Raw genomic sequence first — 57,671 nt, 5'->3', positions numbered from 1 at the left:
AGCCTGACACACATGCTCCAACAGGTCTACTGCCTCGGTGTATGATCCACGGATAAAGAGAAAATAGGCAAAGGCGTTACCTGCGGCGATCAGCGCACCCGGATGATTGTGTTCGCTGGCCAGACGCAAGGCTGCCTGAATATTGCTGCTTTCCTGTTCCAGACGCTGATAGTCCTTCTCAGAGAGGTTTACATACTCTGCCATAAAGTTCGCGAAACGTTCGACAGAGGCAGCATCCCTTCTCTGGAGACTAGCATAATCGGCGATGGTCTGATGGAGCGCGTAGCGGTCAGGCGCATAACTCTCCAGTAATCCTGCGTCACATAGCGTATCGAGCACTTCGGCAGGTCTCTGGCATACAGCCAGGGCGGCAGCTTCACTGAATGTATTTGGTTTGGCTGGAAAGACTGAGAGGGTATAGAGAGCCTCGCGAGCCTCTTGCTCTACTTGCTGATCGCTGATCGCGATCAGGGTATGCAGTGAGATCGCGGGGGTATCTGTCATGCTGGGGGAGCGTTCAGCGAAAGCCTGGGGTTCCTGAAGGTGCAGACGCATTTCTACTGAGCGCAGGCGCTCGATGGCCTGGCGTATGCGACGCTGTTGCCCATTGTATGTTTGCACGCGCAGAAAATTGCCCGTGAGCAGGAGCGCCAACGGCAACCCACCGACCAGGCGCGCAATTTCCGCCGCCGCAGCTGGCTCTTGTTGAATAGCCAGAGGCGCCAGGCGTTCCAGGAGAGTGATACTGTGAGATGTATCCAATTCGCTGACGAGGAAAGCGTTGTTGGCCGCGGTGTGCCAGGCGAGCTGGGGAAAGCGGGTGGTGACCAGGTAAACACAGGAATTCCCGCCTACTTTGAGGGAGGCGAACGCTTCAAGGGTCCAGATATCATCCATGATCAGCAATATCCGACCTGAACCTATGGAGGTGCGGACCGCCTGCGCCCATGCTTCGCGTGTGGTGAGCCTCGAGGCTTCGGTGGCTGAAATACCAAGCAGCGTGCTCCAGCGCCGCAAAATCCCTATGACATCTGGGTTCTTGCCTGCTCCAGCCCAGAGAATTCCGTCGTGGAAGTAGGCTCGCATCTCTGTATCGTGAGCCAATGCAATCGCCAGAGCCGTCTTTCCCACGCCCGGTAGCCCATAGAGCGCAAGAACCATTGAGGGTGTATTCGAGCACAAGCGGCTTTTCAGGAGAGAAAGGAGCGTTTGGCGCCCAATCAGTGCACGAGATTCATCCGGTGGAGGTGGAATGGCAGGATCGTCACTACTTCCAAGAGCAATACTCTCAGGCTCCAGCGTATCCATTTCCAGCGGCGTTTCCTGGGAAAGGAGGCCCAGTTCCCTGGCGTTTTTGCCAAAAAGCGCACAGAGCTTCTCTCGGTAGTAGGGGCTGGGCAGCATCTTGCCATTTTCCCATCTGCTGAGGTAGTAACGGTCAGCTCCAAGTTGCTCGGCAACGTACTGTTGGGACCAGCCGCGCATCTCCCGCTCTTCTCTGAGATGCTGTCCGGCGCTCTTTTTGGTGGACGAGGGCGTCTTCTGCTTGTCGCTCATGGTGACACTACTTCTTTTTTTATTCCTATTGGCAATGAACCTGGTAAAATCTTTCTACTATTCTAACACAATCTCTTGCGCTTCTTGAAGATACGTAAGCGAAGCGTTTTTCTGGCGGCGAATCTGGCTTTTGCTCGTTGTTCAGAGAGTGATACCTCTTTGCCCCTCTTATGATACCTCTCTGCTATCTCACCATGGCCTCTTTCTCAGGCATACTATGGACATCACAACTGAATGGTGGCGTTGGCGGAGAGGTGATCCTTTCCAGGATGTGAGACGCCCACCATTGCGATAGGTGAAAGAAATCGATGGATACACGAACTTTCTTCCTGTTGCAGTATGACGTGGCGCTCGCGATGGGTAATGAGTTGATTCTGGCTGCGCAAAGCGACGAGCAATTGCGCTATGCCCCCGGTGAGAATCAACATTCGTTGGCCTGGCTGCTCTGGCATAGTGCACGCTGGGAAGATGTTGCAGCGACCATGCTGCAACAAAATACATACCAGGTGTTTGAACAGGATGGCTGGTTTGACCGCCTGGGGGTTGAGCGACATGACATTGGCATGTTCATGGGCGCGGAAGCATGTCGCGCCTTCAACCTTCGCATCAACCTGCCCGCTCTGCGTTTGTATCGGACGGATGTTGAGCAGCGTACCCGGCTGACTGTTGACGCGTTGCGAGACGAGGATTTAGACGAGTGGGTATCAGCACAACACTTTCGTCAGGTTTTGGAGACAGGGGTAATAGGAGAACAGAGTGCCCCCTGGCTGGAGCGCTTCCTGGCGAACCGGCCGAAAGCCTGGTGGCTCTCCTCGATCATTTGGCACCAGACAGCCTATGTATTAGGAGAGGCGGCGTACCTTCGCCGACAGGCTGGGCAACCCCAGCATGTTTTGCCTGAATGGCCCTTTTAAGGACGAAAAGAAGAGGCGTTGTTGCCGTAAGAACAGCATTATGAAAGGATAGTTGTATGTATCAAGTCGACAGGCACGTCTGTTCTGCATGTGGGACAGCCCTCGCAGCCCATGAAGCATTCTGCAACAATTGTGGAAAACCCTATAACGCGGCATATGCTCCGCCACCTTCTCCTGTGGGGAGCCCGCAGCTATATGACAACCGCCAAAATCTTCAGGCACCGCAACGTCGGTCTCCCTGGCTTATTGGAAGTATAAGCGCGCTTGTCCTGCTGGCTCTTCTTGGAGGGGGTTTCTTTTTCCTGGTCTTGCCGCGTCTTGGGACGCACGCTGGTAATGTTACCCAGGCTCCTATTCCGACTATTGAGCCACTCCATATCAATCCCTATAGCTACACAGGACATTCATCCGTGGTCTGGCAAGTTGCCTGGTCCCATGATGGCAAACACATCGTCTCCGCAGGCGGACTTGGCGACGATTCGGCGCAGGTTTGGGATGCTGTGACCGGGAAAAACCAGATGACCTATACCGGTTATACCGTCATGAATGCGGTTGCCTGGTCGCCTGACGGGAAATATATCGCAGCCGGCGGAAATAGCCATGAGGTGGATGTCATTCAAGTCGCTGGCAAGCAGAGAATCACCACCTATAAAGGGCATCAGGATGTGATTCTTTCCCTTGCCTGGTCGCCTGACGGGAAATACATTGCTTCTGCCAGCTATGACAAGACCGTACAGATCTGGAATGCTATGACCGGCGCGCATGTGCTCACCTATCAGGGACATCATGACACGGTGAGTAGCGTTGCCTGGTCGCCCGATGGAAAGAAAATAGTCTCCGGGAGCTTTGATGATACCGTACAGGTCTGGGATGCCGCAAGCGGCCAAACGCTCCTTACCTATAAGGGACATACCGACAAGGTCTACACGGTTGCCTGGTCGCCTGATGGGAAATCCATTGCTTCGGGCGGTGTTGATCAGACCGCTCAGGTCTGGGATGCCAGCACTGGCAAAATGATCTTTACCTATCAGGGGCACAAGGCGAGTGTGAGCAGTGTTGCCTGGTCTCCCGATGGCAAGCGCATTGCCTCTGCCAGCTATGACAAAACCGTACACATCTGGGACGCGACCACTGGGGGCAATGTATTCACATATAGCGGCCACCACGACTATGTGTACTCGCTGAGCTGGTCGCCTGATGGCCAGTATATTGCTTCAGCCAGCGCCGATCATACCGCGCAGGTCTGGCTAGCTCATTAATGGAGGCATCATGGCAGAAGCTGGAGAGTGTGTTTCATAACGTGTAGTGGACGCTTCTCGTATCATCCCTGATAGTCACGCTCTCGCTTCTGCCAGAGCCGTTTTCTATGGTCCACATCTCACACCAGGAGAACATCACGATGAAAAAACAGCTTCGCTGGCAGCCTCGTCCCCTGAGCTTGAGCTTGCTCGCTCTTATCGCCGCCTGTTGTCTGTTCTTTGCGGTCTCGCTCCCTGTACAGGCTGATACCGTGCGCATCAGCGATCCGGTAGAAGTACTGAATGTCCAGCAGGTGATGAGTGAGGGCTCAAGACTGGCCTACCCGCTCGATGTCTATACGACCAGCACGTTCAGCGGAACCGCGTCTGATTTTGTGCAGCGCACGATCAGCGCTCATCTGACCAGTAAACGGTTGATCGTGATCGCCATCGATGTCGTGCATCGCTACTTCACCGTAGTGGGGGGTTCCCAGGTTCCGTTGACCAATGCGCAATATACCACTGCTGGACAGGCTTTCAAAAATGCGGCTGCTGGCAATCATTTCACTTCAGCGACGCTTGCAGCCATTCAATCGCTGGAAAGCTCGCTCCAAAGCCACACTTCTAGCACGAGTTCCGGGAGCGGGGGAGCGGTGCTGATCCTGCTAGGTATAGTCGTAGCTCTCGTCATTCTCGGGTCCATTGTTGGTTTCATCAGGCGACTCCTTGGATTAGGGGGACGCCCGGTAGTCCCTCAGACCTCATCGGGAGACCAGCAGATACGCTATGGGGACGGGCGAGACAATTTTGGCGGCGGGTCAGCAGGGAATTTTTAAACGGCTTCAAGAGAGGGTAGTACTGCAAAGATTGTAGTCTCATAAAAGTGCTGTTTAGTAATATACAAGCGTATACGGCTGGAAAAGTAGAAGCGGTCCTGTCCATAAAGGAATCTCTGATGATAACAAGCACGAAGGATTTATTATGATTGAAAATCAGCACACATTTTCATCTCCCACTCATGGCTTCCCAACAGAAGGGAAACAGACGGGATCGCACCACCCACGTCTCTCTCGGCGCGCTGTTCTTGGAGGGATTGCCGGAGGGGCAGCCTTGGCTGTTGTTGGAGGAGGGATCACATGGTGGGTCTCCTCACCTCATCCTCGCCTCATCTATCGAGGGCATCATGGTTTTGTTCATGGAGTCGCCTGGTCCCCTGATGGAACGCGCATCGCCTCCGCCAGCGCGGATCGCACCATCCAGGTCTGGAAGGCCTCGTCTGGCGAAGTGGTCCTGGTCTACCGCGACCACAAGTCAGAGGTTCGGGCAATCGCCTGGTCTCCCGATGGGACGCGTATCGCCTCGATCTCCGAAGATCTGACGGTCCAGATCTGGGAGGCAAGGAATGGCCATATGCGCTCTCGCTTTCCAGTCCTGGCTGGTGTGATGACCACGGTGGTCTGGTCTCCCGATGGCAGCAAGATCGCTTTTGCTTCAGAGGATACGACCATCCAGATCTGGGACGCGACGAATGGAGAACGCCTTGCCACGATTGGGCGGACAATTGCCTTTTCCCTGGCCTGGTCCCCTGATGGGAAACGCCTTGCCTCAGGCGGAGACGAATTGGTTCAGATATGGGATGTGATGACGCGGAGCCAGATTGCTGCCTATAAAGGGCCTGCTGCCTCAGTCTCCAGCGTCGCCTGGTCCCCCGATGGAACACAACTCGCCGCTAGCTCAGTGGGAGGAGTGCATATCTGGAACGTCAGCACAGGGAAGCAGGTTCTGACCTATCGTCGACAAACAGATATGGTGTCTCAAGTTGCCTGGTCTCCCAATGGGAAACGTCTTGCTTCAAGCTGTTGGGACAAAACGGTGCAGGTATGGAATGCTCTTGATGGGGGAGATGTCTTCACCTACCGTGGACATTCCGATTTTGTCTTTGCTGTCGCCTGGTCGCCTGATGGCTCAACGCTTGTCTCTGGGAGCCGCGATACCACTGTCCAGGTCTGGTCAGCGGAGTGAGCTACCCCAGTTCTCTCGTCTAACGAATGTATGTACTGAAAAGGGCTGTGTTCTGCTCGGAAATTCCGATAATGTTGCTGTCTATATGCTCTTTTCCTGTTTTTGCAAAAGAGAGGTCCATTATATGAAAAGAAACATCTGGCAAACGCTCTCCTTCTTGGGGCTATTATTTCTTTTGGTAGGGTGCGGAGACGCTTCAAAAGGAGACATTCACTCCTCTCCTGCAGCCATTCACGAGTTCTCTCTTCCTACGGCCAAGAGTCACCCTCTGTCTCTTACCACCGGGCCAGACGGCAATCTCTGGTTCATGGAGGTTGATGGGAATAAAATCGGGCGCATCACCATTGATGGAACCATCACTGAATTCTCTCTCCCAACTCCTGCGAGCAAACCAGCATCTCTTTTGACGGGGCCAGATGGCAATCTCTGGTTCGCCGAGACTCAAGGGAATAAAATCGGGCGCATCACCTCCCAGGGGATGCTCACCGAGTTTCCTCTTCAGACCCCGATTCCTGACCCCACTAAACCATACCCTGGTCCTACCGACCTGATCATTGGTCCTAATCACAACCTTTGGTTTATCGATGTTGCAGGCAACAAGATTGGCCGTATTACCCCTGTTGGAAGCATAACCGAGTTTCCCATCCTCTCGGCCGACAGCTATTCAGGTTCGCTTATCGTGGGATCAGACGGCAACCTGTGGTTTGCAGAGACCAGGACGGACCGCATTGGACGTATGACCCCTGACGGGGCGCTTACGGAGTTTCCCCTGCCACCTTCCGCTGCTCCTGAAAAACTGTGCCGGGGGAGCGATGGCAATCTGTGGTTTACGGAAGAGGGCACTGGTACAATTGGCCGCATCTCTCCTGCCGGAACCATTACTGAGTTTCATCTGCCCACTTCCCAGGTGCCGCCCTTTATCGCAACGATAGTCAACGGACCAGATGGCAATATCTGGTTCACGGGTGATAGGAACAAAATTGGGCGCATCAGCGCCACTGGAAGCATGACTGAGTTCTCCGTCCCGACCGTGGACAGCGAACCAACAGGGATAGTTCCTGCGTCGGATGGCGCCCTCTGGTTTATCGAGTTTTACAGCAACAAGATTGGGCGCATTACGACGAGCGGAACTATCAGCGAGTTCGCTCTTCCCACCGCCAAGAGTCATCCAGTGGTTCTGGTGATGGGGCCGGATGGCAATCTCTGGTTCACTGAGGCTGATGGAAATAAGATTGGGTTTCTTACGATAAGGAAATAAGGATCTCAGTCATCTTCCGTGCAACAATCTCATCAAGAAATCATTTGAGAGATCTTGATCTGCTTGGGAAGCGGAGAGCGAAAGAGAGAATAGGTCTCATAAGCTCATCCTTCACGAAAGATGGCGCAGAACCACACTTCCTGGGACAATATCAAAGAGCTAAGCAAAGACTGGTATGGTGGAAATAGCGCGTACTTTACGCGTTTTTATCAGCCCGCTAAGCGGGTTGAGGGTTTCATTTTTTATCGGCCTGCTGTTTTCGGGCTTTCCGTTGAGGACGGTCTTAGACAACAGGTCCCTGTTATTCAAGGGTGGGCCTTGCTGGCTGTCCAGATGAGCCGCTTTTCCCATATGCTGCCGCTGGATGGGTTTTTGAATGAGCAAACGCGTCAGGAATTGATCAAGGATGCAAAAAAGTATGCACCTCAAACGTTTCAGGTGATAAAACAGGAGTAAAGTGAGCGCGCGTTAGGGAGTCATTAATGGAACCATATGAATTCATGAAGCCTCCTTTTCCGGAGGAGGTATTCCAATTGGGGAAGACGTATCAACTTGGCGAGCCGCAGGAGCAATATGGAACCAACTTCAATACCTTTGCAGGCTGTGCCGTACTGGTGGTTATAGCTCTTATTGGACCAGTCATTGCCGCTGGTGGACTCCGTTCACCACAGGGCATTCTTGCTATTGTGATTGTCCTTGTTGTTTTTTCGTTCGCCCTTCTTATGGCATTTTTCCAACGAAAATGGCGTGTGTACGTCTATACGGACGGTTTTGTGTACATAAAGGGGAGGTTGGTGCAGGCATTGCACTGGAATGAAATCGAATTGGTGAGACGGTTTCGCTTTCATCAACACGGCTATTCAGGTTCGAATAGGAGTATATGGATTATTCGCTCAAAACAAAGGAAAGCCCCCATCACATTTGGAAATGAGATATACGATATAGAAGGGCTTATGAAAACTATTGGAGCACATGTAGAGATAGTGGAGTAAGCCGACTCCAACAGAAGGGAAACAGGCGGGATCGCGCCACCCACGTTTCTCTCGGCGCGCTGTTCTTGGAAGGGATTGCCAGAGGAGCAGCCTTGGCTGTTGTTGGAGGAGGGATCGCATGGTGGGTCTCCTCACCTCATCTATCGAGGGCATCATGGTTTTGTCAATGGAGTTGCCTGGTCCCCTGATGGAACGCGCATCGCCTCCGCCAGCGCGGATCACACCGTCCAGGTCTGGAAGGCCTCATCTGGCGAAGCGGTCCTGGTCTACCGGGGCCACAAATCAGCGGTTTGGGCAATCGCCTGGTCCCCCGATGGGACGCGTATCGTCTCGATCTCCGAAGATCAGACGGTCCAGATCTGGGAGGCAAGGAATGGTATTGTCAACTTATTGATCAGAGCAAAACGTTTTTCTGAAAAAGGGCCCATGAAGAGAAAAAGAAGTGCAAGGTAAGGGGAATTGCGTTTGCTACGCAGCTTGCTGCATGCTGGTGATGTCGTTCCATGTCTGAAATTGCTCCCGCATGAGCGCACGAGATGCTGACGCATGAAGCCGATGTCGTCGTGGTCGAAAGTGGTCTGAGATGGGTCCAAAGGCAGAGAGAAAGCGTTGAGCATGACCAGGGGATTTGAAGCGGCGCATGCTGCGTTCTCGTTGTCGTGTCGGTTGATGGGAATTCTCAGCTCGATTGTTGAGGCCTTTGTGCTGCCGGTGCTCGACACGGGGCATGATCTCCCTCTTGGCTGCAGAGTAACTGGCCAGTTTGTCGGTGATGATCACACTGGCACATATTGAAGACCTTTGAGCAGTTTGCGAAAGAACTTCTTGGCAGCTTTTTTATTTCTCTTGCTTTGAACCAGGATATCAAGCACGGTGCCATATTGATCGACCGCTCGCCAAAGAGAGCTTCGCTTCCCATTGATGGTCAGAAACACCTCATCAAGATGCCACTTGTCTCCAGTGTGGCTACATCGATGTTTGAGCTCATTGGCGTAGATCTGGCCAAATGTGAGGCACCACGACAGGAGGAACAATCGTGTGGGGAACGGGGCTTGAGGAGACGATGGAGCTTGGGACATAGCTTGCCAACTGCTCTCGACTGGGCAGGACCATGATGGGTCCAGCAGAGAGACCAAAGCCCGAACAGGCAGAGCGTGAGGAAGGACACGAGCAGGAACAAAAACACATAAGTGGTCATCAGGATCCTCTCTGCTTGAAATGAGGTGAATGGGAAGAGTACTCAGGAAGGATAACCAGGGTCACGGAGGATTGTCAATCCAGTAGGAGAGACGGCTGATTTATCCACCATCGTAAGAGGCTGTACCAACAAGGGCAGCTGAACATCCTTCTGCAGGAAAGCACTCGGGCGAAGACAGCCTACCATCTGGTCGAAACGTTTCTCTCCATGATGTGTGAGCGCACGGGAGAACAACTTGATGCCTGGCTCGAAGCAGTGCAGGTGAGCCAGCTCGAAGCCTTTGTACCATTTGTCACGAGCATTCAACACGACAAAGAAGCCGTTCTGGCAGGCTTGACATTGCCCTGGAATACTGGCCCGTTAGAGGGGCACATCAACCGACTCAAGCTGATCAAAAGAAGCATGTACGGTCGAGCAAAGTTCGATCTGCTCCGACTTCGCGTGCTCTCGCATCCCGAAACCAAAACAATCACCAGGACCCAGAACAACGAGAGGTTACGTCCTGCTGCTTAGGAAAAAAGGAGTCTCGTATGACATACTTTCTAGATCTCAGTCCTTATACCTACCATCAGGGAAGCTGTGGCAGTGATCCCCCAACAGTGCCAACGCTCAACATTGGCTGGCTTGGCCGAGGAAAACCGTTTCAGACTTCTTTCCCAGGGTGGCCTGACCAGATCTTTCTCGACAACCTGGCTCTCTTTGAGCAAGAGAACTATCGTGTCAATCGCACACGAGGATGGCATATCTGCGAATTATGTGAAGGAGCTGCGAAGGAATTCACGCAAGATTGGGGAAAGTGTTACGAGGAGGGGAAGCTTTGCTCTGACGAGCTTCGTGTTCTTGGATTAGATGGTGTAGTCTACGCTGCGCCCTCCATGCTTCGTCATTATCTCACTGTGCATCAGTACAGACCTCCTGAGCAGTTTATTCAAGCTGTCCTGCACGGTCCTCGACCTTCTTCTCGCATATACGACGAAGCTCGGGCGCAATCCTCATGGCGATAGAAGCCTCTTTACCTTACAGGTGCTTGGCTGAAGGAGATACCCATCATGCTCGCATTGAGGATGTAATACCACATCAGTAACCAGCGAGGCTGCGTAAGAACCAAATTATGCGTCAAACTGAAAAAGTTATTCGACAATTAACAAAGTTCTCCGCTCATTGCTTCTCATCTGCTGCATACATTGCTGGATACCCTGCCCCTTGTTGAGATAACATTGTGGACCGCTGGCCTTGTCTCTGTGAGTCAGGGCCTGGCCTTTGCTGTGTCACAATTTCGCTTGCTCACAAACCGCAAAATGATTGACAGCTTGCAGAACCTTGCTTTTCCGCGGGGTGCTTGCTATAGTTGTGATAAAAAGCAAGCAAGAGGGTATTAGATGGCAAATCAGGAAGACCTGGAATGGCTCACACTAGAGACTGTATGTAAAGTGAGCGTCAATAGGCTCTGAAGGCTATTCGGTGTTCCCTAAGAAAGGCTTCGAGAAGCCTTTACATACAGTCTCTAGGAATTGAACTGTGGAATCAGTGGAGAGCGGAGGATCGAACACATAATCCGAATTTGAGCGGGGCTGATCTGCGCGGAGCAACTCTGAGCAGTGCCGATCTGAGCGAGGCTAATCTGAGCGGGGCCAATCTGTACAAGGCTGATCTGAGCGGGGCCTGGCTGGACTGGGCCAGTCTGCGCGGAGCCAATCTGGACTGGACCATTCTGGACTGGACTAATCTGCGCGAGCTCAATCTGCGCGAGTTCAACCTGAGATATACCCATCTGGACTGGGTCGATCTGAGTGGAGTCGATCTGAGTGGAGTCGATCTGAGTGGAGTCGATCTGAGTGGAGTCGATCTGAGTGGAGTCGATCTGAGTGGAGTCGATCTGAGTGAGGCCGATCTGCACGAGGCTGATCTGGAAGGGATCGAGATGCTGAGCAAACTCAACATGCCCGAGCTCAACCTGAACTGGGTCGATCTGAGCAGGGTCAGGTCGAGCAAGGCCAGGTCAGGCAAGGCCAATCTGCACGGAGCCGATCTGAGCGAGGCTGATCTGAGCGGAGCCAATCTGCATGGGGCTGATCTGAGTGGGGCCAATCTCGTCAATACCAATCTGCGCGGAGCCAATCTGAGTGAGGCCAATCTGAGTAATGCTTATCTGAGCGGAGCCGATCTGTACGAAGCTAATCTGAGCAAGGCTGATCTGCACAAGGCTGATCTGAGCAAGGCCAGGTTGAGCGGAGCCAATCTGCACGAGACTGAATTTTGATCAGGCTGTGCGGATTTTGGAATGAGCTGGGAGAAAATTGGAGAAGCGAAGCGGGCGGTCTCCCCTCCAGGCGAAGAGGAACGACCCGCTTCATTGTAGAGATTCAGGCTCACTATGGAACAATCGTAAGGAAGACAGCGAATGGCAGTGATAGATCCCGTAAGACGCGAAATAAGATGCAAGCTAGCCTATTACGGCTTGAGTTATTGTGGAAAGTCAACCAACCTGCTTCACCTCCATCAAATGATGCACATGCGCGATATCAGTGATTTTACCGTAATTGATACAGAAATAGAGCGCCTTTTCTCTTTCGATCTCCTTTTGCCGCCAGAGAAAAACATCCACGGGTTGCGGGTTCGTCTTCAACTCTGTGCTTCTCCTGCTTCGATCCTTTACAAACACATGCGCACCCGTATTTTATCAGGAGCCGATGGCGTTATTCTGGTGGTTGACTCACAAGCCTCTCGATTGCGGGAAAATATTTTCACCATCTGGGAAGAACTGCAAGAGTATTTGCGCGATCAAAAGCAAGACATCACTACCTTTCCTCTGGCCATACAATGGAACAAAAGAGATTTACCGGAATCGGACATCTTGCCTGTTTCAATCCTGGAACGATACCTCAACCCATACCGGTTTCCTGCTTATGAAGCAGTCGCACGGACTGGGCAAGGGGTCAGGGAAAGCCTGGACACGGTGATTAGCCAGATTCTGCAGGCGCTGGTAGTCAATCCAGAATATCGGGAGATGTTCAGGCAGTATACCATGACCGAGAAGAGGGAAAGAGAGGTGTTTCCTGCGCTGCTTCCCGATGTGCATCCCGCCCGCTTGAGCGACACCCACCCGCGTGAAATGGATCTCGCGCAGATCGGCCAGGATGAGATCGCTTTGATTCGAGCGAACCTGAGCGGAGTCAACTGGAGCGGTGTCAACCTGTCCAGGGCTCTCTTGAATGGAAGCAATCTGAGCGAAGCCAATCTCAGCGGGGCTGATCTGTCTGAGGCCAGCCTCTATGGTGTCAGGTTGCACAATGCAAACCTGAGGAAGGTCAACCTGCACAACGCCAATCTGGGATGGGCTTGGCTTGTCAAAGCCGATTTGCGCTGGGCCAATCTGGAAGACGCCGCGCTGAGCAACGCGTCCGCTGAGGGAGCAGATCTGCAAGAGGCCATCCTACATCGTGCGACGCTCCAATACAGCCTCCTGCATGAGGCGAATCTGAGTGGGGCCGATCTGAGTGGGGCCGATCTGAGTGGGGCCGATCTGCACGGGTCCAATCTACGTGGAGCCAATCTGCACGGGGCCAATCTGCATCTGAGGGGGGCCAATCTCTCTAATGCCGATCTGAGTGGGGCCGATCTGAGTGGGGCCGATCTGCACGGGTCCAATCTACATGGAGCCAATCTGCACGGGGCCAAGCTGCACAAGGCTGATCTGAGCGGTGCTGATCTGAGCGAGGCTGATCTGAGCGGTGCTCTCTTGACCGGAACGAACCTGACGGGAGCCTGTCTCAAAGGAGCCTGCTTGAGGGGGATTCGCTCTGAGGAGTTTTGTGCTCCTGGCGCGGATTTCTCTGGCGCGGACCTGCGGGGCATTCCCTGGCTGCTGATTATGGAACTCACTCTCCAACCAGGCATTGTTTGGAAAAATGTGCTCTACGACCGGACGGCAGAGAATGAAGGATAGCGGTACATGTGCGAAGTATGAGAGCGGATTCAGACTGAATTTGATCAGGCTGTGCGGATTTTGGAATGAGCCGGGAGAAAATTGGAGAAGCGAAGCGGGCGGTCTCCCCTCCAGGCGAAGAGGAACGACCCGCTTCATTGTAGAGATTCAGGCTCACTTCAGGCTCATGGCTGGATTTGGTGAAAAGGTACACTGATGAGGTATCTCAATCTCACGAACACACTCAAAGTTTGAAGGGGGCCAGGCTGATAAACTCAACATGTACCGAATCCGGCCATGAGGGTTCTGTCAGAACTCAAACTCCATCTGGGCATGAGGGTGACACTTCTGGTATGCTGGTGCTATTATTTTGACGGAATGAGGAACGTTGACCGATGAACTGCCCCAAATGCGCCACATCTGAGACCAGGGAAAGATCAAAGAAAACCAAATGTGGCTATGCCACGTTCTTCTGCCCTCACTGTCAATCTCCGTTCAATGAGCGAACTGGCACTCCCTTTAACCATCTCGAATTCCCCACTGATATCGTCCTGCTGGCTGTCTTGTGGCGACTGCGCTACAAATTGAGCCTGCGTGACGTTGCTGAGATGTTTTTAGCGCGTGGATTTTCGTTCACTCACGAAGCCATCCGAGACTGGGAAGCGCGGTTTGCCCCTTTGATAACAGATCAGTGACGCGTCAAGCGGCAAGGGAAGGCCGGAAAATCCTGGTACGTGGATGAGACTTACGTCAAAGTGCATGGGAAGTGGTGCTATTTGTATCGAGCGATCGACCACGAGGGCAATCTCGTTGATTCCATGTTGAGCGAGAAGCGAAATATGGAATCAGCTCAGGCGTTTTTCAAACAGGCGGTTACTGTGGTCGGCTCTGTTCCCGATCAGGTCACGACGGATGGCCATGCTTCCTATCCCCGTGCCATACGCGAGACGATGGGATGTGAGGTCATACATCGGACGAATAAATACCTCAATAATCGGCTAGAGCAAGACCATCGTGGGATCAAACAACGATACTATCCCATGCGTGGTTTCGGAAGCTTCACATCAGCAGCGCGATTCTGTTGTGCCTTCGACGAATTGCGCAACTATATCCGTCCTCGTCGCACCATGGGCGAAGTGGTCTCACTCCTGGAACAACGGCAGGCTTTTCTCCAACGTCTAGCTGCTCTCCAGTGAATGATACAAGCAACCTCATGAGTTAACGAGCGAGAGGCGAGCATTCTATTCGTCTGAGAAGCTTTTCTATGATCTCAGTTCTGACAGAACCGTTTGGAGAGCCAGTCCCTCAATCAGGGTGATAGCCTCAGGAGGCAAGCGGCACGACTTTCCTTTGTCAGAATGCACCTTCGCGTCAGCTAGACCAGCGAGGCCCTTCTCACGATACCGCTTCACCCACCGGCGTACCGTGCTCACAGAGATGTTGTGAGTAGACGCAATCTGGGTTTGGGTGACGCCATCCTCCAGAGCCAAACGAATGATCGTAAAGCGCTGAGTGGCTTGTGCTCTTTGGGCCTCTGAAAGGGCCGTAAGCGGGATAGGCGGTTCCATCATGACAAACTGCTCCAGACGTAAGAAACCAATAGCATGCTCTCTTGCCCAATATAACCGACCGCTCACCTAATTGTCAAAATTCCCGCTCACGGAATGGCTATCCCACGAATCTGGTGAATAACACTGATTGTTTGCTTGTCATTGAGCGCTTTTCCCATTGACACTTGCCGTAGATGATGATGGATGGCACAAGACGACAAGGAGCGCTCAATGACAAGCAAAGTTGTCTCTCTTCTTCCCGATCCAACCTGTTTGCTTCTTAGCTCTGTAGAATCGCCCGGGAACGCCATCCTGATAGTGGTAAGAACCATTGTCGACCAAGCGTGTTGCCCGGTGTGCCAGACCCCGACTGCGCATGTCCACTCTCACTACACCAGGCAAGTGGCTGACTTGCCATGGATGGGTTGGGCGGTCAAACTGGAACTGCATGTACGCCGGTTTTTCTGCCTCAATCTCGCTTGCGAGCGGCAGATCTTCACTGAGCGATTGTCCAGTGTGGTTGCCCCCTACGCGAGGCGTACCATCTGGCTCGCCGATGTCTTCACACTGGTTGCTTTCGCGCTCGGCAGGGAAGCGGGCAAGCGTCTGATAGCAGGGATGGGCCTTAGGAGCAGCCCAGATACCCTGCTTCGGCTCATCCAGGCTGCTCCTGAAAAAGAGTATCCAACGCCTCAGATCTTGGGAGTTGATGACTGGTCGTGGAAGCGAGGGCATACCTATGGAACCATCCTCATTGACCTGGAGCGTCACCTACCAATTGAGCTTTTGCCCGATCGGGAAGCAGAAACCCTGGCAGACTGGCTATGGAACCATCCTGGAGTGCTCATTGTGAGCCGAGATCGCGGTGGCAACTACGCGGAAGGAGTGCGTAAAGGGGCGCTAGGAGCCATTCAGATCGCCGACCGTTTTCACTTGCTGAACAATCTGGGTGATACTGTTGCCAATCTGCTCACTCGCCATCTTCTTGCTGTTCGTAGGAAGCCTGCTGCCAACGTTTCACCAGAAGGCAATCAACAGAAGAAGGCAGGGCTGCCCATCAAACAGCCTCTCAAGGTCACCCCCAATGAGCAGCCGCGCGAGTGGTAAGGGAAGAAGAACGGTTGGCACGTTATGAACAGGTGATTGCTCTGCGAGATCAGGGGCTCTCTCATCAAGCCATAGCTGATCATCTTGGCATCGGCCACGCGACAGTCCAGCGCTGGTTGAAGGAGGGGCACTTCCCTCAACAGAAAGCACGTGAGCAGGGCAGCCAACTCGATCCGTTTCTGCCCTACATCCAGCAGAGTCGATCAGAAGGATGCTCCAACATGGTGCAACTGCATCGAGAACTGCAAAAAAAGAGGCTATCAGGGCTCCTATGCTGGAATGAGGCATATCCTCTTACGCGTCTTTCCCAAAGAACAGAAATGGCAACACATTCCTGCCAGGAAAGAAGAAAACACGGTTCTTCCTCTCTCCACCCGCGAAGCGACCTCTCTGTTTCTTCGTCCATCAGATCAACTGACTCAAAAGGAGCGAGAGTGTCTTGAGCAGGTCTGTCAGATCCATGAAGAAATGGCTTTGGCCTATCAACTCGTCCAGCAATTTGCGCTCATGCTGCGCACTCGCCAAGGAGGCCAGCTTGATGCCTGGTTGGCGAAGGTAGCTCAAAGTCCTCTTCAGGATCTTCATCCATTTGTCAAAGGCATCAAATCAAACATTGAGGCTGTTGAGGCTGGCTTGATCCTCCCCTGGAGCAATGGACAGACCTAAGGCCAGATTACCCGTCTCAAACTGCTCAAAAGGCTGGGATATGGAAGAGCCAATTTTCAGACCCTCCGTAAGCGGGTGCTGGACCGAGCTCCTTGAGGAAAGCCTCTCCAGGAGGGCATGGCCTCAATTCACCAGATTCGCAGGAGAGCCACGGAATTCCAAAATTTACACCCAGCGCAAGCACCTCGTGCACTTTGCGCCCATGTAAACTCTTGCGGTGTGCCGCAAGCTTGCGCTCTTTGCTCGCCTTGCGTCGTCGGGTGGCCTGGTAGCGCTTGCTCTGCTTCCACCGCAGCTTCTTGGGGCCTTGCTTCTTGAGACGTCCCTTCTCGTCGTAGCGCTCCGGGTTGGCGGCTCGCCTTTGCCGATCCATCTGCCGCTGCAAGCGACAAATTGAGGTCAGCATAGCTGACGAAAGAAGCCAACCAAAGAGGCGAGAGGAGGTGGGATGAGCAAGATCATCCCACCTCCTGCCAACTACCGCGAAGGATAACGGCTGTGTGCCTGGCAATTGTATGAAATCAGTTGGAAACAAAAGGATATTGTCGAGGCACTCGGCGTCTCAGAAGGAGCCTTCAGCCAATGGAACCCAAGCGTTGCGAACAGGGCCCCATTTTTGACCCTCATCCCAAATTGAGCCTGGAGCAACGGGCTCAGTTGCCAAGCTTGCTCAAGCAAGGAGCCGAAGCCTTTGGGTTTCATGACAATGTCTGGATCACCGAGCACGTTGCCTGGCTGATCAAAAAAGAGTTTGGGATCAGAAGCCATACATATGATGAGGAAAGGGCAGATGCGAAGAGTGCGCACAGGAGACAGCGTGGGGCAGGCGGCGTTCATCGCAGAACGGTTCGGGGTGGCCATCTAAGCACCGCAGAAGAATGGCGAAGCTCCGTCCTTGGTGTTCCTCTTCGTTTTTTGCCACACAGCCGAACATACGTCTTTTATTCTTTCTCCTGGTATCCAGTGAGCCGGCCTAATACTGCGCGTGCAGTATCGAGCTGCCACTCTTCGCCATAAAAGGCGCCTGGACGACGTGGTGGCTCGATGAAATGCGCCTCGGACCAACCGCCGACATCAAACGGGTCAAAGCCACTCTCAGAAATCAAACGTGCAACGACCTGTTTGGCCTGGGCGTCCTCACCCGCGTAGGGCATGGCGACGCGCTGTTGCCCGCTGCGTCCAGCGACTTTCGCCAGAAAGCCAGAGGTCAGCGTATTGTAGGCTTTCACGACCCTGGCACCTTTGGCGCGGCGCGCATTGAATTCAAGCGCGCTGATGCCTCCTGGAAAGACTTGCAAGCTTCCGGCAGAGAACTGATTGGTCGTGTCGATCACTATTGCACCATTTCGAAGCTTCGCCGCTGCGAGAGCCTCTTCAACACCATCCCAGGGTACTGCGAGTAATACAACCTCACCAAATTCAGTAGCCTCCTGGATGCTTCCCGCATGCGTGTTTGGGCCTGCGACTTTCACCAGTTCGGCGAGTTGCTCTGGATTGCGCGAACTGAACAGGACAGAATGTCCTGCCTTTGCCCAGAGCTTCCCTACCGTTGCCCCAATATGGCCAGATCCGATAATTCCTAGATGCATTCAGATATCCTTTGCTCTCTTTTAGGTTTGCTACAGACCGAGCTCAGCCACAACGATCTCGGCAACTTTGCGACAAGAGTGCGGTTGTTTCCAGGGGAAACCTCTTTGTTTCTCCTAGCTAAAACATTTCTTCGTTTGCCAAGGCAACGACTGCTGTTTCCTCTACTTGCGGTGTGGGTGGCGCTTCACGCTTGCGTGAATGACGATTTATCTGAAGACTGAGGAACAACACCAGGAAGGCCAGTAGAGCGCAGCCTGTCGCGAACCAATCAAGCATGGTTTCCGAAGCTGTGTGCAGAATCACTCCGCCGAGAGCAGCTCCTCCAGCAATTCCCAGATAGAGTGTCGAGTTATTGAGTGCCAGGACGACATTCGCGTGTTTGGGTGCCAGACCGAGGAGTCGGTGCTGCTGAGGAATAAACACCAGAGAGCCCGCGACACCCCAGATGAAGAGAACGATCAACGCGCCAAGAAGAGTGGTCGTCGAAAGCGAGAGTGTTGCAAAGACTAGCGCAAGCACCACGAGGCTACTAGCAAGGGGACGCGTGGGCCCATAGCGATCAGCGATCACGCCGCCGGACCAGTTGCCCACCATGACTCCCAGGCCGAAGACAAGTAACAAACCGCTGATATCAGTCACCGAGAGGCTGTGCTGGAGCAGTGGCGCGATGTAGGTATAAATGGCGTAGATGCCCATATTCCACATAAGAGCTGGGATCAGCGCAAGCAAGAGACGCGGCTCCGCAATGGGTGCCAGGCGTGCTTTCAACGATAGCGCTTCAGATTCCATTACTTTGGGCAAGCCACAGAACAAAAGGGCAACAAAGGCTATACCTGCCAGTAGTGCTACCAAACCAAAGGATACCCGCCAACCGGCATGTTCCCCAATCCAGGTCCCCAGCGGCGAACCCAGGACGGTCGCGGCCGTCAGGCCGATGACTACCAGGGCTAGCGCCTGCCCACGTTTTTCAGGCGGAGCCAGCGATGTTCCAATGGTATAGGCCAATGGCGCGTAAGTGGCGGCGAAACAGCCAGCCAGTACACGTGTGAGCAGGAGAAGTGGAAAGGTTGGCGCAAGGGCTGATCCCACATTGGCGAGGCAAAAGAGGCCCAGGGAACCAATCAACACGCGGTTGCGCGGCCAACGACTGGCGAGAGCGGCCAGGAAGGGTGAACCCAGACCATAGGTGAGCGAGAAAACCGTGACCAGTTGCCCGGCCAGCCCTGCGGTCACGTTCATCTCTTTCGCGATCACAGGTAAGACGCCAGCAATGACAAAGGCATCGGTACCCAGCGCAAACATGCCCAGCGCCAGTAACGCGATGCGCGGATCGATCCTACCTGCCTTCTGTATTGGCAAAGCAGTTGGCATTTCATTCGGCATTAGAAAGAAACGTCCTTTCGTGAAGCGTGCCACCGCCTATCAGGCTAGGAAGAGAATGCGTACAAAGAGACCTGGTAGAAGCAGTGGGTATTCTGGTGTGGCAAAGTCGAGTCCAAGAGTAAGGCAGCCGACGTGAATGGGGCGCCGCTCCATTCACAGGCAGAGCGAGAAAGATGCTTTCATCTATCTGGCCCCTTGAGAACTATGCTTTATATCCGTAAGCTTCCCAGTTCTGTAACACGTGCGCTTGCAATTCTCTGGAGTAGTTGTGTTTGAAGGATGTACGTTTGGGTAAATGTTCTCCCCATTCCTCTGGAGCGAGACCATCGTAGACCACCTTGGTCGTATCAAAGGCAAACTTTTCATTGGTGGTCAGAAACGCGATTAACGGACTCGTCGCCTCGTGATTGAAGAAATGTTCACCAGAGACCGGGCGCACACGTGTGGCAAAGCCCCATATGACCTCGTTGGTATTGCTTGCATCAATGTCATCATTGAGCACGATCACCTTCGGGATGACCGCGCCAAATTTCGATTTGAAGATAGTATCGCCAATAGTCTTGAAGAGTTCGTTGCGGTCAAGCCCTGTTTGCTGTTTCCAGGTGTTGGGCAACGTTACTACCAACCAGTGATTGGCAGCCTCAAGCGTCACCCACGCCATAGTTGCCGGAATGCCAGCCTGGCGCAATTGAACCAACGTCTCTGCCGCGCTCGGGATGCCCTGGACTGTATGGTCTTCCTCAACCGGCTCACCAGCGACCACAACAGGCAAAATAGGTTCATGGCGATGCGTTACCGCCGTGACATGATATACTGGTCGGATTTCACCTGCGTCCGGCCATAGATAGCCCGCGTATTCGCCCATAGGACCCTCCACGGTGGTCTCTGTCGCGGAGAGATACCCCTCAATCACGATCTCTGATGTTGCTGGAACCTCAAGCTTCACTGTTTCGCAGGCGACGACATCGATGGCTTCACTCAGGTAGCCACCCAGATAATCGGATTCATTAATGAACTTCGGTAGGGGCATCCCCGAGACAAATGAGATTGCTGGCTCGACTCCCAAACAAAGCGCGAAGGGCATGTCTTTGCCTTGCTCTTTCCACAGCTTATGAATCACGCCCAGGTGCTGAAAAGGACTGACAATGCCGGTCATGCGTTTGCCATCGAGCAGCATCACACGCGCATTCGACCAGTTCGTCCAACTTCCATCAGGCGTCCGCGCCACAATAGTTCCATAGGTCCCAATGTAGCGGCCGCCATCGCCCTCGTGAATGAACGGAGTGGGGAATTTCAGTAAATCCACGGCGTCACCCAGGTCGATATGTTCCTTGCATGCTCCCGACGCGACGATGCGCGGCGCAATGCCCTGCGCATTGCGCGCCTCAACCAGAGCTTCAATGATCTCGCTGCCTGAGGCCATGGCGGAGAGTCCCAGTGAAAGAGCGATGCGGCTCAAGTAGCGTCCAGGCGCGGAACTGATCCCCGCAGGTGCTCCTAGTACGCGAAAGCCGGGGGCAATGCCTTTGATGTTCATAAAGAGTGGCGCGGGCGCTCCCAGTTCATTGACCCTGCGGGTGATCGCGCCAATCTCTAGATTCCAATCGACTTCGCGCTCAACCTCGACAACTTCGCCGATTTTGTGCAGGGCCTCTATGTACTCTCGTAGAGAGCGTAAATGTCTTTTTACATTCTTTTGCTTTATTTGACTCATTTTATTATCCTCGGATTGTACGAAGAATAGCGCATAGGCTATCTTCCCTCAACAACAGATTCAGGCAAAATTTTCTCATGCATAACGTCGCAAGAGCAGAGAACCGACTGGGAAATTTGCCGTTGTCTTTATCTCCTAACTTAAAAAGCGCTTCCGATTGGGTCCGCTACATCTTCACATGCCGCTGTTTCTCCCCAACGCCGCACACCTTCCATCTCGATATCGAATAAATCCAGTACGCGTCCGACCGTATGATCGACCAGATCTTCGATGGTCTGGGACCGGATATAGAAAGCGGGTACTGGTGGGGCAATGATGCCGCCGCTCTCTGTGACCGTGAGCATGCTTTTGATGTGACCTGCCGTGAGGGGTGTTTCGCGAAGCATCAAGACCAGGCGGCGCCGTTCTTTCAGGACCACATCGGCAGCACGCGTGAGCAGGTTGCTGGTGATCCCGTGCGCAATCTCGCTCATCGTGCGGATCGAACATGGGGCAATGATCATACCCATGGTCTTGAAGGAGCCACTGGAAATAGCCGCTCCCACATCGGTGACGGGATACCAGACATCAGCCAGACTCCGCAACTGATGCATTGAGAGATCTGTCTCATAGGCACGTGTCCTTTCCCCCGCTTTGGTGACGACCAAGTGGGTTTCGATGCCCTGCTGCTTGAGCACCTGGAGCAAGCGCACCCCATATATGACGCCAGTCGCTCCACTGATGCCGATAATCATACGTTGTGGTGTACTCATCTTTATTTACTTTCTTCTTCATCCTCACTTGTCTCAAGCGAGCGCAATGTCAGGCCAAGATTGCGAATTTTGAGAAGCACACTATACAGCGCTGCTTGATCGGCCAGTTGCCCATACAGTAGGGTGGTTCCCGCAACTTCCTCGACAATCTCTAATAGTTCAAACCATTCCCGCCAGGATGGACCAAGATGTCCGTTGATCCGAATGCGATAATGCATCGTTGTACCAGCCTCCGTTTAGGTGTTTCTCATAGAGAGAGGATACCAGTTTTCCGGACCCATACGCAGTAGCTTTTCGGCTACTATTGAGGAGTATTTCCCTCAGGCAAAAAAGCCCCTTCGTAGTAGCCGGATGGCTACTACGAAGGGGCTTTTTTGCCTGAGGGAAAGGAACAGCAGAGGATGGTTGGAGGCTAAAGGAGTGCGTACTCTCGCGCGCGGGCAATGGCCTGCACTCTATTCTCGGCTCCCAGCTTGCTCAGAATATTGGCTACGTGCTTCTTCGCAGTGGCAAAAGAAATAACCAGTCGATCGGCGATCTCTTGGTTCGTGGTTCCCTGCGCCAACAGATGCAAGACCTCCTGTTCGCGTGCGGTGAGCGGTGAGAGCGGGGGGTAATGAATTGCCTGAAGCGGCAAGGAGGATGGCTGCTCTATGTGAGCGGCCTGGCTCGTCTGCTGCCCAAATGCCGCCAGCAGAGTTCTGACTGAGTCAAGGAGAGCCGGGGAAGCATCACGTTCGGACAGGGTGTGCGCGGCGTTCAGGATGCTCTGGAGTACCTGCCGCATGGGATCGCCTGCGTCCAAATATAGACGCAGGTAATCTGCAGGCTCAGCCAACTGGAGCAGGTGTGCCGCGACCTGCTGGGCCTGAATGGCTTCACCGGAAGCGTACAGCGCCACCACCTGGAGGACGAGAACCTGCACAATGTGCCAGATATTCTGGTGCTGCTCTGCGAGGGCGAGCAGAAGTGTCAGCAAAGACAGCGCTTCAATAGTTTTCTGCAAGGCAAGATAGGCACGTACCAGAGCCAGATATTCTGCGTATTCTAGTTCGTTAATGTGATTGAGAAGGTGTGGATCGATCTCTTTTTGTGCAGCCCAATTGGCCAGAGCAACGAGATTGCCCTGAGCTAGCCAGATCTGCGCCCGTGCGGTCATCACCCGAGTACGAAGATGCTGCCACTGATGCTGCTGGAAGAGTTGCTCTGCTTCAGCCAGAGCCTGTTCTGCTTCAGCCTGTTTCCCCAGTGCGAGGAGAACGAGGATGGATTGGCAATATACTTGTATCTGCATATTTATATGGTGCCAGGTTTGAGCGAATTGTTGTGCCGTAGCAATATGGGCCTGTGCTTCTTCAAGTTGGTTCCAGACCCAATGAATCTGAGCCAGGTAAAGATGACTGTACCCGAACTGCGCCCGCGCCTTTCCCATCTGCTGCAAGCGCTGTAACGCCTCGCGATAATTCTGGTAGGTTTGGTGCAGTTGCCCTGCCTGCTGATAGGCTAAGGCGAGCATCACCATCAGCCAGGCCGCTTCATAGTGATGCTGCTCTCTCTCGGCCTGCTGCTTCAACGCAGAGAGTAGCGGAAGCATGGCAACCTGATTCTTGTCTGTGTCGAAGCGGTTGAAGGTCGGAAGCATTTTCCACACGACGTCATCGTCTCTGGCTAATTCCTGCATCTGGGAGCCAAGGCGGCGCCTCTGCTCCTCATCCCCTTGCATACGCGCAGCCCTGGCCGCTATCCAGTTGCGCAACAAGGCCAGGCGATTGTGCAGCAAGCGGGCTTCTGATTCTGAGAGAGCAACAGCGTGCGGGCTTTCTAAAAGCGGATCCAGGCGCGCGATGGTCTGTTCCGTCCTGTTTACCGTCTGCTCCCACTGCTCATTCGGAGCGTTAAATGTGGAAAATAAGAGCTGTAAGACAGTTGTGAGGGCGAGGCGACCATGGGTGAGCAGCAGCGCGTCAGGCAGCCGCTTGATCCAGGTATCTAACTGTGTGCCCTCTCCATTGAAGCACATCTGCTCTGCGGATTGCTCCATCAAAGTGGCGGCGAAGTCGTAATCGGCACCAGTAAGCGCGTGGATAATCGCCATGCGCGCATCTCCCTGTTGCGCATACCAATGGGCCGCGCGTTGATGCAAGATGGGGATGCATTCCGGGAACAGCGTGCGCAGACGGGCTTGGAGCACATCGCGAAACAGGCCGTGCAAACGATACCAGTGTCGCTCTTCGTCAAGGGGAACCAGGAAGAGATTGGCTGTCTCCAGGGCGAGTAGCATCTGTTGGCTCTCTTGTGTATTGGTTCCCAGCGTCACTGCTTGACAGAGCGAGGCGTGCAAGCGAGTTAAGATCGCCGTGCGGAGCAGAAAATCTTGTATCTCCTGGGGCTGGCACTCCAGTACCTCGGTCTGCATATAGTCGAGAATAAAACGCTGGCTGCCGGAGAGCTGCTGAACAAACGCGGAAGAATCCGCGTGTGCGCGCATGGCGAGGGCCGCCAGTTGCAGACCAGCGATCCAGCCCTCGGTGCGCTGTTCCAGTATATTGACTTCTGCTTCTACCAGGGGAAGTTGCATTGCCTGGAGCAAGAAACGTGCAGCCTCTGCAGACGTAAAGCGCAAATCGCGATCACGTATCTCGATGACCTGTCCGCATGCACGCAAACGGGGTAACGCCAGCGGCGGATCAGTACGCCCGGCCAAGATCAAGTGCAGCCTGGAGGGCAGGTGTTTGAGCAAGAACAAAAAGGAACTGGCTATGTCTGGATCGTCGATGACATGATAATCATCTAACACTAGCACTCGCTCCTCCTGACCAGCAACAAAATCGTTGATCAGCGTTGTCAGAATAGCCGGCAAGGCTGGGGGCCGCGGCGAGTACAGCATACTTAGGGCGATTTCTCCCAACGTGGGTTCTGTGGTGCGCAATGCGGCAATCACATAGCTCCAGAAGCGCATAGGATGATTGTCCTGCTCGTCCAGTGACAGCCAGGCCACTGGACAGAGGCAATGCGCTGCCCAGGTTGAGAGCAATGTTGTTTTGCCAAAGCCAGCCGAAGCTGAGAGCAGTGTCAGTCCGTGTGTCAATGTCTGATCCAGTTGCGCTATTAAACGTTCACGTGTCACCAGTGTGCCAGGCAAACGTGGCGGTAAGAGCTTGGGCAGGAGCAGGGAGCCAGAAAAAGATCCAGGCTCTGATAATCCCACGAGAGGAAAAGGCGTAGACGGAGGGGAGAAAACCGCGGCTGTCTGCGATGTGGTGGGGTGAGCGGAAAGCGTACTCTCACGCATCTGTGTAAGCGTTGCAGCTATCTCCTCTAGGCGAGCCAGGGTAATAGTCTCGGTTTTTCCGAGAGAGCGCTTTATCTGGCGTTGACCATGAGAGGCATACGCATACCAGTCGCCTGTCTCGTGTGAATGTGCTTCCTTGAGAACACTGAGGTGCCCCCCTTGTCCCTGAAAGGAGAAGCCGGTCTGGGTTTCCAGCCAACCCTGCCAGGCTCTTTCATCTTCCCCAGCAAAGGGCTGTTGGAATACTCCATTAGCCAGGAGATCATAAGTATGATTTGCCTGCGACCAGATGAGTGCAGGCAAGACAGGTTTTGACATGATATCTTACTTTCGTGTGTTTCCCTATATCTCTAAATATAGCAGGGTTTGCGCTAACAGGCAATGTGAAGGGTAGTGTTGCAAAGAAAAAGCTGATCTGCTACAGTGGGGAGAAAAGCAGGGAGTTACGCTTTTTTTGCAAAGCCTGCGCATCTGATGTGCAACAGGTTCTTGCTCTCATGATTTGATCATCTTCTTGCTGAGGCGAACCATGCTTCCTCGCTGGCGTTTATCATCCTTCCGATCCAAGCAGCGGCCCAACAATGTGCGCGAACCGAGCCAGGAGGTGCGCGATCCAGGGAATCCGTAAGAGGGGGCGCAACCGCTCCAGCAGTTCATGAATGAACTGCAAAAGAGTCTCGGTCTGGCGTCTCTCAGGGCTGAGATCCTGGAGCCAGAACAGGACCAGGGCCAGTTGCAAGCCATAGAGAATCGTCGCCAGATCCTCCACCTGCGAGGCACGAGGGATATCCCTGGCACGCTCCACCAGGAGACGATAGCTTGCACGCGCTCGGTGACGAACTTCCATTCCCTCCTCGCCGAAGACTCCGGCGCGCGAGAGGGGATTGAGGGCCGCCCCGGATAAGGCAACCAGCGTTAAGCGATGCGGCGTCATGACCTCCAACAGCGCGTGCATGAGCTGATGAAAACGGTCGGCGATGGAGGTCACAGGGAGCAGCGGAATCAGCTCCTCTAACTGGAGCACCAGCCAGCGGTACAATTCCAGGACGAGATCCTCTTTGCTGGCAAAATACCGATAGGTCAGTCCCAGTGAACACGAGGCCTCTGCCGCGATCTCGCGCATTGTGGTCTGATCATAGCCTTTCGTCGCGAACAGACGCCAGGCTGTCTCCATGATACGCTGCCGCGTCAGGAGCGCTTTCTGCGTAAGCTTCTGCGTTGCTCGTGGTTCGTGTTTCTCCTGTGCCTCAGACGATTCCATACTGCTCTCCTCCAGACGATTTTGCTCGCCGACATCCGCACGAGCACCCTGGACATCGACTCCCCATCATGCGAGTCGGCGTCCAACCCTTGACTTCAGCATAACGCATCTGCTAGGATATTGGCAAGTGAACGTTGTTCATTTTTGTGAATCTGGCTGGTCACCAGTGCTGTCACTGGCGCCCAGTTCGCGTGCCTGCGAGGTGTCTAGTGATCATCAAGAAATGGAGCTTCGTATGTCTTTGTACAGAAACGATCCGGTCAGGTGGAACTGGATCAGCCTTGGCCTTGGGGGAGGCATCTGGGGAGGAATCGTATGTGCTCGCCTGCTCGGTTGGACCCAACTGAATGACCTGGAGATTGTGCTCTTGCTGGCGCTGTTTGTGATCACTCCGTTAGCTCTCCCCTTTGTTTTCTCCCAGCACGCAGGCCCTTTGTTCTCGAAATGGGCTGCACTGGTCGTGTTTCTCCAGCCGTTGGCGGCCTTTCTCGGGGGCGCCGCCTTCTTTCTTCCTACGGGACCGCTAGCTGCGACATTTGCCGCTGTCTGGGGTGGGTTTACCGGGCTGCTCGCGCTGCTTGGTCTGGTTCAGCTCTGCCAGATGCTCAGGAAGAAACACTGCCTCTCGCTTGCCGAGCTCTGCCTAGCAGGAGCGCTGCTCTACCTGCCAGCAGGCGGGGCATGGATGGCGCTGGCGCGTTGGGGTCTTCAGTCGCTGGGCTTTGGCGTGCACACTGACCTGCTCACAGCAGTTCATTTTCACGTGATTCCCCTAGCTGCGCTGGTCATAACAGGACTGACTGGGCAGACTCTCCACAACAGCCCGGTGACACGTCATGGGATCTGCTGGACGGCCTATCGCGCCGCAGCCTTCGGCGTCCTGATCGATCCGCTGCTGGTCGCTGCCGGGCTGACTGGTGCCCAGATCACCGGCCTGCCCGATCTCGACACGACACCAGCCGATCTACTGGCTCTCAGCCTGATTCTGCTCGCACTCTTGGGTCTGCGTTTCGTTGTGCCTACGACCGTTTCCCGGTTCGCGCAGATGCTTGTGGCGTTGTCGTATCTGACCGTCTTTTTCACCATGCTGGTTGCCGGAACCTATGCTCTTGGCGCGGCAACGGGAGCGTGGACCATCACCATTGCTCAGATGATTGCAATTCATGGGCTGGAGAACGCACTGCTCTTTGGTTGCGGTGGGTTACTTGGCTGGCGTCTCAGAACGGAGCAGGAGAGCCAGAGGAGCAGGGGAGGTGAGGAATGCGCGTGCTGATTACCGGTGGCACCGGACTGATCGGGAGCACGCTCGCACACCTTCTTGCTCCTCAAGGATATGAGGTCATCATCTTGAGCAGATATCCGAAGCAGGCAGCCCAGTTGTTTTCCCAACAAGGCTTGCCACAGATCCAGACGATTGGCTGGGATGCCACATCTGCACAAGGATGGGGAGAGTTGCTGACCAATGAGTGCGCCATCGTCAATCTGGCGGGGGCGACTCCGGCTCACTGGCGCTGGACGCGGACGTATCGAGCGCGCATTCTGGAGAGCCGTCTGAGCGCTGGACAGGCGGTGATCCAAGCGATGGATCACTATGGGCCGCCAGCGGTGCTGATCCAAGCCTCAGCTTCGGGATATTATGGGGATCGCGGACAGGAACTGCTGACCGAGACCAGCTTGCCTGGGCAGGGCTTTCGCGCGCGGGTCTGCCAGGAGTGGGAGGCATCGACCGCTTCTGCTCCGACCAGGCGCTGTATCGTCCGTACCGGGCTGGTCCTCGACCTCCATGCTGGCGCCTTTCCTCCGCTGGTACAGTTTGCTCGCGTGCTGGGGAGTCAAGTGGGCAACGGGCACCAGTGGCTGCCTTGGATTCATCGCATGGACGTGGCCCGTGCCATCCAGTTTCTGCTGGAACAGCGCCAGCTCTCCGGCCCGTTCAATCTCTGTGCGCCGGAAGGGGCGACCAATCGGGCGTTTCTGCGCGCAGTCCAGGACGTTTTGCGGCGGCCTCCCCTGTTTCCCCTTCCCGCGTTCGTGCTCCGAGCGGCGTTAGGAGAACTCGCGACGGTGATGCTGGACAGTCAGCATCTTGTGCCTGAACACCTGACGGAGGCGACCTTCCAGTTTGCGTATCCCACACTCTCGCAGGCACTCTACCAGTTGTTGCGCGAGCGCGGTGGTTCTCCCGTTGCAAAGCGGAAGGTCTATGTTTGATTGGTGAACAGTTTTGTTTGTCGGAAAGAAAGGATGAACGCAATGAACCAACGCATCCTGCTCATCGGTGCTTTTCTCGTGATGGTGCTCCTTGTGGGGGTCCCGCTACGTTAGCTGTCATCAGGGGCGGGGTAGCGGGACCCCAACATCCTGGGAATACCTCAAAATAGGCCATTTGACCCTCTTATCTGAGCCGTTAGTGGCCTTATAATCTCCTTTCCACCCGTTCTCGCTCTCTATGGAGATACTATGCGTTTCAAAAAACTATTTCTGAGTTTGCTTCTGGTGCTGATGCTTCTTTTTGTTGTGGGTATGGGAACGTTTGTCTACTCTTCTTTTAAGAACACACCGCCCGTGGTGGCTGTGCAGGCTACTCCCACTGATGAGCCAACCCCAACTCCGTCACCAACGCCCTCGCAGACCCCTTCGCCAACTCCTACACCCCTGATGAATGGCGTGGAGGCATATATACTGGACGCCTCGTCCAATCGGGTGATGTTTAATAGCAATAGCTCCAGATCCGTGCCGATTGCCAGCACAACAAAGATCATGACGGCTGTCATCACTCTTGAGAACAGCGACTCTGAAAAGATTGTGACGGTGGCGCAAGAGGATCTGGATCAGGTCCCCTCAGGGGCGAGCATCGCGCAATTGCACGCGGGCGACTATCTGCGCATTCGTCATCTTCTCTATGGTCTGCTGATTCCATCGGGATGCGATGCCGCGCTCACGCTGGCGCGTGTTGTTGGGGGGGTGACCGATACCTTTGTCGCGATGATGAATGCCAAGGCTCAGGCGTTGGGGCTGACCCATACCCATTTCTCGAATCCGCATGGCGCCATCTCCGAGGGGAATTATTCGAGTGCCTCGGACCTGGTGACGCTCGCGCGCTATGCCATGCAATATCAACTCTTTGCCACCATCGTGAGTCAGACGGAATATCATATCCCGCCGACCCAATATAACCATCGTTACGATTGGTCTAACACGAATCAAATGCTCACAAGCTACCAGGGGATGATAGGAATCAAGACTGGCTCTGGGAGTGGAGCTGGCTATTGCATCGTCTTTGAAGCGGTGCGCAATAACCGGATATTGATCGGGGCTGAACTAGGCGCTCCAAGCTTCGAGGTGCTCTGGGACGATGTGGCGCATTTATTGGACAGGAGCTTCGCCAGGTAAGTGGATATTCAAGAAAGCTCGAAGTGTGCTGTTCAGGGTATTGAATATTGTTTGTAGGAGAGAAGAGAGAAGCCCTCTCGAACTGGACAACGAAGAAGATTCGTCGGTTCGAGAGGGGAGATATGTGACACAAAGCATTAATCGGCCACCTCGGTCACGATACGGTTTTCTATCTACGCTTCCGAAACGGAATTTTCCGCTCAAACTGCTCTGCTCTGGCTGAGTCTAAAAGTAGAAAGCCCTTCAGAAGCCGATACAAACCAATCTGGAAAACTATACTTCCGGCCAATTTACGCTTTATTTTTGCACTTTCGGCCACAAATTGCTTTTTTAACACAGCAAATTTTGAGCTTGAATAGTTCAGGCTATCGGCCAAGTTATGCTTCTTTTGGCGGCCATTAATTGCTTTAAGTCACATAAACGTGAACATGGGAAACGAAAAGTTCGCACCATAGAGAAGCGCCCCTCTCAGATCGGCAAAGCTCAGATCAGCTCCTTGAAGCCTGGCATAGAGAAAATTCGCGCCCCTGAGATTGGCTCCATCGAGATTGGCTTCTTGCAGATTGGCTCCCTCCAGATTCACTTCTTGAAAGTCGATGCCTTGCAGGTCCGCTTCTTGCAGATAAGCACATCTCAGATCGAGCATGCTACTCGTCCACTGTTGTTTCCATTAGTTCCATGCTTCAACGCTTTTTATGTTGGCTGTTGCTACCATGGTGCTACAGAGACGAAGAAAAAGCCGCGAAGTTGGCATTATAGAATTCCTTTTCCCTTAAACTCATTGCAAGCCCCTCGACGATGGGGCTTTTGCAAGGGGTAGGCATACTCTTGTAAACAGTTGGACGCTAAAGGCGAAAGGCTAATGATACCATACGGCTCAACCGATGAAGAAAGAACGCGCTTCGCCTGCGGTTGTTCCTGGAAAATCGACCATGAGACCACAAAGGGGCAACAAAGCTCTTTGAGATCCTGCATCAGCCTCATCTGCGAGCTGATAGTAGTATCGCCTGTGAGTTTGCTAACAATTTCATCGTGAATCATATCATTGATCACTTTTCATTTCTCAATTATCCTGTGCCATAAATTCACATATGCACGTTATTCCTAATAACATGAGAAAGTCTGAAAGTATTTATGCATGAAGAACTCGTAGGTCAACAATTTGGGAGTTATCATCTCACGAAACTATTGGGTCAGGGTGGTTTTGCCGACGTCTATCTAGGAGAACACCTGTATCTTGATCGCAAAGCCGCCATCAAGGTGCTACAAACGAAATTAGGGCAGCAAGACGCGACTCTTTTCCAGCAAGAGGCGCGTACGATTGTAGAACTAGAACATCGCAATGTCATCAAGGTGTTGGATTTTGGCATTGAACGTAATATACCATTTCTGGTCATGGAATATGCGCCCCATGGATCGTTGCGGCAAAGGTATCCTCTGGGGACACGGATACCCCTCTCCGAAAGTGTGTTTTTGATCCGGCAAATGGCCGAAGCCCTCTCCTATGCGCATACAAAAGGAGTGGTGCATCGTGATGTAAAACCCGAGAATATGCTGGTGGGTACAGGCGCGGAGATTTTGTTAAGTGACTTTGGGATTGCTATTCTGTCACAGAGCTCTCGTTATCAGGGATCAATGGATATTGGTGGGACGGTTGCCTACATGGCCCCGGAACAACTTCAGGGTAAGGCGAAGGCCGCCAGTGATCAATATGCCCTGGGTGTTGTCGCCTATGAGTTTCTCTGTGGCGAGCGTCCCTTCTCAGGTTCATTTGCCGAAGTGGCTAGTCAGCATATGTTTGCTTCACCGCCAGGATTATGCGCGCGGGTACCGGGTCTGCCACAGGAAGTTGAACAGGTTATTTTTACCGCACTCGCCAAAGATGCCACACAGCGCTTTGGCGAGATTACCACGTTCGCTCGCGCGTTAGAGCAGGCCGCCAATGGTGAGAGAGCGCAACTCGCGCAATCCAAGCGAGAAACGATAGTAACACCTCTCTCATCTGCGAAAGCCTCTGGATCAACCGTCAGAGCAGCGTTTCAGTCCGAACAGACGCTGAATCAGACCTATCAGCAGCACACGATATCGGCGACACAACGTACGCAAACAAGCAATACTCCAACATTGATGCGGAACCAAATGCCTCCTGTGACATCTCAGAAAACGCCAGGAAATTTTTCTGCCTCATCGATGGGCTCAACCAGGCAAAATGGCATGCCTCCACGATCTACACATCAGGGGTCATATAAACAACAACCGGATTATTGGGAAATGCCTGCCGCGCGTCGGAGTAATACTGGGAAATTGGTTCCTTTCATCAGCATTCTCGCGGTGGTGTTGATCTGCATTACCGGCCTTCTATTCTATAATTTGGGACGCCAGGCCAGCACAACTCCAACAGGCCAGCAGACTCTTAGCTCAACATCGACGAGCAATACGAATGGTCCATCGGCAAAAACTCCGCAGCCAACGGCCACGCCAGATACAAAGATCATCAAGAAAAATCTGAGGTTTACCTGTGAGCGTGCTTGCAATAATTATCTTACAACGACACTTACCACGATACAAGAATTCCCATCACAGAGTAGAATGATCTGGAATTTTAGTGTGACAAATAACACCAACGACCCCAGCATTAATTATTCTATTCGCATTTATCTCGAAGACTCGCTGGGAACAAAGATACGACCAGTAGGGGGAACCATATCTGAAGAAGCTGTCATAATTGCACCCGGGCAAACATCACAAAAAACCGCGATCTTCTCTGAAATTCCTGAAGCTGGTGTCACGTATTCTATACATTCAACGACAGCATGTTATGGCGCTAATATGGGTGATGATGATAATAAAGTTGAAACAATAATCTTTTGAACGCTGTTCTTGTCGTCTCTCAGAGTATGTCTTAAGAGGCTCAGAGAGCCAGGAGTAAACTGAAAGGAGACAATAAAGGAACGCCAAACTGAGCAAGAAGGAGCGGAAGCTGATGAAAGAGAGCATCAACAGAAAGCGCTATCCATCGGATCTTACCGATGCACAATGGGACCTGTTGGCACCCTTCATCCCGCCACCATCCCCCAACGCAACCCAGGAAGTGATTCCCAGACGAGAAATCGTCAATGGCATTGTCTATGTCCTGCGGACAGGCTGTTCTTGGCGACAAATGCCTCACGACCTGCCCAATGGCAAAACGGTGTTGCATTATTTCCGTTGCTGGCAACGCGATGGGACCTGGGAAAAAGCGATGCATGCCTTACGCCGCCAGGTGCGTGGCTCGATGGGGCGAGAGGAAGAACGGAAGCCGCCGGTATCATCGACAGCCAATCCAGCAAGACCAGTCCAGTCCCAGGCATCGGACGTGGCTATGATGGCGGGAAAAAAAATCTTGGGACGCAAACGGCACATTTTGGTTGATACGCAAGGCTTTCTGCTGGCAGTCAAAGTGCTTGCAGCCAATATCGCCGACGTGACTGGCGCCCGCCTCTTGTTAGAGGGACTTACCCAATGTTTCACGCGTCTCTCGCATCTGTTTGCCGATCATGGCTATGATGGAGAGCCCTTTGAGCACTGGCTCAAAGAACATCTTGGATGGGAGATCGAAATTGTCCCTCACCAAGAGCGTGAGGCGCAGACGGATTGGATGCTCGTCAATGGGCAACCCGTCCAGATTCGCAACCCAAAGGGAGGCTTTCAGGTCCAGCGCAAACGCTGGATCGTGGAACGGACCTTTGGCTGGCTCATCCGCTTTCGCCGACTTGCTCGCGATGATGAGGGATTGCCCTCAAGCAGCGAGGCCTTTATCCAGGTGGCTTCCATTCGTCTCTTGTTGACTCGATTAGCTCCTTCCCGATACTAATTGTTCGTCTTAAGACACACTCTAAGGTGGCTGGAAAGATATCGAGAGAAAATGCGAAAGGAAACCTTGCCAAAGATGGGGAATATGCTGTATGGTTATAAGGTGAAATGAAAGCATATATGGAGGTGGATTGATAGGTCATGTGAAAGAGGAAGAACGGGAAGCGATTCGGCGAGCCTATGTTGTCGAGCGGGTCGTGTATATCTTATAGCCGTGAGATTCTGGACGTGGTCGTGTCCTCGCGGGTCGCGAGGTCCTGGTTGGAGCAGGAGAAGGACCTGGCGAAGATGTGCCAGGGCGTCGAGGGAAGATATCAGGGGGAGATTGAGGAGGTGCGCCGGCGCTATGAGGCGGTGTATGTGGAAAGCATGCATCAGTTTGCTGCCCTTGGGAAGGAGATCGCGGTTCTTTGGGAGAAGATGCGCCAGGACCTCGAGGCCACACGCCTCCTGGTGTTTGAGGTGCCAGAGGCCGAGGGGAGAGTCGAAGTGGACGAGGGGCTTTACGATTCTCACCGAAGTTATCTAGAGCAACTGGAGGTGTATCGAGCATTTTGTGGCAAAGAGCCCCTGGTTTGAACGAGAGAGGAGTATAAGATGTATTTGGCGCTCATGAGTCAGAACGCGAAACCACTCTCTCTCCACGTATTTGAGGTGTACGCTGAAGGGGATTGCCCAGTCGAGGGGGACGATGGTCTACTTTTTTCTAGCCCATGTTGCCTTCAACTGATGACTTCTGCTTTTTCTACGTGTGCTCTTTCGCAGCAGGAGCGTCAGTGTGATAGAGAATACCCCGCGTGAGGGGACAGTGAAGATCAATGACCAGTGACCCCGGTTGCTGTGCGTTGTGGACCACTGTCCCCTTTTTTGTTGCCTTGTTACAGGGATGCTCGATCTTGGCGTAGTGGAAAGAAGCCACATCGCTAGTGAGTCATGCATAGATGTGCCTGGTGCATTCGAAGGCCTCGATGGGCCTTGTGCCTTACGCTCGCCGTGTTGAGGCGATGGAGAAACGCAGCTCCAGCGTTGCGATCTGTGCAGAATTGTGTTACGTGAAGGAGGACTCCCCCCGGAGAGCACGCCTCTCGCCGTCTGGTGAGCCGTTCTCTCTGGGGTGGAGGGTTATTGAGGCGTCGCTACTCCTGGGGGAGTGAGGCCTGCAAACCCGAGGATGACATTGCAAGCAGCAGGAGGGTGCGTGTTTGGAACGACCTGGATGAGCAGTTGCTGGTCATAGCGGTTTTTGAACATAATGCGCACCAGATTCTCCCAGTGCGTGGAAGTGTTCAAGAGGACGAGCATATTTTTGAGGGTGAGAGGATCGTCGATGCGCCTGGAGGTGAACTTTTTTGGGCTGGCCTGGCGAAAGGTCAGCGTGATCGCGACAATCTGTGGTGGTGGGGTGGAAGCGTGTGCTGCTGTGGTTGGCACCGCCTGTGGTGAGGCGTGCGCCCTCACCCGTCGCTTCAGCCAGGTTGCCCACCACGGGATGTTTCCCGTGGGAGGAGACGAAGAGACGAGGGCGTTGTTCGCTGAGGGATGGGCGCGGTATTGACGCCACTGCGTCTCAATGGCGGCCAACCCCTCGCACACCTGCGAGCGAGTCGCGACCCCAAGCCAGCGATTCTCTTCAGCTTCCACAACCAGGCTGCGCCAATGGATGGGTGAGGAGGAGGACAATGGTGGAGGAGCCAAAGCAATCCCCAGCGCCCCCGTGAGTTCTACGTCGTCAAGACAGGCGTCAATGAGATTCACGCCCTCCAGATCGGCGCCTGTGAGGTTGGCGCCTGTGAGATGAGTGCCTGTGAGATCGGCGTATGTGAGATCAGCGCCTGTAAGGTTGGCGTGTGTGAGATCAGCCCCTGTGAGCCTGGCGACACGCAGAGAGGCTCTCTGCACATCAACCGACCTCAGATCGGCTCCCCGCAGATCGGCTTTTGTGAGATTGGCATGAGTTAACTGGGCGCCGCAGAGATTGGCTCCCCGCAGCTCAGCTTTGTGAAGATCAGCGTTTATCAACTCTGCGTCACGCAGATCGGCTCCACTCAGATGGGCCTGCCCAAGATCAGCGTTTCACTACAGTTGCACTTGTTGGAGCATATGGGGAACAGAAGAGAGCTCGGAGAGATGTGGCGGATATTAGGATGCAGGCGTTTGGAGCAAGGAGGCCATATGTTCAAGATGGGCAATGGTGAGCTGATTGGTTGTGCCAAGAGAGAATTGAGAAACATGACCGTGGAGGCGACGGTAGGCCATCCAGGAAGCTTTCCCTTGTTTGCGGTATGTGCTCAGACGCCCCTGCTGCCCAAGAAAGCGGAAAGAGGAGAGCGTATCGAGCCAGGTGAACCACTGGCGAGAATCGGGAGGGATGTGCAGTTCGCCATGCTGTGGGCAGATGACGAGATACGAGCCATCTGATTGCGCGGCAATGAGAGGAATGAGGGCGCGAGGGCGGCCTTTGCGTGAGGAAGGAGCCGGTTTCGGAGGGTCCTGCATGTGGGGATCTTTCGGACTGGCTTCTTTGGATGCACTCGGCTGAGAGGAAAGCAGAATCTGCCTCGTCTTCTGCTCCTGTTCTTCGCGCCTCCTACGCTCCTGCAGGAGGTCCAAGGCGAGTTGGCTGACCTGGAGTTGCAACGTTTCGACGAGCTGCTGCAAATGGACGAGGGACGCTGATGGTTCCTGTAGAGGATCGGGTTCAGCATGAGGAGCATTGAGCTTCTCTGAAGAAGGGATTTCACCAGGGACGAGGGATGGATCGAGAGGGCGATCATGGATGGTAGCAAGATACTGAAGAGAGGCCGGGGTCAAGCACCGCAGGCGAGCATCGAGAGGACTCTTGAGGAAGGCGATCTGGGCGAGGGCTGCCCAGCGGCGCAGCGTTTTGGGATCAATACCAAGCAGGCGACAACAGATGTGTTGGGCGAGAAAGATCATGAAAAGGACCTCCTTTCGAAAGCAGGAAAGATACAGGGACTGCCGGGAGATTATCCAGAAAAAACAGGGAATCGAGGGCATGAGATCGGCCAATCTCGTCAGCCTGCTTTGAAGCGAGCCAATTGGTGAGAGCGGGAGGCTCGATGACGGTGCCTTCTCCGCCAAGCAGACCATGCAAGGACGAATGAAACCTGGGGAGATGAAAACCAGAGCAGAGAGCCAAGCAGATGCCGTACTTCGGGAATGGTCAAGGCTGCCAGAGAAGAGGGTGAGGGTTGCTGAGCACAGATCACGCGAAGGAAGGCATGAGCCAACAAGACGAGGGTGACGTGCCTGTACCAGCCGATGGAACTGCGAACTTGATAGTGATCGAGACCCAGATCTTTGCTCGCCTGAAAATGCTCTTCAATGTGCCAGCGCATACCGATGACCCGGACCAGTTGCATGAGCGAGGTCTTGGGGGGAGCAAAGACGAGAAAAAAGGCGAGATCAGAAGGATCAGTGATGGAGCGGCGCACAAGGAGGTGGTAGCATGCATCGTCCTGCCACTGATGCAAGAGGGGAAGCAGCATCCAGTCGAAAAGGCGTGGACCTTTGCTTCCTTGGCTTTGTGAAAGCCGCTGCCACTGCTGTCCTGGAAGCAAGGGAGCCTCACGAACCTGAATCTGACGACGGCATCCATCAGGCAGGCGAATGCTGACAGGTTCAAAACAGGGGACGGCAAGGACGTAGGAGGTCTGATGCTCTTCAAGCCATGCTCGGAGTCCATCATTGCCTCCATACACGCTATCGGCGACGACCCAGGAGAAAGGAAGCTGAGCCGAACAGGCTCGCTCCAGCATGCGCACGGCCAATTCTGGTTTGGTGCGAAAACAAGCTGGCAGAAGAATATCGGCCTCCTGACAACGCCGAGCGTCTTCACACCAATCCAGGGGCAGGTACAGCTCCCGATCGATGAGGGCGTGGCCTTTTGAACTCACATAGGAGAGAAACACCCCGACTTGGCAGTTTTGTACCTGTCCCGTGGTGCCACAGTATTGCACTTGTACACCTGCGGAGCGGCAACCGCGTTTGGGAAAACTGGTTTCATCGATGGCGAGGATCGCTTGCGGCTCGCCAAAGTGCTCAACGACATATGCTCGTATATCGTCGCGAACCCGATCCGCATTCCAAACGCTGCCAACGAGCAAGCATTGCATGCCGTAGGGTCGTGCTTCCTGTGCGTGTTCGGCCATCTGCCAGCTGTTTTTGCGTTCGACGGCACTGAGAAGGCCTTGGAGATAGGCGAGAGCTCGCCTTCTGGGTTCGGGCCGAGCAAAGTGGGGAGCAATGCGAGCATGAAGCAAGGAAAGCTGGTGAGACCAGCGCATGAGATCATTAATGGTAGTGTGTGGATGAAGATTCATGAAAGATTACCTCTCTTTCTAGGAGCACATGCTCCTAGAAAGAGTATGCCTGAGAAGAGAGCTCTGAGGATGAAAAAGAGGACTTATTTGGGAAGCAGAAGATCAACGAATGGGAAAGAAGTGCAACTGTAGTGCGTTTGTCAGATCGGCCTCGTCGAGATCGGCTCCACTCAGATCGGCGCCCCACAGATTCGCCTCCTTGAGATCGGCTCTACAGATGTTGACCCCCCTCAGCGAGGCGCCAAAAAGGCACGCCTCACGCAAGTCGATAGCGACGTCAGGAGACCACCAGGTATTCCATTCGAGCACGCTGCGCTTGAGCCGTGCAAGTTGTTCCGGATCTGCTATATTGCACCTTACGCTTTCTTTGCTAACAACCATCATCTCTTGCAAGAGACGTGCAAACCTGTAAAAAAACACAGCGCTCTTGAGAGGGATTCGCCAAAGCCATGGTATCTGGGCGCACGGCGTTCCCCTGCGCGCATTGGGCAGGCCACTTCAGCACTGTCATCAGGAGACGAGAACGAGTTGATCAAGCTTACAGGCTGCTTTGGGATGTGTTGCTTCATAAGATCCAGGCTCGCGTCTCCAGGGGCCCGCGACCTGGCGCGAGATCGATGACTTTCACATACAGCGAGTGCTGGTGTTCCTGTGGTTGCCCGGCGCATACGTAGCGCATCCTTTCATGAGAAAACGTCAAGGTGGAGAGCGTGATCAGCCTGGCTTTCCCGGGCTCTCTTTCGCTCGATAGACACGAAAACGTATGCTGCTTTTTCAAAGTATAGCTCTTGGAGTAGTTGCCGAAACTAATTTATATAGCTGCATTTATGCAATACTCATAGACGAGCTGTGAAATATTCTTCAGGACGTGAGCAAAGAGCGGCTGCTACAATGAGAATGGGAAGAGGAGAATTGTGATTTATAGGATTGAAAGGACGAAAATAGTCGGATGAACAGTAACGTTGGCTAGATCGTAAAAATGATACCGAACTCACTTAGAGATATATAACATGTATAAGATGTTATGGAGTATAATGAACAGGAACGAAGATTGTTTTGTGTAAATACAATCTGGACGAGGATGATGACAGGCACTACTCAATCAGACCACGCATACCTGGAACGGTTGTTTACCCAGGCACTGCAAAATTACCAACGGTTTGGGCGTAGCGCTGGTGAGAGTTTTCACGAAGAACTACGTGGGCTTGCTCCCGATAGCCCGTATACTGGTATGCTCGACGGAGTCGTATGCGCGTTAGAAGGCGCATACGACCAGGCGCTGGCCGCCTATAACCGGGCTTTGGAGCATGGGCCAGACACGCTCATGAGTGTGTACTTTCTCAAAGGCATAGGTCTTCTTCTGATGACTGGCAACTATCGTGAAGCAGTGACAGCTTTTGCACAAGCGGCCAAGCTCCTCCCGCGGGTCCAGGTGTTTGCCAAAAACAAGAACAAGGCGATGCGTGTCCTGGAAGGGATGATCCCATGGCCTGGGCCTGCACGCTCCTAGCTGGTGATGAGAGGCTTCCTGTTGTTGCCAGGCACCCCTTAGAAGGGAACGAGCGTGGTGAACACCAGAGTGGTGGTGAACACGACCCGCTCGTTCTAACTTCCCATTCCTCCTCCTGCACCTCCCACACCTGCACCAGCGATGCGAGCCCACGACAGCATAAGGGGATGTTTCATTGACACGGAGCACCTGGTCGATCAGCCAGATCGTTCTCTGTTCGTTGCGATGCATATCATTTTCCTTTGCCAATATGAATGTGTGTGTGTGTGTGTGTGTGTACGTCAGCAATTCCACTGGTCAAAAAGCTTGCGTGTGTCATCGATTGGAGTTGGAAGAGCAGAGAGCATGTGTGTTGCTCTTGCTGGTGATGAGATACTTCCTGCTGTTGCCTGGCAACCCTGGGAGAGAACGAGCGGGTTTTGAACGCGGTGTTTGCCTTCCCGCTCGTTCCCTTGTGTTCGCGACTGGAAGCCATGGTTACTGGCTGTGTCCGTGGATGGAGGTGGGTTGGCCGGCGGCATAGAAGTGGGTGAGGGCCATATAGGTTTGCTGGTTGATGCGCAGGGACATGGAAGCCTGGACGGGGTCGTGTGGGCTATAGAGCAGGGGAGACCAGGTTTCCTGATCCACAAGCGGGCCGCTGGCTTGTGTGGCTGAAGGGTGCAGGTTCTTGTTCTCTGTTGTTGCTGCTGTTGCTGCGTCATATTGTTGCACCTGGAGTTGGATAGTTGGTGGTGGTTGATCTGGTGCTGCAATCAGATGGGCGGCATAGCTTTTGCAGCCGATGAAGAACCACAATTGGAAGTCGGCGATGGTGTGTCCGGCGGAGTTCGAAATTTGTTGGTCCTCCATGATGGTAATTTGCTGATCGAAGCAAGAGCCACTGCCATGCTCCCGGCTATTCAGCGGGGTGTGAGGGATGAGGGGAAGGACGCCATTACAGTGTTCAGGTGATGGCTGCTGGGCACAAGGACGGGAGTCATACGTCTGGGTGGTCGTGGTAGCGGTGGCATCCTGACGGGTATGGCCTGCACGGGCGAAGGCGTTCGCTGCGTCCATGGTGCGTGTGGGCGTGGAAGGAGGAATGGTCGCGCGAGGGTGCGTATCCTGGCTTGTCTTCGCGCGCGGGTGGGCATTCTGGTTTGCCATGATGTTCATGGTCGCCCAGAAGCTTCCCAGGATGAGGATTTGGAGGAGGAGGACGAGTGCCAGGAGTCCAAGCAGGGATCGTCTTTTCATGTCGCTTCTGCTCCTTTCGCGGAGTGTCTTTGTGGGGACACTGGAAGGTGGGTGATGGTGTGTCTGTGTGGTCTGCGTTGTCTGTGTGTATTTCATGCGCGCGGTGTGCTGGCGAGCGGCGCGAGTGAGTGTTGGATGTTCATTCATCGTGTGTTTCAGGGCCTGACCTTTCTGGTGTGCTGGTTGGCGCTTGGTTGGTGCCTGTATGTGGCTCGCTCCTGTGTGATGAGCAGGAACACGCAGGAGCGAACTATACTTAGGAGCTTTGCCCATTGATGGTTGTGGGGTGTCCAGCAGCATAGTAGCTACTAAAAGCCACATAGGGTTGATTGTTGACTTGCAGTGTTGTGGTTGCCTGGACGGGGGCATCTGGACTATAGAGCATGGGAGACCGGATCTCATGATCCTGGAGGGGACCGATGGCTTGTGTGGCTGAAGGGAACAGCTTATCTTCCCCTCCTACATGCCAGAAGAGTTGGGTAATTCCATTGAGAATGCCACTGCCGGTATATTGATCGACCTGAAGTTGGAGCGTTGGTTGTTGCCCATTTGCGCCAGGGGTCGCAATCAGATGGGCGGCGTAGCTTTTGCAGCCTGTGAAGTACCATAATTGAAAGTCGACCATGGTTTGGCCCATGGCATCAGGAATTTGTTGGTCCTCCATAATTTGGGGCTGATGATCAAAGCAATAGCCATTTCCAGCATCGCGGCTATCAGGAGAGAAGTGAGGAATGATGGGAAGGACGCCATTGCAGTGTCCTGGTGATGGCTGCTGGGCGCAAGGACGGGAGTCATACGGCTGGCTGGCAGTGTCTTGGGTGCGTTCCTCAAGTGTGAATGCGTTCGCCAGGTCCATGATGCTGGCATGAGGAAGAGGAATTGCCAGCCCAGGATGCGTTGGTTGCGTGCTTCCATGAACAGTGTCATGCCAGAACAGACTCGACGTGAGTGTTGGGAGGAGTAGTCCTAGCGCCAGGAGGCCTATCAGAGATCGTAGCGTCATGGGTTATCGTATCCTTTCGTTATCTTTGTCTCGTTGTTTTTGTCTGCGTTTGATCTATGCCAGGAAAGAGAGTGCGCTGCGCTTTTCTCTCTGAGAGCTATGGGGTAGTTTGCGGTGCAATGAGTTTGGAGGCGCCGTTGTCGGTGCGGCAATTTTGGGCATAGGCATTTCTGACGACCTGATAGCCGTCGGGAATGGGTGAATCTGCGCAGACATACATGGGATTTCCACTGGGGAATTGCACTGTCTTTTGGATGATGCCAATGCCTCTTACACAGGTGAGTGCCGCATTGGGGCGATCTGTAACCCGGTACTCGGCGACGATGGTTGCGCCAGGTGGAATGGGAGAATCGACACAGACATCAATGGGATTGGACTGGTTGGAGAAGGGTGTGATGGTTTTGGTTGCGCCTAGCGGTTGAAAAAAATCTCTCTGACAACGGTTCACATTCACTGCTTCCGCAGTGATGACAAACTCGCTAGGGAGAGGGGAATTGACGCAGACGGTTTGCTGGGTTGTGGGGGGGAGCAATCGCCAGGACATTGGGGCCGCTCCAGGGACTTCCACACTGCGTCCAATCTGCTCACTCATCCACGATCACCCACCCAGGAGGAAGGGGAGTGTGTGCGCATATGGTATGGGGAACGGGGCTGGGGGCGTCATGCGAGGCGGCCAGGGCGAATGCCGGGAGGCCTGCGAGTAAGCCCAATGCAAGCGAGAGCGTGACCAGCCCACGAGCGAGCGCGGCTGAAATAAGACCACGCTTCGCTTGGAATGAGGCGAGGAGTGCTTGCAAAGCGATCATTATCTGTCTCCTTTCGTGTTGCGGTGTGCTTGCCGGCGTGAGAACAGGCTCGAGTGAATGAGTTCTTGTGGCCTTGTGGATGCCTGGTCGCAAGCGCATCTTGAACGGTTTGATGAATGCTAACATCTCGTTTCAGAAGGAGACTGGAACAGGACTGGAACAGGACCGGAACAGGGCCGGAACAGAGGGATGAAGCAAGGAAGGCAGCGACTGCGTGAGCAGCGAAAAACAATGCCGCTGCGGTGGGGTCCTTGTGTTCCTGTGCTCCGGGTCGTGATGAGGAACGTGTGCCAATGGAGGGAGAAAGGGGATTGATGGTGAGTTATGAGGGAATGAGAACCTGGTGCCTGGTGCTGCTCTCTCTGATGAGTGCCGTTGTCTCGTTGTCTCTTCTCCTTGCTTTTTGCGTGCCCGGAGGAGGCCTTGACCAGGCAATGGGGTGCATGCCTTTTCTTCTATCGCTGTCGAGCCTGGCCAGGTCTGGGTAGGCTCAGAGAATCCGCTGGGGGTGTTGCTGCCAGCGGATTTTTCTTGTTTTAGGGCTGAGGAGTGGTGTTCTCATGTGCATCGGGGTGGATATGACATGAGATGCTGATAATGTTAGAATGAGGAGGAAAAGTGTTTTGATGAGGCAGAGCGAGCAAGGGCGCGCCTGGTTCGGCCGGGCACTTCATGATTTCCTGTGGTTAGATGAGATGAATGATTTCCTTGAGGAGATGGAAGGAGGCTGGCTCAATGGTGTTGTTGATAAAAGAAAAGGGGACCAAATGGCTCCGAATGAGAAAAAGAGGGGGCCATGAGGAGTGGAGAGCCAGGCGCCTTAATCCCCCAGTTCTCCAGGTGGAGTCAGGGCGAGTGCTTGGGGAGGGATGACCTGCCCAAGGAGGATGGATGTCGATTGGTTTGTGTATGGGGGAAAACTAGTCCGTAATAGTGCGAGGGTGTGACGGTCACAGAGTGAGGTCAGAAGAGATGCTTTCTCGCGCCTGGTTGACGCAACGCTCCCTGGCACTGGTACGTAAGAATGCTAGGGCTTCTCTGTCCTCCCTGCAGAACGAAAGAGGTTCACGTCATGGACGAGCAAGAAAACGAGTACCGGAAGATGGTACGTTTGTTTCGGCTTCGTCGCTTGCAATGTGTGCTGCTGGTTCTGCGCTCTTGACAGGATTGGGAGTGCTCTGGATGCTGCTTTCCCTGCTTCTCCGCTTCGTATTTCTTTGAGTTGTTGTGGTGTACGCAGTGGTATATGCGTCTGCTGGGCGGCCGTGTGTCGTTTTCTCCAGAAGGGACAATGGGTGTGTGCTGGATTCACAAATCCGGGATATCGAGACCTGCATCGGCGATGTAATAACGGCCGTCGAAGGGGGAGCGTTCAACCACGCAGTAAGGTTCAAGTGGCGGCAGGTCGCGGGAGGGAGGATGTTGTTGTGCGAGCCAGGTGGCGAGGGCCTCTGGGAGGTCAGACATGTGTGGAGCAAGCCAGGCAACAAATTCCAGGGCTTGCTCCGGTGTCAGACGGATGTGGCGACCATCGGGGAGCAGTATCTCGAAGGGAGTGTCCATAGCCATAAGTATCTCCTTAGTAGGACAGCGTACGAGGGCCTAGTGGTCTTTCTCTCTCTTAAGAGTATACAGCATTCTTGCTTGGAGGACGGCAGAATGAGCGCGCAGATGATGGTGTCTCTGCGTCCTGATCCAGAGGCCAACATCTGGCGTGCGTGTCTCTGTGAAGAGAAGAACGTGGTGAGAGCGCGATCGCGCTTTGGAGAAGAGCCTATGCGAGTGAGCGAGTCGGTGGTGCTTCCGTTGCCCAGCCGGGTGCAGGTGATGGTGCTGGCAGCGCTGTTGTTTCACCAGCAATATGGGAGGGGTGTGCGGATTGAGGTCCGTGGCCAGGTGCTGGGCAAGGGGCTGCAGGTGTATGTCTTTCGTGAGTGGGTGGAGGTGGGAGAATTCGATGTAGCTCTTGATTTAGTGGGGCTGAAAGATCCAAGGTATCGTATGGAAGACGAGGATGAGGAGGAAGATGGACTCAGGTGGGTCATTCCGACGGGTCCAGGTGAGTATCGGTTGTCGGAGCGGAAAGAGAGCTCTGCGTAACGGGTGAGACGAGGGGCGGGATCATAGGCAGAGCTCAATAGTCACTAGACCACCGATCGGGCAATAGCTTCCCCCCATCTCGTGTGCAGGAGCGGTCTGGCTGCCCTGGCGTTGATGACGTGGCAGGGAAGCGATGTTTTTTTGGCGAGGAATAAAAAGAAGCTTGATTATGTATATACAAAATTATGATGGTAACCAACGTACGCAACATACGTTTTTGGCCTGGTTGGGCACATCACGTACAGGTTTATGGTGAGAAGCTGGGCAACGTATGCAACGTTCGTAATGTTCTGCTGTAAGCTCGATATTGCTCCACATCCCGTACGTTGCGGACGGTCGAGAAACGTGAAACGTGTTCCGTTACGTTCCGTTCTCCACATAGTCAAGCTTCTTTTTATATATCCTTGTCGTGAGCGCTGGCGTAAGTGGGGCACAGAAGTAGCAGGGGTTCAGGAAGGAAGCGGTTGCACCTCGACGTTCGATAATGACCACCTGCTTCTTTCTCGCATGTGCTCCCGTGTTTTTTCCAAGATGTTGACCTCTTCCTCTCAATCAGGACGATACTTCACCGCTTTTGCCGGTATCATGAACGTATATGACCCGTATGTGCCAGGCGAGCATTGAAAAACCCGAGGTATCCAGAGGTGCTGCTCTGATGAGAAAGGAAGAACACGTGACTGCCGATTCCGATGGGAGTGTCCCTGTCCAGCTTTATGATGAGATGCTCTTCGGCTGGGATCCGATACCAGGCATTGTCTCTGTCTGGGCGACACGGGCAGGGAAAGCGCTTGTCTGGCAACGTGAAGGGGGAGAAGTCAGCTGTAGCAACGCGTCCTTTCGCCCCTGGCTCTTTGCCAGAACGTTGGAGGATCTCCCACCGCTGCACTCGCAACCTCCGGCGACGCTTCCCTGGGACAGGGATCAATCGCCGATCAGCTATCGCTTGTTGGAAGGTTCCGTTGGCTCGTATCGGTATCTGCTTTCCGCTCGCGATGGGCACCTGTTAGAGCGGATGCTTCTTGCGGGAGCCTCACGACGCCTGGGCCGCCAGGTGACCTCGCTTGGTTCCTTGTGGGAAGACTATTACCGCGTTGGCCCCGTGGAACAATATCTGATGCAAACGGGGCGTGTCTTCTTTCGAGGCCTGGCCTATGATGATCTCCATCGCCTGCAATTTGATGTAGAAACCACCTCGCTTGATCCCTCGCGGGGCCGCATCTTTCTTGTCGCGATTCGAGAAAGCCATGGGTACGAATGTATTTTAGAAGCGCCTACCCCTAAAGAAGAGCCTGCCCTCATCACCGAGCTGTGCGCAGTGATTCGCCGTCTGGACCCCGATGTCATCGAGAATCATAATCTCTTTGGCTTTGATCTCCCGTTTCTTGAGGCTCGCGCCAAGGCGCTCCGTGTGCCGTTGTTGCTTGGGCGATCTAGCGCCCCATTGCAGCTGGAATCGTTTGAGGAAGCGGGAGCGCATCGCAGGAAACGCAAGCGCTTCAGTGTTGCGGGACGAGAATTGATCGATACCTTAGATGCGGTTCGTCGATATGATTTTGTAGCACGCTCGTTGCCATCCTATCGCTTAAAAGAAGTGGCTCGCCATTTCGGCATGGCCGCTCCAGAACGTGTCTACCTGGAAGGGAGCAAAATCTATGAGACGTATCAGCAAGATCCAGATCTGGTACGCAAATATGCACTCGACGACGTCCGTGAGGTTGACGAGATTTCGCGTCGCCTGATGGGAGCCGCCTTTGCCCTCGCCGGGATGGCCCCTCGTCGCTATGAGCGAGTAGCTTCAGCCGGTCCAGCCATGGGGATCCTTGAGCCGATGATGGTCCGAGCATACGTACGAGCAGGTGCGGCGCTTCCAGCCTATACGACTGGCCAGGAAGAGCGTTATGGGCAGCATCAAGGTGGTGCCTCCTACCTTTTAGCAGAGGGAGTTGCTGAGCATGTGGTGAAAGCCGATGTTGCCTCGCTCTATCCCTCGCTGATTCGGGCTTTTCGGATTGCGCCGAAGTGTGATCGTCTGAGCGTGTTTCTGCATTTTATGGATCGGTTGACGGAATTGCGTCTCACCCATAAACGAGCGGCTCGGGAAGCGCCTGCTGGCTCTATGGAAGCCAATCAACATGATGGCACACAGGCGGCCATGAAGACAGTGATTAACGCGGCGTATGGCTATCTGGGCGCGACCTCGATGGCGCTCTTTGCGGATCTGGAGGCGGCAAACGAGGTGACCAGACGCGGCAGGGCACTTCTGGATGGTATTCTTGGGGCGCTGCGAGAGCGGGGCATGGTGCCGATTGAAGCGGATACTGATGGGGTGTACTTTGCGGTCCCGCAGCAGTGGAGCGAAGAACAAGAACGTGCCCTGGTGAACGAGGTGGGCGCGACGTTGCCCGACGGGGTGAAGCTGGAATACGAAGCTCGCTATGCTGCGATGCTCTCTCACGCGATCAAGAATTATGCGCTCTTGACGTATTCGGGAGAGACCATCGTGCGAGGGGCGGCCATGCGGTCGAGCCGATCGGAACCCTATGGGGAGCGATTTTTGCGCCAGGCATTGCGCTGTGTGATGCAGGGTGATCTGGTTGGCGTGGAGCAAGGGTATCAGGAAACGCTGCGGGCGCTGCGGACACGCTCACTTCCTGCCTCCGATGTCGCCACGCGTCTTCGGCTCTCGAAAGATGCGCAGACCTATCTCGCCGGTCGTGCACGGCAGAAAGAAGCGCAATACGAAGCGTTACTGCTCGCGGGGAGAAGGCAGTGGAAGAGCGGCGAGCATGTTCGCTTTTACCGTGCCTCCAATGGTACACCTGTGTGGTTGCCCGACGACATTGACGACATTTCTCCTCTGGAAGACTCTGAAGAAGACGGCCAGGAAACGGTGTCCCCTCCCTCTTCTGCGCTTGGGCGTTCCTCAGATGTGCCAGCCTATGATAGTGACTATTATCAACAGGTGCTCCTGAATTCCTATGCGGAGCGCCTGCGCGTTGCCCTTGAGCCAGAGGACTTCGCCCAACTCTTTCGTCTGGATGGGCAAACAAGTTTTTTTGATCGCCCCGTGGTGCAAATGCACGTACGCTGGATCCGGTACGCGTCAGAGGTGTCTGGCGTGGAGGAACAAGGGTGATGAGACCAGAAGACCGCTTTGCATGCTGGGTTCTCAAACGTCCATGCGGGCGGTGGCTGAACGAAGCGCTTCCTGAATCTAGTGTTGGGTGGGCTCGTCATGGTAGCGCTGTCTGGGCCAGAAAAAGCCCTTGAGACCGTCTTGTCCTGGGACAACTATGCATCAGTAAGGCTGAAGAAGGCATTGCAAAGCCAGATGAACCATAGATGGGTCGGAAAGCAGAAGCAGATGGTGTGTGGTCAGGGGAAGCGTTCCTGCGCGCCGGCGAAGGCGGCAATACATTCGGCAAGATGGATGGTCTTGTCGCGATCCGTAGGGGGATACGGCTGGGTAGAGTGTTTCTCCTGGGAAGGGATGAGGATGAAGAGAGAGTAGTGGCCGTGGGCTTGCGAGTGATACACGCCCAGCTCTGCCTTCACCATATTCAGTGGGCACATCTCATGATAGCACAAAAGCCCGCGCGCGTGCTGGAGGCGGGCTGTATGGCTATGCGCGAGCTTTTGTACGGGGTCAGGCGGGTTGGTTTTCCAGGAGCTTCTTGAGGCGCTTATGGTCTTCGGTAAATTCTTTTTTGATGTTCCCTGCTAGCAGAGGTTCGGCCACTTTGAAGAAGCCTTTGGGGTCGCCCTGAAAATGAAAGCTCAGGTGCGTACCATTCTCCACAGCTTCCAGAGTATAACTGAGTTCATACGAGACCGGGCCGGAGGTGCTTTTGACTGTGAAACTCTGCCCTGGGTTATGAGCCGAGACCTCCCACGTCGTCTCCACTCGCCGACCCATCACCTGCCGGACATTGACGCCTGTGCTGCCCACTCCCAGTGGCCCTGTGGAGGTGAGGCGCTGCTCAATCAGAGCTGACTGCCACTGAGAGGCGCTATTAGGGTCTTCCAGAAGTGCCCACACGACTTCAAGCGGTCGTTGGATAGTCTCTGCAAAGTCAACAGTAATCATAAAGCGGCTCCTCTCTCCTGTATCAGTTCAAATCCAAACGACGGTTCAGAAGCGTAACTCCACAAGAAGAACGTTTAGCCTGTGCCTTTTTGGGGAGGCATGTGAGACTGAAGGTGTGAACTGAGGTGTTGCCCGCCTGGACACTGAAACAGACGGGCGCATGGCCCTGGTGAGCGCGATGAGGGGGATGGTGGTTGTCTTTTTCCCATGTTTTCCCCATGTTGGGCTGGTTGGATGCCTGTCCTGCTTCTGGCTTGTGCCTGTGTTCTTCCCATACACGGAGGTCAAATTACGATGGCACAAAAATGCGTGTTGTGAGCACGAAAGAGGGCGGTTACACGTCTCTTTTTGCGCCCTTTTGGGGAATTGGTTGCGTTTCTTCCCATGAGCATGAGAGAGATCGCCTCGCGCAGGAAGGCGTTAGGCATTGGCAGGTGAGAGGGTGTGGAGAAGGGTCTGGGGATGAATGAGCGAGGTGGAGATGGCGACCTTGAGGACATCGAGCGCTTCCGTGATTTCCTCTGGGCGAGGCACCAGACAGTAACGCCCTGGGTGGACCTTCACAGCATGCAATTGATGGCGATAACGATTGGCGGTCATTCCTGAGACCTGGAGGAGGCCTGCGAGTTCGATGTCTGTGAGTCCATCGGGGTGCGCGTCGTACAGGCGGTGGACACACTGTTGTTTCTCATAGATATGCGCCGGAAGCGGCCTGCGTTCTGATGTGGGGAAGGGGAGAGGGCGCGCATATTCCTCGAGAAAGGCGAGGAACTCTGGCCTTGGCCGGAACCACTCGGAAAAGCGCCGGAGGTGGTCGAACCGATGGTGAAGACGGCGCTCTGTTTCGCGTGTGCCGTCCATAATGCCGAGGAGCTGGAGCTGCTCGGCATACTCTTCGCGCAATGGGGCAAGTCTGGTCCTGAGATGGACAGCGCGTGCCAATCTTCATGGAGTGATCTTCGAGATGGTGCAAGAAAGAGATCATAGCCCCTGTCCCATATGCTGTGGCAGGTGAAAGCATTTTTCGGCGTGTGACAGGCTCCAGCAGCTACTTAAAGCCTGTTGTTTTCTCCAGGTCTGTGTGCTGGCCTCTGTGTGGCAGATCTCGTTTCCCTGGTTTTGTTTTTTTCATGTTTTTCCTGTGTTTGCGCGGAGCCCGGATCAGTGATCTTCCTGCGTTTTTTCTGCAAAATCGCGATGGCAAAGAAAGGTGCGCTTTTGTGCTCAAAAAGAGGTGCCACTGCTGCCTTTTGGTGGCTGCGTTTCTGTGTGGTCCCGCCCTCATCTGAGCCTCCTGCTTTTCTTTCAAAAAGAAGATTCCCAGATAGCGGTTTTGCGGACCCGCATGGTCGCCATCTTTTTTCTCTCCCGCCAGCGCGCGGAGTCCCTCATTTGAAAGTCGATGTTCACCTCCTCTTTTCCGTGTGCTTGTATTCTTATAGTCGTGAAATAGTGTGATGCCAGGGTGCGTGAAGGTCCTGGCATCTTCGTAAGGAGTTTGGGTATGGCGAATGGAGAGCAGATCAACGAGCAGCAGGTCCAGACGATGATGCGCCAGCAGTGGAAGGCGATTCTGGCTTGTCAGGATGAGAAGAAGGCGTTTCGCCTCACGATTGCGGTGCAGCTGAAGGGCTCGGAGATCAAGCCGGAGGAGTGCGTCCCTGAGCCCTATCGTTCCCGGCTTGGTGGCCACGAGTACACACAATTACCTTCTTCTTTTGAGAAGGGGTGGTCGTTTGAGCACATCCCGTTTGACCAGGTTGAAGAGTGCCTGAGCATCCTGGGGACGACGCTGGACGACTGGACCTTCCAATCCGAGCCTCTGTGGCTTCCATCGAGGAGTGATGATGGGCTGTGCCTCGCCTTTTTGGAATTGATCAAGGCGCACGAGGGCTACAGGGTTTTTGTGAACCTTGAGCCTCAACTCCATCGAGAGCAGTTCGAGCAGATCGCCGATGTGTTTTTTGTCCCTGTCTACGCGTAGGTGATGGAGTATCAGGGAAGCGCAGCGCGATCTCCGCATAGCTGTGACGCGCTGCGCTTCCCCTCCTCATAAGAAAAATGAGCCAGTGTGAGGTTGGGACTGCGAGAGGAAGCGCTTCCGGAAGGACATACGATAGAAGAAGAAGGATGAGACCTGTCTCAGACAAGAAAAGACACGTCTGGGACGGCTTGTAGAGTGAGTGTGAAGCGTAGGTGTGTGTTGTGTCTCCCACACGACGAGAGAGCAGCAGAGAACGTTCCTGGTAGAGCCAGGAATAGCCTGGAACTGGTGATGGCGCAAGGAGCTGAGATGACCCCAAAGCACCAAGAAATCATAGATGCGACATTGCAGGCGATGTATGCGCGCGAGCGACAGTGCCATCGTATGCTCAGTCTTCCTCCTGAGGAGCCGTTTCGCACGCGGAGCGTTGAAGAACTGCGTGCGAGTTTGCTGGGCCAGAAATTGTGTTGGATTGCGGAGTATGTCGAAGGCTACCCCGCAGCGGTTCAACCAGAGCGACGAGAGCAGGAGTGGGGATGGCGCACGGTTGGGATCATTGGTGGCATGCGCAGGGAGGTCTACCAGGTGGCATCCATCGTCTATGGTTCAGCGCTGGATGGAAAAACCTGGGCTTTTTCAAAGGGATGCTGAGTTTGCACTGGAGTGATGCTGAGTTTGCATTGGAGTGAAGTTGAGTTTGTACTGGAGTGTGCGGTGCATTTTGGAGGAAGCAAGCGAAAGGTGATATTTCTTGTGTCCTCCTGAAGAACGTCGCAAACTCATCAATAAGCCCTTTGCATCTACCAAACCATTGAGAGGGGGTATTGTCACTACAATAGGAAGTGTACAGGTGCTCAAAGGGGGATGCAGAAAACCAGAACAAAATGAATGCATCAAGTATTTTGTTCTGGTTTTCTGCATCCCTAGAGACTGTCATACTCATACCAGGAGAGCATGATAGCCTCTGTATCCTATTTTAAAAACGAATCTCCTTAAAGGACAAGCAGTTCTGCGATCAGTTGCAATAGAGCCTCCAGGTCAAAGGGTTTCTGCAGTGTTCTCAGATGATCTAGGGCACCGTTTCCTTGTGGCAAATCAGCACTCATGAGGAGGATGGGGCACTGCTTCCCCCTTTCTCGGCGACGCAGGTGGTCAGCGAGTTCCAGCCCATTCATCCCAGGGAGATGGTAGTCGAACAGAAACAATGCAGGCGTGATGGTTGAGAGCATATTCAGCGCGCTCTCGCCACTTGAAGCAAGATAGCCTTGATAGGTCGTCTCCTCCTGGAACGTTTCCAGCAGCAGGTTCCCAAGAACGGGATCATCTTCGACAATGAGAATACTCTTGACAACGCCACCCTCGCTGCATCCTTTTTGTTGGGAAGTCTCCATGTGCGTTCCTCATGTTCTTTGGCGGGGAAGGGTCACCCGAAAGGTCGATCCTTTTCCGACGTCGCTGTCCACCGTGATGGTTCCTCCATGACCGTTGACGATCTCCCCGACAATGTATAACCCCATGCCCAGGCCGGGGATCCCTCTCTTCCTGGAATCAGTGACCCGATAGAAGCGGTCAAAAATCTTGTCGCGCTGCTCGCGTGGGATACCCAGCCCATGATCGCGGACCCGAATGGTCGCCTCCTCAGGGGAGGCGGAGAGATCCATCTCGACGGTCTGAGCATCGGGAGAATACTTGATAGCATTGCTGAGCAGGTTGGTGAAGACCTGTCCCAGCCGGTCGCGATCACCTAGCAGGGTTGTCTGCACGCCTCCCCGCACCAGGATGGTATGGCTGGGATGCGTTTGCTGCATGGTGTCGACGATCTCCCGCAGCAAAGCATCGAGATCCACCGATTCCTGCCGATACTCGAGCTTGCCCGCCTGGATTTTGGAGACATCCAGCAAGTCTTCCACCAGCCGGATGAGTTTGTTGATCTGGGTTTGCATGCTGGAAAGCGCCGAAGCCTGGAGGCCTTGCTTCGTCAGTTGCCGGTGCAGCAAGGTGGTCTGCAGTTTCAGAGCCGTAAGTGGGTTCCTCAGTTCATGGCTGGCCATGCTGATAAAGTCATCTTTGCGTTGTTCGAGTTCCTTGCGGGCCGAGTTATCCAGCACAAAGGCGATCGCCTGGCGTGGCTGATGCTGTAAGAGGACCGCGCCCACAACCACTGGAAGGCGACTGCCGTCTTTACACACGTATTCTTTCTCATAGGGCGTCATTGACTGTTGGGTGGCAAGTTCCTGCCGGGCCTCTAAGCTCCGAGCCAGATAGTCTGGAGGGGTCATGTGCATCCAGTTCATACGCCCCGCGCGGAGGTCTTCTCGTGTATAGCCGGTCATGCGCAGAAAGGTGTCGTTGGCATCCACAATCTGCTCGCCTTTGCCAACATAGATCCCGATAATGCTAGAGTTCATCAGGACGTTCGCTTGTTCCTGACTCTGGCGTAAAGCTTCCTCGATGCGCTTCTGATCGTCGATGTCCGTGCTGGTGCCAAACCACTTGACGATCTGGCCGATTTCATCGCGCACCGGGAGCGCACGAGCTAAGAACCAGCGGTAATTCCCTGTGTGGCCGTCCTTGAAACGATATTCGATTTCATAGGGTTCACCCGAGGCGCGTGCATGACGCCAGATCGCCAGGGTGTGTTGATAATCATCAGGGTGTAAAAACTGGCTCCATCCAGAGCCCAATGATTGTTCGGGAGAGGCACCAGTATAGTTATACCAGCGTTGACTCCAGTACTCCAAAGATCCATCTGGCCGTGCCGTCCACACGAGCTGCGGCACCGTTTCGGCTAGCACGCGCAAGTGCTCCCGGCTTTCTTTGAGTTGCTGCTCAGCCTGTTTCTTCTCCTCAATGTCGGTGCAGGTGCCGAACCACTTGAGGATCTGGCCTGTTTCATCGCGCACCGGCAGGGCGCGGGCTAAAAACCAGCGGTATGCCCCCGTGTGGCCCTCTTTGAGACGATATTCTATCTCGAAGGGTTCACCTGTTGCTAGCGCATGATGCCAGATCGTCAGGGTGTGCTGCGCGTCGTCAGAGTGAATGGCCTGGAGCCAGCCGTTCCCCTGGTATTGTTGGTAGGTCATGCCTGTATAGTCACACCAGCGTTGGTTACAGTATTCACACGAGCCATCGGGGCGTGCCATCCAGACAAATTGAGGGATGGCATCGACCAGGACACGGATTTCGTCCTCGACTTGCTTTTTGTCGTGAATGTCGGTGCAGGTGCCAAACCACTTGAGGATGTGACCGCCTGCATCGCGCATCGGCATGCCGCGAGCTAAGAACCAGCGATACGCGCCCGTTTGGCCCTCCTTGAGACGATATTCAATCTCATAGGATTCTCCCACTGCGAGCGCATGATGCCAGATCGTCAGGGTGCGCTGAGCATCGTCAGGGTGTAAAAACTGGCTCCATCTATGGCCCAATGCTTGTTCAGGGGAGGAACCGCTATAGGCATACCAGCGTTGATTCCAGTACTCTAAAGCTCCATCTGGCCGTGCTGTCCACACCAACTGTGGCACCGTTTCAGCCAGCACGCGCCAGTTCTCCTCACTGGCTTTGATTCTCTGTTCAGCCTGTTTCTGCTCGTCAATGTCGGTAGCAGTCCCAAACCATTTCAGGATCGTGCCCTGATCATCCCTGTGTGGCGCCCCTCTAACAAGGAACCAGCGATACTCCCCGGTCGTGCCATGGCGCAGGCGCAGTTCCGCTTCATAGGGCCTGCCGGTCTGGACGGCACACTGCCACCTCTCCAGGACACGTTGTTGGTCATCGGGGTGGATGGCCTGGAGCCAGCCATCCCCTTGAGCTTGTTCAGCAGTCATATTGGTAGAGTCACACCAGCGCTGGTTATGGTATTCAGCAGAGCCATCGGGGCGTATGATCCAGACAAATTGAGGGATGGCATCGATCAGGACACGGAGTCCTTCTTCGGCGCGTTTGCGCGCGGTGATATCCAGCCCGGTATAGATGAGGTACTCGACCTGTCTGTCAGCATTCAGATGCGGGGTCATCGTCACCGCAAGATCCAGATACCACCCCTCTTGTGGGCGTATCCTGGTCTCAAAGTGCACGATTTCGCTCCGACTGGCTTGTTCAATCGCTGCGCGTAATTGCTGCTGGACAGGTGGAGCATACGACCACCAGGGAGTTTCGGTGAACGGTTTCCCGACCACTTCCTCTCGCCGGAGGTGTGCGTCCTCTAAGGGGCGCTGACTGATGGCCAGGACCATCCCATCAGGGGTCAAGATCACGAGCTGGTCAGAGATCGTCTCCAGGATATCAGCGTAGAGATGTTCGCTGAGGGGAACCATCTCCTGGCGTCGCGTTGATGTTCTCACTTCGTGGAACTGCAAGGTAAGTCCCCCCATGGTCGGAGCGAGCTGCACATGCAGCCTGGTCTGGGTTATGGGAGACCAATACTCCACTTCGGTCGGCTCCTGGGTCTGCCTGGTCTTGAGCACTGCCTGATAGAGTGAGGGGCTCACGAGTTGTGGCGCACTGCGCCAGAAGGGGTTCCCCAGGAATTGCTCTCGTGATGCGCCGAGCATGGTCTGCGCGCTCGCATTGGCATACACAATCGTGGTGGCGTCATCGACGAGAAACAACGCATCAGGAAGCGTCTCAAGCGTGCTGAGGAGCGTTTCACGCGATGTGAGCATGCTTGACTCGCTGCTTTGTGGGTTGAATGTCATACTGTCTGTCTCCCTTTCACGTACCCCCATCCCTGGTGACAACGATGTTTTCCCGCTTTGAACCGCAAGAAATATCATGCCATGGAACTGATATATACAAGGAACAAGTAAGCTGTCCCCTTTTATTCCTGCGCTTTCCTCTTTTTATTGTGTTGTCCGGTCATTCGTGCATAAAGTAGTAGCTATTAATTCTAATGCCTACTGTATGATTCTATTTTAAGTTATTATAATATTATAATAACTTAAAATATGTTATTGATGTGGGAAATATGGTTATTGCGGTAGTTTAATTCTATAGTTAGTAACTAAAATACCATATGTAGATTTAAAAATTAGATGAGGCATATGTTTGCGCAGTATGTGGTGCAACGGCTGCGGTGTCATGCGCGTCGGTCTCAAGGATATGAGGTGATTGGACGCGAGAGAGGGGAGTTCGAGTAGTGTGCGAGTGTTTCTGGCCGCGCTCAAGCACTTTTACCAGATGGCGTGTCGTGCTGGATGGTATGCCTATGGCAATCCATTGATCGATACGGCAAGTGCGGTGCTCCATGAGGTGGAAGCAGCGGAGCGTCGTGCGGCAGGAAGGCGACCACGTATGCCTGCGTACAGCGGCATGGAGATTGCCCGAGGACACCGCTGTTCGGAAAATTATTTCCGTTTGCAAGAGGAGCAGTGGATTCCCCAGCCGATGGATGATCCAAGTTTGCCCGCACGACTGGCGCAGGGAATGAGAATGGCTCAGTGGGGGTTGCGTGATCAGATTGTGGTCAGGATGGCCTATGAATCAGGGGCTCGTATTCGAGAAATTCTCTGTTTGCTGGTGGGAGATTGGCGAGCGCGTGGATGCACGCAGGAGGCGACAACGTTTAGCAAGGGGAGCCGAGGGCGGCGTGTGAAGGTTATTCGGTTTTCCTCGGAGACAGCGCGGATGGTGCGTGCGTATGTGAACACGGAGCGTTGGCGATGGGATGGTCAGCAAAGGCGGTTGGAGCAGTTAGAGGACCACGATCCTCTCTTTGTCTCACGACGAGGCAAGCCCTACGACTATGAAGCGTTCAAGCCGCACTGGTACGCGCTCTGTGCGAAGGTAGGGATTGATTTGAACATTCATGGATTGCGGCACTGGTATGTGACGCAGGCGATGCGGCAGGTGAGTGAGAGTGCGCAGACCCCAGACGAGGTGATGCGTGGGAAGGAAGACCTGGTCCGATACATGGGGTGGCGCAGTGCTGCGCACATTGGGAGCCTAGGAACATTTTTTTCAAGCGGAGCGGCATGCCAGGATCCAGGAGATGATCTACCAAAGGTTGGCTCTTGCAACAGTGGAAGTGATGCAAGAGCCGGAGAGGCCTGTTCTGTCGATACCAGGTTCTTTGCGAGGGGATGCAGTGGTGGAAGATGGCTGGGCAATGTTGTTGGCCTTGGGAGGGGTTGCAGGAGGAAGCGATGCCACGACGACGAACGAATCTTGAGAGGCTTCAAGTGGGGGCCTGGCGTGAATTGCTGGATGTAGTAGATGTTCGTATTTTACAGGCTCCTTCTTTGGATTGGGATCAGGTCGATGGGCGGGCTATTGGCTATTTGAAGGAGTCTGTTGCAGGGACTGCCTGGATCAATCCATTGGCCTTGATGGTGGGGGTCTTATTGACCTCGGCCCGGTTGAATGTTGCAACGGTGCTCAGCCGCCTCTATGGAATGCATGTGCGTTGGCAAGACCTGTTTGCGCGGTATCAGTTGCATACCTTTGCTGATTGGGATCCATGCGAACATTTGCCACGGTATCTCAATGATGAGGTGTGTGCCGATAGCGTGAAGACCAAACAAGATTTTTTATTCTGGTACCGCTCATCAGCTGATCATGTGCATGACTATGTACGAGCGTTACCTGCGGATCTACAAGCGATCTATGGCCAATGGGAATTTCCGTTGCTGCCGCGGGGAATAGACCATCAATTGGATCGCATGGCCGAGGTGATTGAGGACCAGCGTCATCGGCGCAAAGTCGAAACGGATGCGCTGACCCCGCACTTTGCCAAGCTGCGCGGGGAAGCGCATCTGCGTTGGAATCAACTCTTTCGGTTGCGAACCAAAGTCGGGGAGGTCATTGCGTTGGTCACTTCTGGGCAGGCGAGTTGTCCGGTTGCGTTTTCCTATGAAGAAACCCATCCAAGACAACGGGTGCATGCCCGCTTATGGGATCGGCGCAGTTTTGTGCTGGCTCATGCGGATCAGTATTCGCGT

Annotated in this window: 51 protein-coding genes and 5 pseudogenes (2 of these 56 cut by a window edge); 30 read left to right on the top strand and 26 right to left on the bottom strand. The window is 54.0% G+C overall.

The window, feature by feature from the left end; translation table 11 throughout:
* Window positions 1-1,557: the 5' portion of a tetratricopeptide repeat protein gene (locus tag KTE_RS00570; RefSeq protein ID WP_201377261.1), read on the bottom strand. It extends 1,026 nt beyond the left edge of the window; 1,557 of the gene's 2,583 nt are visible here — the first part of the coding sequence; it begins with the start codon at window positions 1,555-1,557; its stop codon lies off the left edge, out of view.
* Between the two features lie 308 nt (window positions 1,558-1,865).
* Between KTE_RS00570 and KTE_RS00565 the strand changes: the two genes are divergently transcribed.
* From KTE_RS00565 to KTE_RS00530, 8 genes are all read left to right on the top strand, one after another.
* Entirely contained in the window at window positions 1,866-2,471 is a 606-nt protein-coding gene (locus KTE_RS00565) for a DinB family protein (protein WP_201377258.1), read from the top strand.
* Between the two features lie 56 nt (window positions 2,472-2,527).
* Complete coding sequence (locus KTE_RS00560; protein ID WP_201377256.1) at window positions 2,528-3,730, top strand: WD40 repeat domain-containing protein; 1,203 nt, start codon at window positions 2,528-2,530, stop codon at window positions 3,728-3,730.
* Between the two features lie 140 nt (window positions 3,731-3,870).
* The gene (locus KTE_RS00555) at window positions 3,871-4,545 is read left to right on the top strand and encodes a hypothetical protein (RefSeq protein ID WP_201377254.1); all 675 of its coding nucleotides are present in this window, start codon (window positions 3,871-3,873) and stop codon (window positions 4,543-4,545) included.
* Between the two features lie 145 nt (window positions 4,546-4,690).
* Window positions 4,691-5,731 carry a WD40 repeat domain-containing protein gene (locus KTE_RS00550; RefSeq protein ID WP_201377252.1) on the top strand — a complete coding sequence of 347 codons (1,041 nt, stop codon included), beginning with the start codon at window positions 4,691-4,693 and terminating at the stop codon, window positions 5,729-5,731.
* A gap of 124 nt (window positions 5,732-5,855) precedes the next feature.
* Window positions 5,856-6,989: a Virginiamycin B lyase gene (locus KTE_RS00545; protein WP_201377249.1), complete on the top strand. Its 1,134-nt coding sequence runs from the start codon at window positions 5,856-5,858 to the stop codon at window positions 6,987-6,989.
* Window positions 6,990-7,109: 120 nt separating this feature from the next.
* Window positions 7,110-7,445, top strand: coding sequence for a hypothetical protein (locus KTE_RS00540; RefSeq protein ID WP_201377247.1), 336 nt, complete (start codon window positions 7,110-7,112; stop codon window positions 7,443-7,445).
* Window positions 7,446-7,471: 26 nt separating this feature from the next.
* On the top strand, window positions 7,472-7,981 hold the full coding sequence (locus KTE_RS00535) for a DUF6585 family protein (protein WP_201377245.1): 510 nt from the start codon (window positions 7,472-7,474) through the stop codon (window positions 7,979-7,981).
* 99 nt (window positions 7,982-8,080) lie between these two features.
* Window positions 8,081-8,434: a WD40 repeat domain-containing protein gene (locus KTE_RS00530; protein ID WP_201377243.1), complete on the top strand. Its 354-nt coding sequence runs from the start codon at window positions 8,081-8,083 to the stop codon at window positions 8,432-8,434.
* 15 nt (window positions 8,435-8,449) lie between these two features.
* Here KTE_RS00530 and KTE_RS00525 read toward each other — a convergent pair.
* Window positions 8,450-9,060: pseudogene (locus KTE_RS00525) on the bottom strand (IS6 family transposase).
* A 221-nt stretch (window positions 9,061-9,281) separates the two neighbouring features.
* On the opposite strand from KTE_RS00525, the gene KTE_RS47185 reads away from it, so the two are divergent.
* The 5 genes and pseudogenes from KTE_RS47185 to KTE_RS00490 all read left to right on the top strand — a co-directional run bounded on the left by KTE_RS47185 (window position 9,282) and on the right by KTE_RS00490 (window position 14,300).
* Window positions 9,282-9,692, top strand: a complete 411-nt coding sequence (locus tag KTE_RS47185; protein WP_307811978.1) for a transposase — start codon at window positions 9,282-9,284, stop codon at window positions 9,690-9,692.
* 17 nt (window positions 9,693-9,709) lie between these two features.
* The gene (locus KTE_RS00515; RefSeq protein WP_201377242.1) at window positions 9,710-10,183 is read left to right on the top strand and encodes a hypothetical protein; all 474 of its coding nucleotides are present in this window, start codon (window positions 9,710-9,712) and stop codon (window positions 10,181-10,183) included.
* A gap of 557 nt (window positions 10,184-10,740) precedes the next feature.
* Window positions 10,741-11,439, top strand: coding sequence for a pentapeptide repeat-containing protein (locus KTE_RS00510; protein ID WP_201377240.1), 699 nt, complete (start codon window positions 10,741-10,743; stop codon window positions 11,437-11,439).
* Window positions 11,440-11,580: 141 nt separating this feature from the next.
* Window positions 11,581-13,125 (top strand): pentapeptide repeat-containing protein, encoded by a 1,545-nt coding sequence (locus KTE_RS47180; protein WP_236600208.1) that lies wholly within the window; start codon window positions 11,581-11,583, stop codon window positions 13,123-13,125.
* 374 nt (window positions 13,126-13,499) lie between these two features.
* Window positions 13,500-14,300: pseudogene (locus KTE_RS00490) on the top strand (IS6 family transposase).
* Between the two features lie 66 nt (window positions 14,301-14,366).
* On the opposite strand, the gene KTE_RS00485 reads toward KTE_RS00490, so the two are convergent.
* Entirely contained in the window at window positions 14,367-14,675 is a 309-nt protein-coding gene (locus KTE_RS00485) for a helix-turn-helix domain-containing protein (protein WP_201377238.1), read from the bottom strand.
* Window positions 14,676-14,885: 210 nt separating this feature from the next.
* Here KTE_RS00485 and KTE_RS00480 point away from each other — a divergent pair, with 210 nt between their 5' ends.
* The 3 genes and pseudogenes from KTE_RS00480 (at window position 14,886) to KTE_RS47175 (ending at window position 16,427) form a co-directional block, all read left to right on the top strand.
* Complete coding sequence (locus tag KTE_RS00480; protein ID WP_201377236.1) at window positions 14,886-15,761, top strand: ISL3 family transposase; 876 nt, start codon at window positions 14,886-14,888, stop codon at window positions 15,759-15,761.
* Window positions 15,755-15,871 (top strand): annotated as a pseudogene (locus KTE_RS49370) (helix-turn-helix domain-containing protein); the annotation flags it as partial. The gene KTE_RS00480 and the pseudogene KTE_RS49370, both read left to right, overlap by 7 nt.
* Before the next feature lie 169 nt (window positions 15,872-16,040).
* Window positions 16,041-16,427, top strand: a complete 387-nt coding sequence (locus tag KTE_RS47175; RefSeq protein WP_236600207.1) for a transposase — start codon at window positions 16,041-16,043, stop codon at window positions 16,425-16,427.
* A 169-nt stretch (window positions 16,428-16,596) separates the two neighbouring features.
* Here KTE_RS47175 and KTE_RS00470 read toward each other — a convergent pair.
* From KTE_RS00470 to KTE_RS00435, 8 genes and pseudogenes are all read right to left on the bottom strand, one after another.
* Window positions 16,597-16,824: pseudogene (locus KTE_RS00470) on the bottom strand (AAA family ATPase); the annotation flags it as partial.
* Between the two features lie 544 nt (window positions 16,825-17,368).
* Entirely contained in the window at window positions 17,369-18,016 is a 648-nt protein-coding gene (locus KTE_RS00465) for an NADPH-dependent F420 reductase (RefSeq protein ID WP_201377231.1), read from the bottom strand.
* A gap of 118 nt (window positions 18,017-18,134) precedes the next feature.
* Window positions 18,135-19,400, bottom strand: coding sequence for an MFS transporter (locus KTE_RS00460; protein WP_201377229.1), 1,266 nt, complete (start codon window positions 19,398-19,400; stop codon window positions 18,135-18,137).
* Window positions 19,401-19,602: 202 nt separating this feature from the next.
* On the bottom strand, window positions 19,603-21,114 hold the full coding sequence (locus KTE_RS00455) for a UbiD family decarboxylase (protein ID WP_201377227.1): 1,512 nt from the start codon (window positions 21,112-21,114) through the stop codon (window positions 19,603-19,605).
* Window positions 21,115-21,254: 140 nt separating this feature from the next.
* On the bottom strand, window positions 21,255-21,866 hold the full coding sequence (locus tag KTE_RS00450) for a UbiX family flavin prenyltransferase (RefSeq protein WP_201377225.1): 612 nt from the start codon (window positions 21,864-21,866) through the stop codon (window positions 21,255-21,257).
* Window positions 21,867-21,868: 2 nt separating this feature from the next.
* A complete protein-coding gene (locus tag KTE_RS00445) occupies window positions 21,869-22,084 on the bottom strand; it encodes a hypothetical protein (RefSeq protein ID WP_201377223.1) in 216 nt (71 codons plus the stop codon).
* 194 nt (window positions 22,085-22,278) lie between these two features.
* A complete protein-coding gene (locus KTE_RS00440; protein ID WP_201377221.1) occupies window positions 22,279-25,476 on the bottom strand; it encodes a LuxR C-terminal-related transcriptional regulator in 3,198 nt (1,065 codons plus the stop codon).
* Between the two features lie 232 nt (window positions 25,477-25,708).
* A complete protein-coding gene (locus tag KTE_RS00435; RefSeq protein ID WP_201377219.1) occupies window positions 25,709-26,419 on the bottom strand; it encodes a TetR/AcrR family transcriptional regulator in 711 nt (236 codons plus the stop codon).
* Window positions 26,420-26,654: 235 nt separating this feature from the next.
* On the opposite strand from KTE_RS00435, the gene KTE_RS00430 reads away from it, so the two are divergent.
* The 3 genes from KTE_RS00430 (at window position 26,655) to KTE_RS00420 (ending at window position 29,812) form a co-directional block, all read left to right on the top strand.
* Window positions 26,655-27,692, top strand: a complete 1,038-nt coding sequence (locus KTE_RS00430; protein ID WP_201377217.1) for a YndJ family transporter — start codon at window positions 26,655-26,657, stop codon at window positions 27,690-27,692.
* A complete protein-coding gene (locus KTE_RS00425; RefSeq protein WP_201377216.1) occupies window positions 27,680-28,630 on the top strand; it encodes a TIGR01777 family oxidoreductase in 951 nt (316 codons plus the stop codon). The genes KTE_RS00430 and KTE_RS00425 overlap by 13 nt, the downstream gene beginning before the upstream one ends.
* A gap of 249 nt (window positions 28,631-28,879) precedes the next feature.
* Window positions 28,880-29,812 carry a D-alanyl-D-alanine carboxypeptidase family protein gene (locus tag KTE_RS00420; RefSeq protein ID WP_201377214.1) on the top strand — a complete coding sequence of 311 codons (933 nt, stop codon included), beginning with the start codon at window positions 28,880-28,882 and terminating at the stop codon, window positions 29,810-29,812.
* 412 nt (window positions 29,813-30,224) lie between these two features.
* Here the strand turns inward: KTE_RS00420 and KTE_RS00415 are convergent, their stop codons facing one another.
* Window positions 30,225-30,458, bottom strand: a complete 234-nt coding sequence (locus KTE_RS00415) for a pentapeptide repeat-containing protein (protein ID WP_201377207.1) — start codon at window positions 30,456-30,458, stop codon at window positions 30,225-30,227.
* Between the two features lie 488 nt (window positions 30,459-30,946).
* On the opposite strand from KTE_RS00415, the gene KTE_RS00410 reads away from it, so the two are divergent.
* The 3 genes from KTE_RS00410 (at window position 30,947) to KTE_RS00400 (ending at window position 34,243) form a co-directional block, all read left to right on the top strand.
* On the top strand, window positions 30,947-32,683 hold the full coding sequence (locus KTE_RS00410; protein WP_201377205.1) for a serine/threonine-protein kinase: 1,737 nt from the start codon (window positions 30,947-30,949) through the stop codon (window positions 32,681-32,683).
* A gap of 112 nt (window positions 32,684-32,795) precedes the next feature.
* Window positions 32,796-33,665: an IS5 family transposase gene (locus tag KTE_RS00405; RefSeq protein ID WP_236600206.1), complete on the top strand. Its 870-nt coding sequence runs from the start codon at window positions 32,796-32,798 to the stop codon at window positions 33,663-33,665.
* A gap of 233 nt (window positions 33,666-33,898) precedes the next feature.
* The gene (locus KTE_RS00400) at window positions 33,899-34,243 is read left to right on the top strand and encodes a hypothetical protein (RefSeq protein ID WP_236600205.1); all 345 of its coding nucleotides are present in this window, start codon (window positions 33,899-33,901) and stop codon (window positions 34,241-34,243) included.
* A gap of 543 nt (window positions 34,244-34,786) precedes the next feature.
* On the opposite strand, the pseudogene KTE_RS00395 reads toward KTE_RS00400, so the two are convergent.
* From KTE_RS00395 to KTE_RS00380, 4 genes and pseudogenes are all read right to left on the bottom strand, one after another.
* Window positions 34,787-35,725: pseudogene (locus tag KTE_RS00395) on the bottom strand (pentapeptide repeat-containing protein); the annotation flags it as partial.
* Between the two features lie 78 nt (window positions 35,726-35,803).
* Window positions 35,804-36,601: a hypothetical protein gene (locus tag KTE_RS00390; RefSeq protein WP_201377200.1), complete on the bottom strand. Its 798-nt coding sequence runs from the start codon at window positions 36,599-36,601 to the stop codon at window positions 35,804-35,806.
* 98 nt (window positions 36,602-36,699) lie between these two features.
* Window positions 36,700-37,971 carry an IS701 family transposase gene (locus tag KTE_RS00385; RefSeq protein ID WP_201386903.1) on the bottom strand — a complete coding sequence of 424 codons (1,272 nt, stop codon included), beginning with the start codon at window positions 37,969-37,971 and terminating at the stop codon, window positions 36,700-36,702.
* 138 nt (window positions 37,972-38,109) lie between these two features.
* Window positions 38,110-38,391 carry a pentapeptide repeat-containing protein gene (locus KTE_RS00380; RefSeq protein WP_201377198.1) on the bottom strand — a complete coding sequence of 94 codons (282 nt, stop codon included), beginning with the start codon at window positions 38,389-38,391 and terminating at the stop codon, window positions 38,110-38,112.
* A 697-nt stretch (window positions 38,392-39,088) separates the two neighbouring features.
* On the opposite strand from KTE_RS00380, the gene KTE_RS00375 reads away from it, so the two are divergent.
* Complete coding sequence (locus tag KTE_RS00375; protein ID WP_201377197.1) at window positions 39,089-39,517, top strand: tetratricopeptide repeat protein; 429 nt, start codon at window positions 39,089-39,091, stop codon at window positions 39,515-39,517.
* A 477-nt stretch (window positions 39,518-39,994) separates the two neighbouring features.
* Here the strand turns inward: KTE_RS00375 and KTE_RS00370 are convergent, their stop codons facing one another.
* From KTE_RS00370 to KTE_RS00355, 4 genes are all read right to left on the bottom strand, one after another.
* A complete protein-coding gene (locus KTE_RS00370) occupies window positions 39,995-40,756 on the bottom strand; it encodes a hypothetical protein (protein ID WP_201377195.1) in 762 nt (253 codons plus the stop codon).
* Between the two features lie 256 nt (window positions 40,757-41,012).
* The gene (locus KTE_RS00365; RefSeq protein WP_201377193.1) at window positions 41,013-41,759 is read right to left on the bottom strand and encodes a hypothetical protein; all 747 of its coding nucleotides are present in this window, start codon (window positions 41,757-41,759) and stop codon (window positions 41,013-41,015) included.
* 97 nt (window positions 41,760-41,856) lie between these two features.
* Window positions 41,857-42,351 carry a hypothetical protein gene (locus KTE_RS00360; protein WP_201377191.1) on the bottom strand — a complete coding sequence of 165 codons (495 nt, stop codon included), beginning with the start codon at window positions 42,349-42,351 and terminating at the stop codon, window positions 41,857-41,859.
* The gene (locus tag KTE_RS00355) at window positions 42,344-42,565 is read right to left on the bottom strand and encodes a hypothetical protein (RefSeq protein WP_201377189.1); all 222 of its coding nucleotides are present in this window, start codon (window positions 42,563-42,565) and stop codon (window positions 42,344-42,346) included. The genes KTE_RS00360 and KTE_RS00355 overlap by 8 nt, the downstream gene beginning before the upstream one ends.
* Before the next feature lie 626 nt (window positions 42,566-43,191).
* Between KTE_RS00355 and KTE_RS00350 the strand changes: the two genes are divergently transcribed.
* Window positions 43,192-43,365 carry a hypothetical protein gene (locus KTE_RS00350; RefSeq protein WP_201377188.1) on the top strand — a complete coding sequence of 58 codons (174 nt, stop codon included), beginning with the start codon at window positions 43,192-43,194 and terminating at the stop codon, window positions 43,363-43,365.
* 508 nt (window positions 43,366-43,873) lie between these two features.
* Here KTE_RS00350 and KTE_RS00345 read toward each other — a convergent pair.
* Window positions 43,874-44,134: a hypothetical protein gene (locus KTE_RS00345; protein ID WP_236600204.1), complete on the bottom strand. Its 261-nt coding sequence runs from the start codon at window positions 44,132-44,134 to the stop codon at window positions 43,874-43,876.
* Between the two features lie 90 nt (window positions 44,135-44,224).
* Between KTE_RS00345 and KTE_RS00340 the strand changes: the two genes are divergently transcribed.
* On the top strand, window positions 44,225-44,665 hold the full coding sequence (locus KTE_RS00340) for a hypothetical protein (protein ID WP_201377186.1): 441 nt from the start codon (window positions 44,225-44,227) through the stop codon (window positions 44,663-44,665).
* A gap of 655 nt (window positions 44,666-45,320) precedes the next feature.
* On the top strand, window positions 45,321-47,801 hold the full coding sequence (locus KTE_RS00335; protein WP_201377184.1) for a 3'-5' exonuclease: 2,481 nt from the start codon (window positions 45,321-45,323) through the stop codon (window positions 47,799-47,801).
* A 239-nt stretch (window positions 47,802-48,040) separates the two neighbouring features.
* Here KTE_RS00335 and KTE_RS00330 read toward each other — a convergent pair whose 3' ends face one another.
* The 3 genes from KTE_RS00330 to KTE_RS00320 form a co-directional block, all read right to left on the bottom strand.
* The gene (locus tag KTE_RS00330; RefSeq protein ID WP_201377182.1) at window positions 48,041-48,223 is read right to left on the bottom strand and encodes a hypothetical protein; all 183 of its coding nucleotides are present in this window, start codon (window positions 48,221-48,223) and stop codon (window positions 48,041-48,043) included.
* 88 nt (window positions 48,224-48,311) lie between these two features.
* Window positions 48,312-48,752, bottom strand: a complete 441-nt coding sequence (locus tag KTE_RS00325) for an SRPBCC family protein (protein WP_201377180.1) — start codon at window positions 48,750-48,752, stop codon at window positions 48,312-48,314.
* Between the two features lie 420 nt (window positions 48,753-49,172).
* On the bottom strand, window positions 49,173-49,655 hold the full coding sequence (locus KTE_RS00320; protein ID WP_201377178.1) for a hypothetical protein: 483 nt from the start codon (window positions 49,653-49,655) through the stop codon (window positions 49,173-49,175).
* A 601-nt stretch (window positions 49,656-50,256) separates the two neighbouring features.
* Here KTE_RS00320 and KTE_RS00315 point away from each other — a divergent pair.
* Together KTE_RS00315 and KTE_RS00310 are read left to right on the top strand one after the other, a co-directional pair.
* Window positions 50,257-50,736 (top strand): hypothetical protein, encoded by a 480-nt coding sequence (locus KTE_RS00315; protein ID WP_201377176.1) that lies wholly within the window; start codon window positions 50,257-50,259, stop codon window positions 50,734-50,736.
* Window positions 50,737-51,045: 309 nt separating this feature from the next.
* Entirely contained in the window at window positions 51,046-51,387 is a 342-nt protein-coding gene (locus KTE_RS00310; RefSeq protein WP_201377174.1) for a hypothetical protein, read from the top strand.
* A gap of 341 nt (window positions 51,388-51,728) precedes the next feature.
* Here KTE_RS00310 and KTE_RS00305 read toward each other — a convergent pair whose 3' ends face one another.
* Together KTE_RS00305 and KTE_RS00300 are read right to left on the bottom strand one after the other, a co-directional pair.
* The gene (locus KTE_RS00305; protein WP_201377173.1) at window positions 51,729-52,127 is read right to left on the bottom strand and encodes a response regulator; all 399 of its coding nucleotides are present in this window, start codon (window positions 52,125-52,127) and stop codon (window positions 51,729-51,731) included.
* A gap of 9 nt (window positions 52,128-52,136) precedes the next feature.
* On the bottom strand, window positions 52,137-55,430 hold the full coding sequence (locus tag KTE_RS00300; protein WP_201377166.1) for a PAS domain-containing sensor histidine kinase: 3,294 nt from the start codon (window positions 55,428-55,430) through the stop codon (window positions 52,137-52,139).
* 442 nt (window positions 55,431-55,872) lie between these two features.
* Between KTE_RS00300 and KTE_RS00295 the strand changes: the two genes are divergently transcribed.
* Window positions 55,873-56,943, top strand: a complete 1,071-nt coding sequence (locus KTE_RS00295; RefSeq protein ID WP_201377165.1) for a site-specific integrase — start codon at window positions 55,873-55,875, stop codon at window positions 56,941-56,943.
* Window positions 56,877-57,671: the start of a hypothetical protein gene (locus KTE_RS00290; protein WP_201377163.1), read on the top strand. 1,368 nt of this gene lie beyond the right edge of the window; the window shows 795 of its 2,163 coding nt (coding positions 1-795); its start codon is at window positions 56,877-56,879; the stop codon falls past the right edge of the window. Before KTE_RS00295 ends, KTE_RS00290 begins: the two co-directional genes overlap by 67 nt.

The sequence above is a fragment of the Ktedonobacter sp. SOSP1-85 genome (assembly GCF_016587415.1).
In the GTDB taxonomy this organism is placed as follows: Bacteria; Chloroflexota; Ktedonobacteria; order Ktedonobacterales; family Ktedonobacteraceae; genus Ktedonobacter.
The sequence above is the reverse complement of the archived record's forward strand: the minus strand, read 5'-3'. Positions and strand labels throughout refer to the sequence as shown.

Coding starts and splice junctions, on each gene's coding strand:
- KTE_RS00565 (WP_201377258.1), top strand. CDS start 1,866: ATGGATACACGAACTTTCTTCCTGTTGCAGTATGACGTGGCGCTCGCG.
- KTE_RS00560 (WP_201377256.1), top strand. CDS start 2,528: ATGTATCAAGTCGACAGGCACGTCTGTTCTGCATGTGGGACAGCCCTC.
- KTE_RS00555 (WP_201377254.1), top strand. CDS start 3,871: ATGAAAAAACAGCTTCGCTGGCAGCCTCGTCCCCTGAGCTTGAGCTTG.
- KTE_RS00550 (WP_201377252.1), top strand. CDS start 4,691: ATGATTGAAAATCAGCACACATTTTCATCTCCCACTCATGGCTTCCCA.
- KTE_RS00545 (WP_201377249.1), top strand. CDS start 5,856: ATGAAAAGAAACATCTGGCAAACGCTCTCCTTCTTGGGGCTATTATTT.
- KTE_RS00540 (WP_201377247.1), top strand. CDS start 7,110: ATGGCGCAGAACCACACTTCCTGGGACAATATCAAAGAGCTAAGCAAA.
- KTE_RS00535 (WP_201377245.1), top strand. CDS start 7,472: ATGGAACCATATGAATTCATGAAGCCTCCTTTTCCGGAGGAGGTATTC.
- KTE_RS00515 (WP_201377242.1), top strand. CDS start 9,710: ATGACATACTTTCTAGATCTCAGTCCTTATACCTACCATCAGGGAAGC.
- KTE_RS47180 (WP_236600208.1), top strand. CDS start 11,581: ATGGCAGTGATAGATCCCGTAAGACGCGAAATAAGATGCAAGCTAGCC.
- KTE_RS00485 (WP_201377238.1), bottom strand. CDS start 14,675: ATGATGGAACCGCCTATCCCGCTTACGGCCCTTTCAGAGGCCCAAAGA.
- KTE_RS00480 (WP_201377236.1), top strand. CDS start 14,886: ATGACAAGCAAAGTTGTCTCTCTTCTTCCCGATCCAACCTGTTTGCTT.
- KTE_RS47175 (WP_236600207.1), top strand. CDS start 16,041: ATGAGGCATATCCTCTTACGCGTCTTTCCCAAAGAACAGAAATGGCAA.
- KTE_RS00465 (WP_201377231.1), bottom strand. CDS start 18,016: ATGCATCTAGGAATTATCGGATCTGGCCATATTGGGGCAACGGTAGGG.
- KTE_RS00460 (WP_201377229.1), bottom strand. CDS start 19,400: ATGCCGAATGAAATGCCAACTGCTTTGCCAATACAGAAGGCAGGTAGG.
- KTE_RS00455 (WP_201377227.1), bottom strand. CDS start 21,114: ATGAGTCAAATAAAGCAAAAGAATGTAAAAAGACATTTACGCTCTCTA.
- KTE_RS00450 (WP_201377225.1), bottom strand. CDS start 21,866: ATGAGTACACCACAACGTATGATTATCGGCATCAGTGGAGCGACTGGC.
- KTE_RS00445 (WP_201377223.1), bottom strand. CDS start 22,084: ATGCATTATCGCATTCGGATCAACGGACATCTTGGTCCATCCTGGCGG.
- KTE_RS00440 (WP_201377221.1), bottom strand. CDS start 25,476: ATGTCAAAACCTGTCTTGCCTGCACTCATCTGGTCGCAGGCAAATCAT.
- KTE_RS00435 (WP_201377219.1), bottom strand. CDS start 26,419: ATGGAATCGTCTGAGGCACAGGAGAAACACGAACCACGAGCAACGCAG.
- KTE_RS00430 (WP_201377217.1), top strand. CDS start 26,655: ATGTCTTTGTACAGAAACGATCCGGTCAGGTGGAACTGGATCAGCCTT.
- KTE_RS00425 (WP_201377216.1), top strand. CDS start 27,680: ATGCGCGTGCTGATTACCGGTGGCACCGGACTGATCGGGAGCACGCTC.
- KTE_RS00420 (WP_201377214.1), top strand. CDS start 28,880: ATGCGTTTCAAAAAACTATTTCTGAGTTTGCTTCTGGTGCTGATGCTT.
- KTE_RS00415 (WP_201377207.1), bottom strand. CDS start 30,458: ATGCTCGATCTGAGATGTGCTTATCTGCAAGAAGCGGACCTGCAAGGC.
- KTE_RS00410 (WP_201377205.1), top strand. CDS start 30,947: ATGCATGAAGAACTCGTAGGTCAACAATTTGGGAGTTATCATCTCACG.
- KTE_RS00405 (WP_236600206.1), top strand. CDS start 32,796: ATGAAAGAGAGCATCAACAGAAAGCGCTATCCATCGGATCTTACCGAT.
- KTE_RS00390 (WP_201377200.1), bottom strand. CDS start 36,601: ATGATCTTTCTCGCCCAACACATCTGTTGTCGCCTGCTTGGTATTGAT.
- KTE_RS00385 (WP_201386903.1), bottom strand. CDS start 37,971: ATGCGCTGGTCTCACCAGCTTTCCTTGCTTCATGCTCGCATTGCTCCC.
- KTE_RS00380 (WP_201377198.1), bottom strand. CDS start 38,391: ATGATGGTTGTTAGCAAAGAAAGCGTAAGGTGCAATATAGCAGATCCG.
- KTE_RS00375 (WP_201377197.1), top strand. CDS start 39,089: ATGATGACAGGCACTACTCAATCAGACCACGCATACCTGGAACGGTTG.
- KTE_RS00370 (WP_201377195.1), bottom strand. CDS start 40,756: ATGAAAAGACGATCCCTGCTTGGACTCCTGGCACTCGTCCTCCTCCTC.
- KTE_RS00365 (WP_201377193.1), bottom strand. CDS start 41,759: ATGACGCTACGATCTCTGATAGGCCTCCTGGCGCTAGGACTACTCCTC.
- KTE_RS00360 (WP_201377191.1), bottom strand. CDS start 42,351: ATGAGTGAGCAGATTGGACGCAGTGTGGAAGTCCCTGGAGCGGCCCCA.
- KTE_RS00355 (WP_201377189.1), bottom strand. CDS start 42,565: ATGATCGCTTTGCAAGCACTCCTCGCCTCATTCCAAGCGAAGCGTGGT.
- KTE_RS00350 (WP_201377188.1), top strand. CDS start 43,192: ATGAGGCAGAGCGAGCAAGGGCGCGCCTGGTTCGGCCGGGCACTTCAT.
- KTE_RS00345 (WP_236600204.1), bottom strand. CDS start 44,134: ATGGCTATGGACACTCCCTTCGAGATACTGCTCCCCGATGGTCGCCAC.
- KTE_RS00340 (WP_201377186.1), top strand. CDS start 44,225: ATGAGCGCGCAGATGATGGTGTCTCTGCGTCCTGATCCAGAGGCCAAC.
- KTE_RS00335 (WP_201377184.1), top strand. CDS start 45,321: ATGAGAAAGGAAGAACACGTGACTGCCGATTCCGATGGGAGTGTCCCT.
- KTE_RS00330 (WP_201377182.1), bottom strand. CDS start 48,223: ATGGTGAAGGCAGAGCTGGGCGTGTATCACTCGCAAGCCCACGGCCAC.
- KTE_RS00325 (WP_201377180.1), bottom strand. CDS start 48,752: ATGATTACTGTTGACTTTGCAGAGACTATCCAACGACCGCTTGAAGTC.
- KTE_RS00315 (WP_201377176.1), top strand. CDS start 50,257: ATGGCGAATGGAGAGCAGATCAACGAGCAGCAGGTCCAGACGATGATG.
- KTE_RS00310 (WP_201377174.1), top strand. CDS start 51,046: ATGACCCCAAAGCACCAAGAAATCATAGATGCGACATTGCAGGCGATG.
- KTE_RS00305 (WP_201377173.1), bottom strand. CDS start 52,127: ATGGAGACTTCCCAACAAAAAGGATGCAGCGAGGGTGGCGTTGTCAAG.
- KTE_RS00300 (WP_201377166.1), bottom strand. CDS start 55,430: ATGACATTCAACCCACAAAGCAGCGAGTCAAGCATGCTCACATCGCGT.